Origin of the sequence: Coprococcus sp. OM06-34AC (genome assembly GCF_003462545.1) — a bacterium.
In the GTDB taxonomy this organism is placed as follows: Bacteria; Bacillota; Clostridia; order Lachnospirales; family Lachnospiraceae; genus Coprococcus; species Coprococcus aceti.
Genome location: NZ_QTZF01000010.1, coordinates 1 through 40817, shown reverse-complemented (window position 1 = coordinate 40817; position 40817 = coordinate 1). Strand labels below are relative to the sequence as shown.

Here is a 40817-nt window from a genome sequence, read left to right as displayed (position 1 = left end):
ATTCTTGTTTGGAATTTCAGGGTTGTCATGTTGTTAATTTTTCAAGGTTCTTTATGTTTTCGCCTCTCAGCGACAACTTCTAAATACTATCACATTCATCTCTCAATGTCAACAACTTTTTTCATCTTTTTTCAAGTCATTTCGTCAGCTCTTATGAACTGATTTCGTATCATAACCGGGTGATTATATAACGAATAAATCTCAAAATCTGATGCTTTATAGATGTTTCTGACACCGTCTCACGCGACAGCTTTTATAAGATACCACCATCATTTGGCAAAGTCAAGCACTTTTATTGAATTTTACACGAAATAATTTTGGCCACAATACCAAATGATACTGTGGCCATGCTCACCGCTATTATCGTGCTTTATATGATTGAATATTTTCTTCTATATATACTCCAGTGCCTGCTGTATATTTGCGACACCTACCACCTTCATGTCTCCAAGGTCTTTCATCTTCTTCACATTGTCCAGATTGGATCTCGGTATGATGCAGGTCTTAAATCCCATCTTTGCGGCCTCGCGTACTCTCTGCTCAGCACCTGACACTCCACGCACTTCGCCTGAAAGTCCCATCTCTCCGAACATGACCATATCAGAAGGTATGGCACGGTTCTTGAAGCTTGATACAAGAGCAAATACTATTCCCAGATCTGCCGACGGATCATCAAGGCGCATACCTCCGGCTATATTCACATATGCATCACAGCCCGCCATAACTATGCCGCCTCTCTTCTCAAGAACAGCAAGCAAGAGATTTACCCTGTTGTAGTCGAGTCCCACACTTGTTCTTCTTGGCAGATTGAAGCTTGACTGGCACACCAGAGCCTGGATCTCAAGCAATATCGGTCTTGTTCCTTCCATTGTACATACTACTACAGACCCGGATGTGTCATCAGGTCTTCCATCCAGCATAAGCTGTGACGGATTCTTCACCTCTGCAAGTCCGGTTCCCTTCATCTCAAATACACCGATCTCATTTGTCGAGCCAAATCTGTTCTTTACTGCACGAAGGACTCTAAACCCGGCATTACGCTCGCCCTCGAAATAGAGAACTGTATCTACCATATGTTCAAGGGTTCTTGGGCCTGCCACGGTTCCCTCTTTGGTAACATGTCCTACTATGAATATGGCGATCCCTGTCTGCTTCGCCATCCTCATGAGTCTAGCTGTAACTTCCTTTACCTGGGATACACTTCCCGGTGCAGACTCCACGTCATCCGTAACTATGGTCTGTATGGAATCTATAACAATGACCTTTGGAGTGTCCTTCTTGACATACTCCTCCACATTCTCGAGATTGTTGACACAGAGAAGCAGCATATCCTTTGTAAAATTTCCGATACGCTCTGCCCTCATCTTTATCTGTGAAAGGGACTCCTCACCTGACACATAAAGTATCTTCTGTCCCATCTCTGACATATTCCTGCACATCTGCAGCAATATGGTGGATTTACCTATACCCGGATCTCCTCCCACCAGCACAAGGGATCCGCTCACTATCCCGCCGCCTAATACTCTGTTTAATTCGCCTATTCCTGTGGTAAAACGCGTCTCGTCGGTGGTCTCCACCTCCAAAATGCTTGTAGGCGCCACGACAGCCCTTCTACCGGACTGGCTCTTGGCGCCTACTGTCACTTTCTCCTCGCAAAATGAATTCCACGCTTTACAGCCGGGGCACTGCCCCATCCATTTTGTCGATTCGAATCCACATTCCTGGCAAAAAAACACCTGTTTTCCTTTTGCCATAAATATCTCCTGTGTATGCTATATTAGTCAAATGCTCTCTTAACATCAACCTTGACTGGTCTGCCCTCTTCAAGATCTACGCTTATGCTCATCTTGCCACCGAGGTTGGTCTTGTTCTTGCCGACATATACATCGTCTACGTGAACCTTGTACTCCGTCTCAGGCTCAAGCTCAAGTGTGATGGACGCATTCTCTGGTCCCTCAACTACAAATGTAACATCGTTCTCATCAGCCTTGAAACCATGTACTGCTGTTCCCGGTACTGACTCATATACGAACATTCCGTTCTTCTCAAGCTTTGTGATCTCGTTGAAAGTCTTTATCTTGTAGATATCTCCCTGGAACTCAAAACCGTCCTTCTTGGTCTTTGCTCCAAGCTCATAATTACCGAATTCCAATGACTCCCCCTGTGCATTTATCAATTCATTTACTACTGACATTGATCTTATCCTCCTGTTGTTTTTGTATGATCTGAACTCTATCGCAATAATATCCTGATATATATCAATAATCTCTGTATACTATCCGTTAGTGATTTTCATTATACAGTAATGCATCCTTTTTTTCTACAAAATTATGCATTTTCACCAATATTTCATATTAATTTCTACTGCTTAATTTTCCGCACTTGGCACTACTGTATATCATGCTCACATCACAAATATCTAATCCGACATCATTTCTCTGTCTTTTGTTTCGCTGTAAGTGATATTTTCTCAGTGGTTTTTCCGTCGGCTTCCTTCTTTTTCTTCGTTGACACTGTGACTGTATCACCTTTTTTGACATCACCTCTAAGCATCGCCTCCGCAAGCACATCCTCCACATATGTCTGGATAGCCCTTTTGAGTGGTCTTGCTCCGTACTTCTTGTCATAGCCTTTTCCAAAGATATATTTCTTTGCATGGTCGGTGAACTTAAGCTCAATATCCATCTGTGTCTGGACACGGTTCTTAAGTTCCTTTAACATAAGTCCGGTTATATCCTTTACATTTGCCTCGCTCAGGGCATGGAACACGATTATGTCGTCTATTCTGTTCAGGAACTCCGGCTTGAAGGTTCTCTTGAGCTCATCCATTACATTGCTCTTCATCTTCTCATGTTCCTTTGTCTCATCGCTTACCGTGACAAATCCAAGCTGCTTAGGGTCAACTATACCCTGTGCCCCTGTATTGGAGGTCATGATTATGATTGTGTTCTTGAAATCCACCTTTCTTCCCTGGGAATCCGTTATGTGTCCGTCATCAAGTACCTGAAGGAGAATGTTGAACACATCGCTGTGAGCCTTCTCTATCTCGTCAAACAGCACAACAGAATACGGATTGGTCCTGACCTTCTCACTGAGCTGTCCGCCCTCCTCAAAGCCTACATAACCCGGAGGTGAACCTATCATCTTGGACACGCTGTGCTTCTCCATGTACTCCGACATGTCAACTCTTATCAGGGCATCCTCACTTCCAAATACTATATCTGCAAGAGCCTTGGAAAGCTCTGTCTTACCGACACCTGTAGGTCCGAGGAACAGAAATGATCCCATCGGCCTCTTCGGATCCTTAAGTCCGACTCTGCTTCTCTTGATAGCACGTGATACGGCTGTAACAGCCTCCTCCTGGCCAACTACCCTCTTGTGAAGTTCACTCTCAAGGCGTTCAAGCTTCTTTGACTCCTTCTCCGTGAGCTTGCTCACAGGGATCTTGGTCCACACGGACACAACATCCGCAATATCGTTCTCCTGAACTATGATATTTCTCTGGCTGGAAGACTGCTTTCTTGCATTCTTCTTTGCAAGCTCCTTCTGTCTCGCGCTCAACTCTGCCGCCGCCTCTATATTGCCAGCCATGAGTGCCTTCTCCAGATCGTCGTTGAGCGTTGTAAGCTCAGCCTCCACAGCCTTTTTCTTCTCATAATTATGTCTGTCCGATGAGAATCCGAGCCTCTTTCTGGAGCATGCCTCATCCATAAGATCTATGGCTTTGTCCGGCAGGAATCTGTCTGTTATATATCTGATGGACAGATCCACCGCAGCTTCAACCGCATCATCGCTTATATCGACATTGTGATGCTGCTCATAGCATGGTCTGAGTCCCTTGAGTATCTCCACTGCCTCATCCCTTGTAGGCTCATCCACGTACACCGGCTGGAATCTTCTCTCAAGGGCCGCATCCTTCTCTATATACTTCCGATATTCGTTCAGAGTCGTAGCACCTATCATCTGGATCTCGCCGCGTGACAGGGACGGCTTCAGTATATTGGACGCATCTATTGCACCCTCGGCACCGCCTGCCCCTATGAGTGTGTGAAGTTCATCCACAAACAATATGATATTGCCATCCGATATGACCTCTCCGATGACCTTCTTTATCCTGTCCTCAAACTCTCCTCTGTACTTGGAACCGGCAACCATGCTTGAAAGGTCAAGCGAAAGAAGCCTTTTACCCTTTACAGTATCCGGCACTTCATCGTGGGCTATGAGATATGCTATGCCCTCCACAACAGCAGTCTTTCCAACACCCGGCTCTCCGACCATACATGGATTGTTCTTCATTCGTCTGCTGAGTATCTGCATGACTCTCTCTATCTCTTTTGTACGTCCGATGACCGGATCCATATTGCCCATCCGTGCTTCCTGTGTCAGATCTCTGGAATACTGATCCAGTGTAGGTGTGGATGTCTTGCTCTTATTTCTCGACTTTTTCAGTGCTGCATATTCTCTCTTTGCCGTATTCGCATCGCTTCCACAGGCCAGAAGTATGTCTGTGTACACCTTCTGGATATTTACATTCTCTGATGCCATAAGCTTTACAGCTACACAGTCTGTCTCCTTTATAAGTGCCAGAAGGATATGCTCTGTTCCCACCTCCTGGGAATTGAGTCTTCTCGCCTCATACTGTGAGTCATCGAGAATCCTTCTTGCGCTCATCGTATATTTGTCTCTCTCCCCTGTGACTACTCCACCAGGTTCCAATGTATACTTCAACGCATCTATGATCTTAACTATATCCAGACCATTCTCGTTCAGAATACTGTACGCTGTTGTATCTGCTACAGATGCCAGTGCAACGATAAAATGCTCGCTTCCGACAAAATTCTGTCCAAGCTTCCTCGCCACCCTGTTTGCCTCTTTTATAACTATGTCAGATTCTTTGCTGTACGGTAATTTCATTCAGTCCACCTCAAATCTAAATAATCTAGGATTTTATGCGCTTCATTATAGCATATGTCGTCGTGCGTAAGCGCGATGACCTACGCACGCATCAGCGTGCTTCATTATAACATATATATTACAGGAATACAAAAGAGGTTTTGAGACAAATTCTCTCAAAACCTCTTCCGTAAATATATATCTATAGATTACTGCTCGTCTATAGCCTTACCTATATCATGTCTCATGTACTTGTTGTCAAATGTGATCCACTCTGTCGCAGCATATGCATTCGCACGAGCCTCGAAAAGATCCTTGCCCTTTGCTGTAACACCGAGTACACGGCCGCCATTTGTCACGATCTGATCACCGTCAAACTTTGTGCCGGCATGGAATACAAAGTAGTCATCCTTACCGTCAAACTTCTCAAGTCCATGTATAGGATAGCCCTTCTCATATGATACAGGGTATCCGTCTGATGCAAGAACTACGCACACTGCCGCATTGTCCTCAAACTGAAGATCAACTTTATCAAGTGTTCCGTCGATACATGCCTCCATGACATCGATAATATCATTCTTCATACGAGGAAGAACTACCTGAGCCTCAGGATCGCCAAATCTTGCATTGTACTCGAGAACCTTAACACCATTTGGTGTCATCATGAGTCCGCAGAACAGAACTCCCTTGAACTCTCTGCCCTCTGCCTTCATGGCAGCCATGGTTGGCTTGTAGATGTTCTCCATGCAATACTCGTCTATCTCTTTTGTATAGAAAGGACTTGGGGAGAATGTTCCCATTCCGCCTGTGTTGAGTCCCTGATCTCCATCCTTTGCTCTCTTGTGATCCTGTGCTGAAGTCATAGGCTTGATCGTTGTTCCATCACAGAAGCAAAGGACTGATACCTCACGTCCTGTCATGAACTCCTCTATTACCATGGTATTTCCGGCTGAACCAAAGTGCTTGTCAAGCATGATCTCCTTGACGCCTGCCTTTGCCTCCTCAAGGTCATTACATATGAGAACACCCTTGCCGAGTGCAAGTCCGTCAGCCTTTAAAACTATAGGGAATGTGGCTGTCTCAAGGTACTTGAGCGCTGAATCGGCATCTGTAAAGTTCTCATAAGCCGCTGTAGGTATGCCATACTTCTTCATGAGATCCTTGGAGAACGCCTTTGAGCCCTCTATGATCGCTGCATTTGCACGAGGTCCGAATGCTCTGATACCGGCTGCCTCAAATGCATCGACCGCACCTGCAACAAGCGGATCATCCGGCGCAACAACAACCAGATCGACTGCCTTATCCTTTGCAAATGCAACCAGCTTGTCAAAATCCATCACACCTATATCAACGCACTCTGCAAGTGCTGCGATACCTGCGTTGCCAGGTGCACAATATATCTTGGATACTTTATCACTCTTTGAAATACTTGTAACTATAGCATGCTCTCTTCCGCCGCTTCCTACTACCAATACTTTCATGGATATTCCTCCTAATCTTCTACAACTGCAATTCCATCTTCAACATGTACTTTGCCATGGGCGATCTTGTCTATAACCGCAGGCAGAAGCTTCCACTCAGCCTGTTCCATCACACGCTGCTGCAGAGCTTTCGGTGTATCACCATTCTGTACTGCAACTGCCTTCTGCATGATGATCGGACCTGTGTCAGTGCCTTTATCTACAAAATGGACCGTAGCTCCCACTACCTTGACACCTCTTGCAAGGGCTGCCTCATGAACTTTAAGTCCATAGTAGCCTGTTCCGCAGAATGCCGGTATGAGTGATGGGTGTATGTTGACTATCTTATTCGGATATGCATCTATCACTATCTCAGGTATGACCACAAGATATCCTGCGAGAACTATAAGATCCGCTCCGGTCTCCTGAAGCTTTGCGAGGAGTGCCTCGTTGAATCGAGCTCTGTCCGCGTAATCCTTAGGGCTTACGACCTCCGCTGCTATTCCCACCTTCTTCGCCCTCTCAAGAGCAAATGCATTCTTATTGTTGCTTATGACCGCAACTATCTCCGTATCTGTTATGACTTTATTATCTATGGCATCTATGATGGCCTGAAGATTGGTTCCGCCGCCTGATACCAGAACTGCAACCTTTAGCATAAGTCTACTCCCTTTTCACCAGCTACAACTGTACCGAGAACAAATGCCTTGTCGCCGGCAGCTTCTATAGCTGCAATAGTCTTATCTGCGTCTGCAGGGTCTATAGCAAGACACATACCAACTCCCATGTTGTATGTGTTGTACATCATATGCTCATCTATATCGCCTTTCTTTGCGAGAAGCTTGAATATAGCCGGTACCTCATATGAATCCTTCTTAACCTGAGCACGAACTCCGTCTGGAAGCATTCTTGGGATATTCTCATAGAATCCACCACCTGTGATGTGACTGCATCCCTTGATCGTAATGCCTGCATCCTTCACTGACTTGAGAGCCTTTACATAGATTCTTGTAGGCTCAATAAGTGCCTCACCGAGTGTCTTGCCAAGCTCGTCGTAATATGTATCAAGAGATTCCTTTGTCATCTCGAAAACCTTTCTTACAAGTGAGAAACCGTTGCTATGCACTCCACTTGAAGCGATACCTATAAGTGTATCTCCAGGCTTAATGCTCTCTCCTGTAATAAGATCCTTCTTCTCAACAACACCTACTGCAAATCCTGCAAGGTCGTACTCATCCTCAGGCATAAGTCCCGGATGTTCTGCTGTCTCACCACCTACGAGGGCAGCTCCTGACTGGTTGCATCCCTCTGCAACGCCGCTTACTATAGTTGCAATCTTCTCAGGATAGTTCTTGCCACATGCTATATAGTCAAGGAAGAAAAGTGGCTCTCCACCAGAGCATGCGATATCATTCACACACATTGCCACTGCGTCGATTCCGATGGTGTCATGCTTATCCATAATATAAGCGAGCTGAACCTTTGTTCCACATCCATCTGTTCCTGACAGAAGTATAGGCTCTTCCATATCCTTGATCTTAGCGAGACTGAAAGCTCCTGCGAATCCACCAATTCCGCCAAGTACCTCGGGTCTCATGGTTGTCTTGATATGCTTCTTCATAAGCTCCACAGACTTGTATCCAGCTTCAATATCTACTCCGGCATTCTTGTAATCCAATTTCTTATCCTCCTGTTATCTGTTTTGTACAAGGCGCACCGGCACCTTTTCAAATATTCCAATAAATTATAGATTATATCGAATACTTTGTAAAGATTGAGATGATTACAAATTGATAATGTGGTGAACGTGTGGTATAATCACAATATATTGTGATTATAGCTATCCGCAATATATAACAGTCGATTATACTACAGCAAAAGCAGTTACTAAAGGAGCACCCGCATGACCAACAACAGATTGAACATCGGTATTTTTACGTGTCATATTGATAACGATTACGCAACAGAGGTTTGCAAAGGAGCTGAATACGCAGCAAAGGAACTTGACTGCAATCTCATCGTATTTCCGGGCATGTTTCTGAATGCCTCCTTTTATGATCCTGCCAATCAACTGTATGATTACCAGTATAATTCGATTTTCTACTATGCACATCCTGAGTGTCTGGACGCACTTATCATCTCCGTCGGAGCTATATCATCTCTGTTATCGGAGAAGGACATGAATTCTTTCCTTTCCCATTTTGATGGAATACCTATCCTCACACTGGAGGAGAAGCTTCCGGGATATCCATGCATCAGAACAGACAATTCAAGAGGAATGAGGGATGCCATAGAACATCTCATAAAAGAACACAAGAGAAAGCATATATGCTTTGTTGCCGGCAAGGATGACAACACCGACAGCAATCTCAGGCTCAAGATATACAGAGAGGTTCTCTCTGAGAACGGACTCAGCGTTGAGGACCGCATGATAATACACGGCGACTTCGCAGAATACTGTCAGGAGGAGACTGCACAGCTTCTGGATGTCAACCCGGATGCCGATGCCATCGTATTTGCAAATGATCGCATGGCAATAGGCGGTTATGCAGAACTCAAGTCCAGAGGAATACGCATAGGAGAAACCATGTCGGTCATCGGTTTTGACGATTCACCATCTTCCGTCAACATGGATCCCCCCCTCACCACAGTCAATATCAATTCCTGTGAACTCGGTTTCCGTGCAGTATATGCGGCGGTGAGACTTGCCCAGACCGGCAACATGAAATCCGAGACTCTGGATTCCAGACTTATAAACAGACTGTCCTGTTGCTGTCACCTGTGCACAGAGAGTGACCTGATAGATGCCGGCAGACATTTACTGGATCTTGACATACCGGACATCATCGATATTCTCGACGGACGACTCTTCGGAGAGATCGCAGATTCTTTCTTTGCCTCCAAGGTCATGTCCGCATACAACAGGATACTCATTGATATAGTATCCGTGATCAAGAGCGACATTGATACGGAGTACCCACAGAACAAGATCATCGATGAACTCAAATGTATTCTCGAATCTGACCTGACCGATTTTTATTCTGTCCAGAAAACAGCATACATGTTCCGTGAACTGGCTTCCATCTTCTCAAGCTGTAAATTGTCTGCAGCCAAGAGTCTCCAGTTCAACAGACTTAACACGACCATAACCAACACCATATCACTCTTCATCTCGAATCAGCTTTACAACACGATATACGAGAACAAGATGATGGGCTGGTCATCAATATACATAACCCGTGACACCCTGACATACGGCGAGGATCTTGGCAAGACATACACATCCATCCTCCACAAGCTTCAGGGGCTGAATTACGAAGGAGCTTACATCTACACCTACGACGATCCTGTGCGCATCACAGACACGGGAAGCTGGATCGTTCCAAAGTCAGTCTTCCTTCAGGCTTTCTTCAACCCGAACAATTGTCAGGTGCTTTTCGGAGAGTCCAGAAGGGTTCCTTCTGTAGAGATTTTTGACAACGAATATACATACTATGACAAGCGTTTTACATCCGTCATAGTTCCTATATTTACAAACGAGGATCACCACGGAGTGTTCATATGCAACACAGATGTGGCTCACTTCAGTTCCATATATTCCACCAGCCTACAGCTCGGTGCAGCACTGAAATATATGTCGCTGCTCCGTGAGCAGAACATCACGCAGGAACAGCTCAGGATGTCTCTGAACGAGATTCACGAGAAGAACGAGCTTCTGAACCACCTGTCGACATCAGATGAGCTGACGGGTATATATAACAGACGTGGATTTATGGAGCGGGTTGAATACTATATCAACATTCCGTCAAACTGTGGAATGAAGGCCATACTTCTCTTCGCTGATATGGATTCACTGAAAGTTGTAAATGACAAATTTGGACACAAGGACGGTGACTTCGCCCTCAAGAACATCGCGAACATCCTGTCCCAGAGCTTTGGTCCACATGATGTCATCGGTAGAATAGGCGGCGATGAGTTCGTATGCTTTGCATTTATAGACGACTCCGATTACGTCACCGAAGTGCAACGCAAGATCAAGGATTTCTCAGCCGAGCTGAACGCAACCTGTGGCAAGCCATACTTCATAGAGATGAGCGTTGGTGTTACTGAATTTGTCTGCGATGGAGAACAGACCATCGAGGATCTACTCTCACAGGCAGACACGGCACTTTACTCAAACAAGAGATACAAGAGAATGTCCATACTGAAGTAATCTTCAGTATCAGAACAAAGATATATACATAAAGAGAGACAGATATTTATTTCGACTGAAATAGATATCTGTCTCTTTTTGTCCTATAGGTCTACTTTGCCTGATCCAGCGCTTCATTGAGCTTCTCTGTTCCCGGCAGGACAAATCTGCCCTTCTCGATGATCGGAACTTCAGTTCCATCCGGATGAACGGAATATATTCCTCCTATCTCATCATAAGGTATTGTTATGTCTGTATGGCAGTTGAAATACGCCTTTGACACATCTGTTTTTCTCAGAATAGAACACTCATTGTCCTTTGCCACGATCTCCTTGCCATCAGGATTGTGGAGCACATTTTCCTCACTCCAGCTATAGCATGTATCTCCCACAGCAAAATGCGGTCCCATCTTCTCAACTATGAGGATAGGCAGTTTATACACTATGTCATATTTGTTTGCCATGACGTATGCTGTCGTATTTGTTCCTATTGCAAACTCTCCTATAGGAAGTGTATCCCTTCCGCCCAGAAGATTCTCCTTTATATACGCCTTGTTCTTCTCCGTATCCGGATAGTTGTCACATGTATAGTCCGCTATTTTTCCATCCTCAAATGTAAGCTTGAGATTCACATATTTCAGGCCGTCCAGGAATACTTCACTTACGTTTAATATTCCGTGGGTTCCGGTGAGCTTCGGTGAAGTGAACACCTCTCCAACAGGTATATTCACATCGGCTACGCAGTTCTCAAAGTTGGTCTCCTTCGATGGATCTGTCATCTCGTGCATCATAACGGTCATATCAGTCACATTTGCTCCCTGACCGACAACCCTCACGTGTTCAGCCTTATCAAGCTCATCTATCATACTCTGATGGATCGCCCTGAACAGATCATTGTCCAGTGTGTTGATCCTGACAGTATCCCTGAATATATCTCTGTATCTATCTCCGATCTCCGGCACAGGGTATGCTATTATAGTGAAGCTGCACTGATCCTGGGCTATATATTCATTTACGATCTGTGAACTCATTGTGCGGTATGAGATCACAGCCTCCTGCTGTTTCTTGTCGAGCACAGGATTCAGTTCACTGTTCTCCGGCTCAAATGGGTTCTCGCCGAACACCTCGACCACCGCAGGGCCCGCATATACTGAAGCCTCATAGGCCATATTCTTGTATGCCTGTCTGAGCACCTCCAGCTTTCTCTCCATGAGCTTCTTGTCCATGAAGAGTGCCTCATCCATCCTGTGATCGTACTCGAGCTGTCTGTTAGGAACGCTTGACGAATAACCTATCCTGTGTATAAGTCTCCTGTTGATCCTGTTTGCCGCATATCGGTAGCATATCGGCCTCAGACCCATCTGCTCAAACTGCAGTATCGCGGCTCTTATCATCCTCTCCTGTCCAAGGAAATATCGGATATTTACAGTTTTCTTCTTCGAGAGATCTATTCCGGCAGCCTCGAATCCCAGTCTGTAGCCCTCGGTGAATGTTCTTGCCATGGCCTCTATCTCTGAATCCGGCAGGGTACTCATGAAAATCGCCGTGTCGATCTCATTTTTCCCTACATACTCTCCATATCTGTACAGATACGTGACATCGCCCAAATCGCTGTTCATGATGATATCCGTCGCAAATGTGAGATCAGGGTCAAGCTGCTCTCTTATCCTGTACGTGATCCAGAACTCGGCATAATCGTTCTCAAAATAATACACAGCGGATTCCAGATCCTTCACGGAAAAATCATCCTGAAACATGAAATATATCTGGACAAACAGCTCCGCAAACAAAGTTATGTCAACCACTCTGCCCTCAAATGCGTACACTGTCATTCCTCTTATCTCGTTGTACACAAATCCCAGAAGCTGGGCGATGCGCTTTATCTCCTCTTTGTCACGGGTGTAATCCTTTGAAAACTCACCCATGATATATCTGTAATTTGCATAGCTTCTATTGTAGTTGTCTCCCAGTATGTCATTGTACAGCCCATGGTTCATCGCCTGAAGCTGATCAAGGCTCCTGTCTGGCAGTGCGTCATTTTTTACCAGTTCCAGAACATCTCCTATTCTAGCTATAAATCCGGCAACATGACTGAAATAATCTCTGTACGGCTCCTTTACCAGTGATTCATGGATTATCTGTCTCACACGTTCCATGATAAGCTCATAGCGCTCTTCTATATCATCATATTCTTCTGTAAGATTCTTATAATAATTCATCGCATGCCCTTTCTATAATCCCATCAATAAAAATATAACAGACGCTCCAAGAACTATAACATTAAGTATGATCGCCATCTTCTTGTTTGTTATACCTCCGTTGTCCGCCCTGTAGCCTATGGCCGAGAATACCAGGCCTGTAAATGCCATCAGCATCGCGCTGACCATGAGGACTCCGTACACCCTCTGTACCTTTCCCTGGGTAAGTATGGATTTTATGATGGATATGACCACAAACACTCCGCCAAATCCGCCCAGAAAGTATCCAATTATGGTGTCCGTCGGCAGACCCGGTGTCGAAACTTTGAATTCCTTACTTCTTTGCATGATATCTCCTGATAAGTTTTGCTGTAACGTAATATATACAATATCCTATGACTCCACCAAGCGTATTCATGATGATGTCATCGATGTCGAACACACCCAGTTTGGTTATGTACTGCACCGTCTCTATGGCAAGTGTAAATCCCAGAGAGTACAGCAGAGCCTGTACAAATGTCGTGTTCTTATTTCTCGCCCATCTGAGCAGCATACCAAACGGTATAAATGCGATTATATTGCCATAGAGATTCAGAAATACACTCATTGGCGACATCTGATCACCGTATGTGATAAATCGCTGTATTTCCTGCAGAGGGTGAAGATTGTATCTGCGTTCATCATATCCCCCTCTGCCAAACATATCGCTGAAAATAAGAAAGTAAACGATACAGATTATATAAAGCACAAACAACACAGAGCACACAGCCCTGAGTTTTTTTCTATCTATCTGCTTCAAAATATTACTCCTGTCAGGACAGGTCTGCAACTTTACGCATCTCCATTATTCTGTCAAGAAGCATGTCTGCACACTCTTCCTTTGACATCATCGGAAGTTCACTGATACTGTCCCTTGTAATGAGAGTGAGAACATTGGTGTCAACACCAAATCCCGCCCCTGCGACCTTTAAATTATTTGCCGCAATAAGATCTATATGCTTTGAATCTATCTTCTTCCTTGAATTCTCTATGAGATCCCTCGTCTCCATGGAGAATCCGCAGATGATCTGATCCTGTATCCCCTTTTCAATTCTCTGATTTCCAAGTGCAAGCAGAATATCCTTCGTTCTCGAAAGCTTGATGCTCATGTCTCCGTCAGCCTTCTTGATCTTGTGTTCTGCCACCTCTGCAGGCCTGTAATCAGCCACCGCAGCAGCCTTGATGATCACGTCCTGCTCTGTACTTCTGTCCATGACAGCCTCGTACATATCCTGAGCCGATGTTATGTCAACCACATTGACAAATCTCGGCGGTTCTATCTCCACCTTGCCTGTGACCAGGGTGACGTCCGCCCCTCTGAGCATGGCCTGTCTGGCAATGGCATATCCCATCTTGCCTGTGGAGTGATTCGTTATATATCTGACCGGGTCTATGGCCTCACGGGTAGGGCCTGCCGTAACCAGAAGTCTCACCCCGGCCATATCCTTTTCTTTCGCTATGGCCTTAAGGATATAATCCTGAAGAACCTCCGCATCAGGGAGCTTGCCCTTGCCTGTGTCTCCACATGCAAGGTATCCAGTTGCGGATTCCACTATCTCATATCCATATGACTCAAGCTTCTTTATATTGTCCTGTACTATAGGATTCTCTATCATTCCGGTATTCATGGCCGGTGCTATGATCTTAGGACATTTTGCCGGCATGATCGTTGTGCTGAGCATATCGTCTGCTATTCCCCCCGCTATCTTGCCGATTATATTGGCCGACGCAGGTGCCACCATGAACACATCCGCCCTCTTTGCCAGTGCTACGTGCTCCACGTTGAACTGGAAATTCCTGTCAAATGTATCGACCAGGCATTTGTTGCCTGTGAGCGTCTCAAATGTGATCGGATTGATAAAGTTTGTTGCGTTCTCCGTCATGATGACATGCACATCCGCATGCTTTTTCACCAGCATACTTGCCAGATTGGCTATCTTATATGCCGCAATGCTTCCTGTGACTCCGAGAACTACTGTCTTTCCTTTTAACATACTGTGTATTTTATCCTTTCTTCAAAGGCTGTATTCTATAACTCAGCTATAAAGTTGTCAATCAGTCTCGCCTTGCCGAACTTGACTGCCATTGCACAGAGTACATGTCCTTCTGCCTTCTCTATGGACTGCATGGTATCCATGTTGACCATCTCTACATAGTCGATAGTTGCAAGCGGTTCAGCAGAGATGAGCTTCTTCATCTCACCAACGATCTTCGCTGCGTCTCTCTCTCCGTCAGCTATCATGTCCTGACCAAGCTTTACGGCCTTGCTGAGAACTACTGCAGCCTTTCTCTCCTCTGGTGTGAGGTAGATGTTTCTTGAGCTCTTTGCCAGTCCGTCCGCCTCTCTTATGATCGGACAGCCGACTATCTCTATATCAAAGTTCAGATCCTTGACCATTCTCATGATGATGGCAAGCTGCTGGGCATCCTTCTGTCCAAAGTATGCTCTGTCAGGTGTAACTATATTGAAGAGCTTTCCTACAACTGTACATACACCCTTGAAATGTATTGGACGTGTAAGTCCGCAGAGTGCATTTGGAAGTCCTGTCATGTTGATGAATGACACGAAGCCGTCTGCGTACATCTCCTCAGGCTCCGGATTGAATATGATGTCTGCACCTGTGCTCTCACAGAGCTTTGCATCAGCCTCAAGATCTCTTGGATAGCTCTCAAGATCCTCGTTTGGTCCAAACTGTATAGGATTTACAAATACGCTTACAACTGTTCTGTCGTTCTGCTCCACTGACTTCTTGATAAGACTCTGATGTCCCTCGTGAAGATAACCCATTGTAGGAACAAGACCAACTGTAAGTCCCTGCTTCTTCCACTCTTTAACCTGCGCTCTTACCTCATCTATCTTCTTTAAAATTACCATGATCATTTTCTCCTTTAGTATAACTTCTCTATTACTTCATCGTCTATCTTGTATGTGTGCTCAGGGCCCGGGAATGTTCCGGCATTTATCTCATCGATATAAGCCTTAACCGCACCTCTCATAACATCGCCCACATTTGCAAACTGCTTTACGAACTTTGGAACAAAGTCTGAATACATGCCAAACATATCCTGATTTACAAGCACCTGTCCATCGCAGTAACGGCCTGCGCCTATTCCTATGGTAGGGATGCTTACTGTCTCTGTGACTATCTTCGCAAGCTTCTCCGGTACGCACTCCATTACGAGCATGAATGCGCCTGCCTCCTCAACAGCCTTTGCATCCTCTATGAGCTTCTTGGCTGCAGCCTCTGTCTTGCCCTGCACCTTGAATCCGCCAAATGCGTTGATGGACTGTGGTGTGAGTCCAAGATGTGCACATACAGGTATGCTCGCCTTGACTATGGCGCTTATCTGCGGACACATGTCCTGACCGCCCTCAAGCTTCACCGCTCCGGCACGTCCTTCCTTCATGATCCTTCCGGCATTGACAACCGCATCATACACGCTGGTCTGATAGGACATAAATGGCATATCTGTGATAACAAGAGCATTCTTTGCGCCCCTTGCCACCGCTGCACTGTGATGTATCATATCATCAACAGTTACAGAGATCGTGTCCTCATATCCGAGGATAGTGTTGCCCAGGGAATCTCCAACAAGAATAGTGTTGACTCCTGACTCATCCACGATCTTCGCCATGGTGTAATCATACGCTGTGATCATGGATATCTTCTTGTCCGTTCCCTTCATCTGCCTGAGTGTTGCCGTCGTGTTCTTCATAATTAAATTCTCCTATTCCGTTCAGTAGACGTATCAAACCGCTATAATCTCTGTCCGGGTGCTTTCTCTCTGCCACCGGCACAAGACATCTGGACACCGCAGCATATGCGCTCCGTTCATCTCCGCTCAATGCATTCAGATGCTTTCTCACAGTTTCTGTATCGCATCTCTCAACAGGCCCTGTCAGGCTGTCAACCGTTCCCCTGTCAGCCGCAGCTTTCGCATTGCCGAGGAACAAAGGCACTATAGCCCTCTGTGCCTCCTCCGCCGAGAAGCCGCACTGTGTCAGAAGCTCCTGTGAAACCGCCAGCAGCCCTGTTACCAGATTGCTTGCAAACACCGCAGCGCCGTGATACTTCACCTTGTCGGTACCATCAATGCGCACGCAGCTATTGCCGAGGGCTCTTATGACAGAACATACCTTATCGACATATCTGTCATCTCCCTCAACTGTAAAAAATGAATTGTCCAGTTCTTTATAGGATTCGTACTTTGAACTTATTGCATACATAGGATGAATCGAATAACCAAAGGCTCCCGCCTCTGTTATACCTGAGAAAATATCTGATGTCATCGCCCCACTGGCGTGACAAATGATCCTGCCACGAATGTCAAGATCCTTTATACTCTTCCACACCTCTCCTATCTGTCCGTCAGGAACAGTGAGAAAAATAATTTCACTATACTCACACAGCTGCTCCAGGCTGTCGTACACACAGGTCTCGGTAAACTCTGCTGCAAGCTCCGCACTCTGTCTGCTGGCGCTAAAATATCCACCAACATCCAGGCACAATGCTCCATCCGTTTTCTCTCTGACAAGCTCTCTCTTCTCTGCGATATACCTGCCAAATGTGAATCCGACTTTTCCAGCTCCAATAAATCCAATCCTCATACAATCACCTGCTTAAATCTGTTGTCAGTATCCGTGTATGCGCTTCCTGTGGAAGCATGATTCAGGTACAGCTTCTTTCGAATACCATCCATCCAACATACTAACATTCCACTTTTTAATTGTAAAGTTAGTACTTAAACTTTTCTATTACTTCTTCGTTAGCTTTCATGGCAGCCTTTTCCATGTCTCTACGCTCATCCTGAAGCTTTAATCTGACTGCCTCGTTGTTGACACCGATTATCTGAAGGGCAAGATATGCAGCATTCTTGCTTCCGTTTATCGCAACTGTTGCAACAGGGATTCCTGAAGGCATCTGAACGATAGAAAGAAGTGCATCCATTCCATCAAGAGTTGCGCCTGAGAGAGGTACTCCAATAACAGGGAGAACTGTCTGTGATGCCACAACTCCAGGGAGTGCTGCCGCCATTCCTGCAGCCGCGATTATGACCTCTGTTCCGTTATTGTTAGCTTCCTCGATGAATTCTGAAAGTCCTGCGTGTGCTCTGTGTGCTGAAAGGCATCTCACATCGACCTCCACACCGTAATTCTTAAGAATTGATACTGCCGGCTCAACCTTTGGCAGATCACTTGTCGATCCCATGATAATTGCTACTCTCATTTTTCATTTCCTCTTTTCTTGTTTATTTATATTGCAGCGCAGGCTTATTTTGCCTGCGCACTTTATATAATGTTAGATACTGTTGAGATACTGGTCTATCATCTCACTGGAGGTCTGGTAATCTCCGGTTCCCACATACTCCTTAAGTGCAGTGAAGAACTCTGTGTCTATATCTCCGTAGGAGTACCTGTCAATATCACGTATAAGGTCCTCCACAGGTTCGCGGTCCCCCGCTCTCAAGAATGCCCTGAGCTCCTTGAGCTTGCTCTTGTTTATTCCATCCCGGACTTCCTTCTCAGCAGGCTCCTCCACATGATTTATCTTTGACATGTACTTGTCTATCTGCTTGAAGAAGTCGTTCATCATAGCTATAAAATCGCGGGTATTATCGCGGGCATACTGCTGGTTTCCGATATTTATCGCAGACTCCAGGTTGGCCGCCTTGCGCTCGATTCCGTAAGCCCCGATATTTGCACTGCTGCTCTTGATGTCATGGATTATATTTTTGTACTTTCTCACATCGTCGTCTATATATTTTCTGAGCTGCTGTACCTCTTCCCGGTACTCATCCCTGTAATTTCTGACAAATGTGTTAAAGGTTCTGAAGCTTCCACCCATGGCTTTGACGGAATCTTCCACGGACACAAATCTTCCAAGCAGGACTGCATCCTCCATATAGTTGATGTCATCATCGGACTGGGAAAGCTCTGTGTCTCTCTCCTTTATCTTGTCCTCCGATATATAAGTCCTCAGCATGGATTCTGCCTGATCGAGCTCTATCGGCTTAACTATGACATCGTTGAAGCCCGATGTGAGTATCTCCTCTCTGGATGTCTCGACCGTGTTGGCGGACAGCGCAATGATAGGCATCTTCTTGTACTCCTCACCGTCAAGATTTCTCATCTCCCTGACGGTATCCAGTCCATCCATGACAGGCATAACGGTGTCGATAAATACCATATCGTAATTCTCCACCATGACCTTATCAAGTGCATCAAATCCCGATGTGGCTGTGTCGCACGCCAGACCATATGTATCAAATATGGTCTTCTCCACCTGTAATGCAAGCTCTGAGTCGTCCACTATAAGTATGCGGGCATCCGGCAGCCACAGATGTGAATTGGCATTTCTTCTCGCCATCTCCTTGCGCTTTCTCTCATTGTAGTTGACATAACTATAATCAAACACTGACTGCTTGATGCTGAAGCGTATGGTCGTTCCTGCGCCATATATGCTCTCTGCGCTGATGCTTCCATCCAGCATACGCACAAGCTCCTTGGCTATGGCAAGGCCAAGACTGACTCTGAACATTCCTATATCTGATCTCTCATAGGAATCATCCAGCTCAAACAATGTTCCAAGTCTCTCTTCCTTAACTCCAAGTCCTGTATCCGATATCTTGAAGTCCAGATATATCTCATCGTGATCCCTGTCAAATATTCGGGATATCTCAGTCTCCGGTTCCTCTATGAGCTCCGAGAATTCACTGACTGTGTAATCCTCGGCCTCCGCCTCATCTACATCCTCGTCAGCTCTTCTGGCTATACGCCAGTCAATGTCTATGCTTATATAGCCCTCTTTTGTAGTATTTGCGGACCATGCAAATATGTTCTCAAGAATCTCTCTCACCGCCGTCATATCTCCTATGAGTCCGTTCGGTATCTTGTCCTCAATGCTGACCTTGAGATCGATGAGATCACTGTTCACCATGGACTTGAATTCGTCGGAGAGCTCATCTATGAGATCCGAGGCAAAATACTGCTTGTACTCCGGCTCTATGATGTCGTCCTTGAGGTTTGAAAGCTTCGATATTCCATCGGACATATCGAGTATCTCTCTTCCCGCAGCATACATGGCACCGTACTGTGCATACTCATCACTCTGGGTATCCTGACAGTTTCTCATGGCAAGCTCTGAGATGGCGATTATGTTATTGAGTGGAGTCCTTATCTCATGATTAAGATAGTTTACATAATCATTCTTTGCCTGATTGGACTTCTCCGCCTCCTCACTCTTCTTGCTGAGCTCTTCCACCTGCTCGTTCTGTCTTCTGAGAAGCTTGAAGATACTTCTCGCAACAGCTATTCCCACTAAGATAAGAAGAACTATAAATATCACAAGGAGCATCTTTGCCAGATTCGTCTCGAAAAAACCAAGTTCCTTGTCTATGACAAATGTAAGCGGCTGTTCACACTCCACGCCGTCCGCATTTTTTGCAGTTAACATAAAACGGTAAGTACCTCCCTCAAGATTGGTGTACTCGACCTCCATCTTGTCAGTTCCCGTGAGCGTTCTCTTCTCGCTCTCAAAGCCCTCAAGGTAATACTCCACTGATATGTCAGCACGGTTTACATAACTAAGGACTGAGAACTTGATAGTTATTCTGTTGGTGTTCTTCGGCACATCTATCTGTCCGTCCAGATCTGAGAACTGAGGCTCAGTTCCATCCACCTCTATGGAGGCAATACGAACCCTAGGAGCTACCTCGTTCACATACTCTGAATTGAGATTTATCCTGCACAGCCCTTCATCGCAGCACACATACACAACGCCTGTCTTTGACACATAGTTGGTTGATTTCTCTGTTATGTTGGATATTATTCCGTCGTTCTTCGTAAAGCTTATATATTCAGGTGATGCATTGCTCAGTATATCCTTCTCATAATATCTGTATAAACCTCTGGAACCAAACATCCACAGGTATCCCTGATCGTCCATTATGAGATCGTATATACTGTTGGTGTTATCCACGGTGGTGACCTGTCTGATGGTTCCCTCCTGATAATACAGACCGTTGTCCGTTCCTATCCACAAACCGCTACTTCCGCGGACCATACTTGACACAACGCTCATCTTCTGGGTATCATCCAGCTTCATCTTGCCGACAGTATAATCCGTGTCAACTATAAACACGCCAGCGCCGTTGGAACCGGCATACAGCTCGCCGGTCTCGTCTGCGTACAGGCTGATTATGTCAGGGTTATCAAGTCCATCCAGTCTCGATATGCTCTTTACGACATCATCGCCCTCTATCACAGATATACCGTTCTCTGTTCCAACCGCCACCGTTCCCGGCTTTATCTCAGTTATACAGTTCACGGCATTGCTTATGAGTGATGACTCTCCACGGCTGTAGCTCTTGTACTGCCAGTTTCGGCCCACCTTTATTACACCATATATCTTATATGTAGCTATCCACAGATGATCGTCCGAATCCACATACAGATCTCGTATACTTATACCGCTGAGCTTTGATACGAGCTCATTGTCCGCACTCATCACAAGCTTGCCATTTGAATCTACGATATACAGACCTTCATCAGTTCCTATAAACGTGTTGCCATTGTAGCTCGTCACACAGTTCACGATGGAGCTGTCTATGCCGTACTTCATGGTGACATTCTGGAACTTGCTCCTCTCCAACTGAAGAATACCTTTTCTGTATGACGTAAACCAGTAATTGCCCTCAAAGTCTATGATCATATCGCTCATCGACTCGTTAAAGCTCAGTCCCCCGATTGCTGTCACATTACCCTTTGATGAGATATATCCAACACCGTCATCGGCAAGCGCCCAGATGTTGTCGCCATCCGAATATATCTTGTTGATTCCGTGAAGGCTGCCCGTGTTGATGATCTCATTCTTGCCGTCTGTTCCTATCTTAAGGATGCTGTATCCGGCGGATCCATAATATCTGTTGCCATTCTCGTCAACATACAGTGAGTTTATATCGTCGACCCTGTACTCTGACTTGTTGGTTATGGTGACATGTCTTTCAGGATCAACGGTTATCAAAATATCATTATTGGCTATTGCATACACATAGTCCCCATGTCCTGATATATTTCCCACGCTGAGTCCTGACACGACATCATCAGCCAGAGCTTCCGCACCGTCAGATGACAGACGAAATATTCCCGACGAGGCCGCTATCCACAGATTCTTGTTATCGTCCTCGTACATGGCGTTGATGGTTGACACACCCAGATTGTACATCTCGGAAACTCTCTGAAAGGTTCCGTTATCATACATGTAGAGTCCATAGTTGTCCGTTCCAACATACAGCTTCTCATCACTTGTGAGATAAATGCAGTTGATCGAATATTTCGTGGCATCCTCGTCACCGTCCAGTGAGAACAGTGTAAATTCACTTCCGTCATACCTGTAAAGTCCGTTGTCCGTACCTATCCATATGTATCCACTCACAGACTGGCACACACAATTTGCCTCTCCACTGTCAAACCCATCGGTATCGGAGAATGTCCTCTGGTTATAATTTGATGTAAAATCCTCATCTGCAAACACACTAAGCCGTGGCCACATCACTGTCGCCACGGCAAGTATTATCACGTATATGATAAGTTTCTTTTGATGATCTCTCATTTTTTCCTCCGAAGATATGCTCCGCTCCTACGCCTCTTTGAGGAATGCAACATATCCTTTCTTGGTCTCATATATATCTGCCTTGGATGTCACTTCCCATGGTGCATGCATGTTGAGTACAGCCACGCCACAGTCTATTACCTCCATACCATACAGTGAAAGTATATATGCGATGGTTCCGCCGCCACCGACATCTACCTTGCCGAGCTCGGCTGTCTGGTATGTGATCTCCGCATCATCCATGATCTTTCTTATAGCCGCCATGTATTCTGCATTTGCGTCATTTGATCCTGACTTTCCTCTTGATCCTGTGAACTTGTTAAATACCATTCCCTCACCGAAGATAGCCGCATTCTTCTTGTCAAATGCTGACTCAAATGTAGGATCAAAGCCCGCAGATACATCCGATGACAGCATCCTTGACGATGCAAGACATCTTCTGAGTGAGATCTCTGAGAAGCCACCCATGGCGTTCATGATCTCAGCTACAGTATTCTCGAAGAAGTGTGACTGCATTCCTGTTGCTCCAACACTTCCTATCTCCTCCTTGTCAGTGAGCAGACAGCAGGTCGTCTTCTCCGGATCGTCAGCCTCAAGCATGGCGACAAGGGATGTGTATGCACACACTCTGTCGTCCTGGCCATATGCCATGATCATACTCTCGTCTATACCGCAGTTCCTTGCCTTTCCTGCAGGAACGATCTCGAGCTCTGCTGAGAGGAAATCCTCCTCCTTCATATCGTACTTCTTCTCAAGTAGCGCAAGTACAGCTTCCTTTACAGCCTCCTTCTCCTTGCCCTCAAGCGGTCTGCTTGCAAACAGTATGTCAAGCTGCTCTCCCTCTATCACTGAATCCGCTCTCTTCTTGAGCTGCTCCTGAGAGAGATGTATGAGAAGATCTGTAACACAGAATACCGGATCATTCTTGTCCTCTCCTATGTTCACTGTCATAACGTCACCATTTGTCTTTGCAACAACACCGTGTATGGCAAGTGGGAGTGTTACCCACTGATACTTCTTGATTCCGCCGTAATAGTGAGTGTCGAGATATGCAAATCCGCCCTTCTCATAAAGCGGATTCTGCTTCACATCCATTCGAGGGGAATCAATGTGTGCACCGAGTATGTTCATGCCCTTCTCAAGCTTCTTCTTTCCTATATTGAACATGGCGACCGTCTTGTTCATCCACACGGCATACACTTTATCTCCAGCTGCAAGGCTCTCCTTGTTCTTAATGATCTTCTTCAGATCTCTGTAGCCGTGATCCTCTGCCTGTCTGACGATCTCTTTAACGCATTCTCTCTCTGTCTTGCCATTGTCAAGGAATTCCCTGTAGTCCTTACACAGGCTCTCCAGCTCCTTTATCTCATCCTTCTTGTATTTGTTCCACGCATTTTTCTGTGCCATTTTCATTGCCTCCTGTTAATAACTGTACACATCAGTGTCTATATTCCACGCACTCCTGCGCACAGTAATACTGCGCAGGATAACGAGTATAGCTCCCATTATTATAAAGAAAATAATATATACTGCATATGACGGGATCATTGTAAACTTGAAAACAAGATATCCTGCCACACACAAAACAATTGCTATAACAATTGCAATAGCCATATTAAAGAATGCATTCAGATTGCCTCTGAGCGCACCGTATTCATCCTCCCAGTCAAGCTTCGGATGTGTTGAATCGAGAAGCACACCTGTGTATGTGCAAATGCCCGAGCCGAGGATTCCCAGCACAACATAATACACACTGTCTATAACACTACACTCCATATATATACAGAGGATAACCGTGGTAACCGCGATCGTCACTCCGCTGAACAGCATGCTAACCCAGACCTTTGCGCGGATCTGGAGATCATATGTCATCGGGATGTGCTTTATAAATGATATATGGCTTCCCTCTCTGGTGAACGCCGTGGATGCGATACTGTTCATCGCTGTTGCAAAGAATGCCAGGGCGATGACCGCAACCAGCATGACCATGTCAGCCAGGAAAAGCCCTCTTCCAAATGTGTCTCTGAATGCCCTGATCGAATCCGCAGTTGCAGGTATATTGAACAATGCCACAACGAGTATCGGCCATATCAGGTTGACCACAACGCAATACTTCCTGTATGCCGGAGTCCTCACCAGTGTCTTTATCTCCTTTGCCATATATGATCTGAACGGTGTCTTTATGGCAAAGTCCTGCAGCCCGACAACTTCCTTCTGGCGGCGTCCTGACCTTCCGGTGGATGACACAAGGTATACGCCCCTGAGGTACAGCAGATTTCCAAGGAAAAACAGAAGTGCCACACAGCCAGCGTTCACAAGCACAAAGAGCAACATATACACGATGTTGTTACTGCCCAATGCCTTCAGGAACAGCGGAACCGTGAAAAATATATTGTTCATTACCTTTATGAATATATTGTCACCATTTTTAAGGCTGTCTATGTAATTATTTATATTCACAGAGTCCATCTGTGCAAATGACCATATGAAAAGGCCTGCAAACACTACAACCGCAAGTCCCACCATGAAGTCCACATTTCTGAGCAGTTTGAGTCTGCTGAAAAACGCCATGACTATCAGTGCAAATATACCACAGTACACCAGCGGCAGAACCGGAAGTAAAAATACGCCAAGTAATGAGGTTATCACGGATACCGGCTTTATCTCTGCGGCTACAAAGTAACCGATAAATCCACAGAAGAGAACCATAAACTCCATGACGCTCTCGGCAAAATATGCGTGTGTAAACTTGGCGGCCACAAGCTCTGCCGGTTTCACAGGCAGCGGCAGTAAATGATCAAGATCAGATGAAAAATAAAGCAGATTGAATATGACCATTATACTGAATATAACACCGAACACCGACATGAGCTGGATAACGAGGTTGAGTCCCTCTGTACAGCCTCCCGCCTCCATGAGTGCGGCAGTCATTATGTAAACTATAAATCCCACAACGATACAGCACGGGATCATGATACAGCACATGGCGATGATTCCCATGACCTTATATGCCTTTGCCTTGTCCCCGTGCTCCGGCATCTCCATATCATTATTCCTGCTTATCATACTGAGCAATATCCTAAAATTCTTCATGCGTCATCTCCACAAATATCTCTTCAAGAGATTTGTTCCTGTGCTGTGTCTCAAGCTCATCCAGAGTTCCCTGGTATATATCCTTTCCCTTTCTTATCATGATTATCCTGTCGCAGAGCTTCTCTGCAACCTCGAGAACATGTGTTGAAAAGAATACACAGTTTCCTGCGTCGGCATGTTCACGCATCATCTTCTTGAGCTCATATGCCGCATTCGGATCAAGTCCCGTCATAGGCTCGTCGAGTATCCATACAGGTGGATTGTGCACAAGCGCAGCTATGACCATCATCTTCTGGCGCATACCGTGGGAATAGCTGACCATCTGTCTGTTCAGGCTGTCCTCCATACCAAAGCGTTCAGCCATCTGCTCTATCCTCTGCTTTCTCTCGGTGGTCGATACTCCATATATATCAGCGATGAAATTGACATACTCAAGTCCCGTAAGTCTGAGAAATATATCAGGATTGTCGGCTATATAACCCATGGACTGCTTGGCCTCCATCGGCTTTTCTCTCATATCGAAACCATTTATCTTTACTCTGCCCTCCGTCGGCATAAGTATACCTGTCAGCATCTTGATGGTAGTTGTCTTACCCGCACCATTCTGTCCAACAAATCCTACTATCTCACCCTTGTGTATATGGAAACTGAGATCATCAACTGATACAAAGTCTCCGCCATACACCTTCTTAAGATTCTCCGCTATTATCATGCGCATGTCCTTTCATCACTATATCGTTTTTGCATACCCGGTCTTATTATATCAATTCAGCGTACGGTTTACAAGTTTACCGTTGTATCAAGACAGAATGAATATATGACCTTCTCCTTAACCTTCATGCCGGTGAGCTGTTCAAGCACATCGGCGTATTTGTCGAGCTGGACATGGTATCTCTTAACCAGCTCCGACGCATCCTTCACGCTGTCTGTCTTGTAATCCAGAAGAACTATGCCGCCATCCTCCTCGAAGTAGGCATCTATGATTCCCTGTACAACTATCGTCTCGTCTCCGCAGTCCTTAAGTGAGCTCATTATTTCTCCGGGCTCCATCATCATGTAGAACTGTCTCTCACGGTACAGTCTGTCCGACTTGCCCGCAGCCGCCATGCGCTGTCCTATCTCACTGTGTATCATCTTATATATCTTCTTTGGTCTTATCCGCTCTCTGTACACCTCATCAAATAACCCAAGCTCAAACACTCTGTCGACATCCTTCTCCGCATCCGCAACAGTTTTCCCTGAGAAGTCTGCAAGCTCCATGATCTTGTGATAAATGTTTCCTATCTCATTTCCATGGACTATCCTCTCCTCACTCATGAATGCTGGGATTGGGACCTCACTTCTGGCACTGTACTCCCTGCTGGTTAGGATATCCGGTGTAATGGCATCCTCACCGTGCGCCTGAAGTCTTTTTATCTCGGTTATGGACATCTTACTCTTAAGCCCCGAATGTCTGTAGCCATACCTGAATTCCAGTCCGTTCTTCACATGGTCATACAGTTCTTTGTCGAGCTTCGCTTCAGAGGCTTCCACTGTCATATTTTCTGCTTCATCCTGATCAGTCTCAGGAGACATAAAGCTGTCGGCCTCCACCTCGATGCTCTTCACATGATCGCACTCTCCCACATATCTGAGCGCGGTATATATCCAGGCGGCATAGCCATTTGCTTTCATGATAGATGCATAATTCATCCTGTCTCCGATTATATACATATCACAGGCTGCCTTGAATTTATCTGCATCCTTCACGCACCCGGTCATGTACAACTTTTCCTTTGCCCTGGTTAACGCCACATACAGGACTCTCATCTCCTCGGCATAGGTCTCCGCAACGATATTCTTACTCATTATCCGCTTGAAAAATGTCATTCTTCTGGCTCTTGTTCTGAGGTCGACCTGGTCGCACGCCAGATAATGATCCTGGTGGACAAGCACATTTGATCTGGTGTCCATCAGATTAAACTCCTTGCCGAGCCCAGACACAAATACAACAGGGAACTCCAGTCCCTTGCTCTTGTGCATGGTCATGACTCGGACGACGTCCTCATTCTCACTGACCACATCAGCCTCTGCAAAATCCAGATCATTTGTCTTGAGCTCATCAACATATCGGATGAAGTTGAACACGCCCTTGCTGTTCTCCTCGAAATCATCCGCCTTCTTGATGAGCATGTCGATATTCGCCTGGCGTCTTCTTCCCATCGGTCTGGCACCGACAAACCAGTAAAATCCGGTGGTGTCCAGCACGTATCTTATTATGTCGCTTATGGACATATAATTTTTATTCTTCTTGAGATAGTCAAGCATGCGGAGGAATTCCCACAGTCTGTCCACAGCGTGTTTTTTCTCGCCCACATGGGTGTCCATATAATCTATGACCTTGTCATAAAGTCTGGCGTTCCAGTCCGTGCCGTTCTTCTCGTATCTGCTGCGGTATTCACCCACTATAACCGCAAGCTCCTCCTCATCAAGGCCCACCAGTGGCGACCTTAAGACAGCAGCCAGGTCGTAATCCACGTAGCTGTTATCAACTATGGAGAGCATGCTGACCAGTGTCCGTATCTCAGCAGCATCAAAGTAGCCACTCTCACTCTCAATATACAGAGGTATGCCCTTCTCCTGAAATACCCTGTCAAATATGGTGGATGCTGTGGACACACTTCTAAGCAGTATGACGATATCCTTATATCTGACAGGTCTCCTGTCAGCACCACTTCCAACATACAGAGGTTCACTTCCGTCAACAATATCACGTATCTTACCGGCGATATAATTCGCCTCAACCTCAGGATTGCCATACTCCTCAGATACATCCGCTTCTCTCATATTGTTGTCTATGAGTATGAACTCTGATACAGGGCCATGATCCACGTCATCCGGCTCCGTCATCCCTTCTCCGTCACTTATGGCAAATCTGGAATTGAGCTTTGCGCCCTCATCGTACTCTATGTCTCCTATCTCTCGCCTCATGAGCTGGGCAAATATTGAGTTCACCGTCTTTAACACATTTATCTCACTTCGGAAGTTTCTGGTCAGCAGTATGCTGTTGCCATCTATGTCCGGGTCAGCTATGTCAGCATCACCCAGCCTGCGGTAGCTGTCATACTTCTCTATGAACAGATCCGGTCTCGCCATTCTGAATCTGTATATGCTCTGCTTAACATCGCCGACCATGAATGTGTTGTGGATATCCTCACCGTGTCCCGACACACTTGCCAGAATGTATTCCTGCAGAAAGTTACTGTCCTGATACTCATCTATAAGTATCTCCCTGTACCGCCTTGAGACTTCCTTTCCAATCTCTGAAGGAACGGCCCTGCCATCCTCTATTCCATCGCACAATATCCTGAACGCAAACTCCTCTATGTCGTGGAACTCGAACATATTCTTGTCCATCTTGACCTTCATGAGTTCATCCATGTAAAGCCCAGTGAGCTTCAAAAGTGATGATATCACTGGCTCAGTCATGGCTGCCTGCCTCAGAATGTCATCCACATCCAGGACGACCGAAACTATGTCGTCTATGATCGACTTATACACATCCCGCCTTGATTTGACAAATTCCTTCTTCTCCGGGTCAGCTCCACCGCCCGGGTTCACAAATCTGTCAAATGCATAGCATATACTCCGGCCCTGGGCATCCTTCTCCATCTTGAGTCCCTCCGGTCTTAACGACGTTCTGTATATATCCCTGAGTTCAAACAGATCAACGTGCAGGTCGTCTTCCCCGCCACAGCTTCTGAGCATGTGTGTTATCAGCTCAGCATCCTTGTCCACACGGAGGCCGTACGCCTCAAGGCCATATGCCTCAGTTGCATATTTCTTGCACTCCCTGACCATATCATCCGCAGTTCTGAGCATCATGTACACCCTGTCCGCAAATGTTCTGACCATCGGAAGTTCCATGACAGCTCTTCTTTTCTCCCCCTCAGTGGATGATGTGTCCACGGCAAATTTCATGGCATCCGCCGCCTGCGCAAGCCATTTCTTCGGCTCCGGATAGCTGGATATAACCTTTATTATCCTCTCAACTATATCCGGCACGGCACTGTCGCTCTCATTTCTCGCAAATGTCCTTATCAGCCTGTCGAAACCGGGCACGACCGATTCATCCTCATAGCACATCTCCATGACCTGATCCATCACGTCGTGCTTTATGATCTTCATCTCCGTGTCGTCCGCTATGCCAAATGCACAGTCGAGCTCCACCCTCGCAAAGTATTCCTTCACTATCCTAAGGCAAAAGCTGTCTATGGTGCAGATGTCAGCGTGGTTGATCAACGTCATCTGCTTTATAAGGTGCTCGTCATAGTCTCCCTGCGCCATCATCTCATCTATCTTTTTCTGCAGTGCCTGTCCTATCTTCTCCTTCATCTGAGCCGCTGCCGCATTTGTAAATGTAACCACAAGGAGCTCATCCACAGACACAGGCTCGCTACCCTCTATTCTGTCACCTTGCGAATTCCTTCCGGCCACCATCTCTATGATGCGCTCCACGAGAACCGCAGTCTTACCTGAGCCCGCCGCTGCAGACACAAGAAGATTGCCCTGTCTTGTGTCGATGACATGTGCCTGCTGGTCTGTCCACTTTATTCCATTGTCAGTCTTCATATCTTTTCCCATGCCATCATTCCTCACTTATCTCTATATCAAACTTTGCAGCTCTCTTCGCTATCTGTTCAGCCTGTTCTCGCAGCTCCTCAAGATGCGCCCTCTCCTCCGCCAGCTTCTTTCTGGTGCTCTCGAGAGTCTCCCTCATCTTCTGTGTTGCCTTATCGCCGCGGTCATCGACCTTCTTCTGTGCATCATCGTACTTTTTCTTGGCGCTGTCACATGCCTTAACAGCCTTCTCCATATCCCCCCTGACCTTCCTGTAGTCAGTCCTGATATTCTTTATATCCTCAGCTTTGCGGTTGTAATTTTCCGCCTCGCCCCTATAGATCCTGGAGTATGAATTGCCTGAATACTTGCTGTCAAATGCACATATGCCCTTAAAATCACAGTATTTGCACGCATTTGCCTTGCCCTCATTGACCGGATTTATCTCGATGCTTCCCTCAGCTATACTGCCGGCAAGCCTCTCTATGTTCCTGCGGTTCGCCTCCATGAGATCTGTTATAAGAGTCTCCTCAAGGCTCTGTCCGTTCTTGAGTGTCGCTGAGCTGTTGTCCATGACCTTCAGCGCCCTGTTATCTCCATTGTACAGGCCTGAATATCTGGACTCCTCAAGTATCTTCTTCTCGAAGGTGTCCACAAGCACTCCCCCGAACACCTCGTCATCGGCCGCAAATCCCATGCCGTCATCGGTGTATCTGATCTTATCTCCCATTGCCGTCACGTCACATGCCGGATTGTCAAAGGTATAATACAGAAGTCCGCCCACATGTATACCACCAGGTCTTCCAAGCTGTGCCATCCTGCGCTTTTCAAGCTCGCAGGCTATGGCGCCGTATGTCACGAGCTGCATCTGGAGTCCTCCGAGCACCTTGTCTATATCCAGCTTCTTATCAGATGACTTGTAATCTATGATCTTGAAATAAGCATCCCTGTCATCCGTAAATTCATCTATTCTGTCTATAACTCCCTTGAGGCTCATCGTGAGTCCATTTGGAAGATTAAATATATATCTGTCTATGTTGTCTGCATTTTCCGATGTGTTGAACCGCCGCTCAAAATTCTCCGGGTCCATCTCCCCACATCTGATAAATGTGCGGAGCGTCCTGGCTGTCCTCGACGCAACATCCGCCAGAAGCTTTTTCATGTATGCCGCTCTTGAAGAATCCTCAAAGTACGGCCCGGCTTCATCCTCCGCAGATTCATTTGCAAATTCCACCGCCTTCTGTTCCAGCTCCGCCTCGTCCAGATGTACCCAGTCGTTGTCCCTGAACATCCTGACAAATGAGAATATCTTCTCCATGGTGCTGTGAAGTATATTACCAACATTTGCAGCGCCTATCCTGTATGTCTCCCTCTCTCTGAGCGAAAGTCCGTATGTCAGGAAATACTTGAACTGGCACTCAGCATACCGCTCAAGCTTGGACACACTCTCCACCAGATTCTCTCCATATATAAGGCGTACAGTATCTGGAGACAGATTTTTTGACGAGTTAACATAATTCTGCCCGAAGTTGATCGATCTGAGCTGTCTGCCATATCCCATCTTCGAAAGCAGTTTTCTGACAGCGTCCAGCGTCTCCCCGGCTTCAGCGTCATCAGAATGTCTGATGATGTATCTGAGCGCTCCCGCCGCAGTCTCCGGCATCTGACCGTCCACATCATACTCCTCCGTCCGTATATCCGGGAATATATTCTTTATCCTGTCTATCAGGTATGACGGCTTCATGGACTTGAGATCCTCTCCGATCTTTCGGCACAGCACATAGATCATATCCGACGCCTTGGTGAGCGTGGTGTATATATAGAACTGTTCTATATACGCATTTGTCTTATCTGATGGGGCCAGCTCTATACCGTAGTCCTCAAGGCTCTGGCGGTCTGCACCGGAGAGTATCCTGCCCTTCTTGGCCGGTTTCGGAATTATGCCTTCGTTCACTCCCGCCATGAACAGCACCTTTATATGGTTGAGCCTTGATCTCGTCATATCGCCGACCACCACGCGGTCTATAGTCGGAGGCACTATACCGATCTCCATATCCGCTATGCCTGCATCCAGGATTCCCGCATATTCTTTTACGGTAAGCTTCTCATCGCCGATTATAGCCTCCATCTTCTCAAACAGGGCAACAACCTTGTCAAATATCCTTCCGTATGCATCTCCCTCATCCCATCTCTCCTGCTCATACAGCACTTTCTTATGAGCCTCAAGCTTACCGCACACATCAAGCTGCGCAAGGAAGCTGTAAAGAGATTCCGTATATGTTCTCACTGTGTTCTTGGAGCCAGGGCTTGCCGGCTTCCACACATCGATACATTTGTCCGGGAAAAGCTCCATGATCTGGGCTCTTATAGACTCCATGTCTGCCGCATAGTCAGGATTCCTGTCATCGGTTATCTCCTTCGTCCAGCTCCTGTAACCCCTGAGATTCCTGAGAAGCACATAGTTCTCCATCCTCTCAATGTCGTCCTGATCCACACCGGTCATTCCTGACTTTAACAGTCTGAACACGCTGTCAAATGAGAAGTTGTCCGTCATCACACCTAGGAAAGCCCTTATGGTGTCTGAGCACGGATCTCCCTTAAGAGATATATTTGCATCTATGAACACAGGGATATCGTATTCCTCCATCGCCTGACGGTAATACCTTGCCACATCCTGCAGATCACCCGCAACCACGGCTATATCCTTATAACGGTATCCCTTGTCCCTGACAAGCTCTCGTATTCTTCCCGCTATATACTCAGCCTCGTCTGCCGCCCTGTCCACAGCGACCACATGTATGTCTCCGTCATCGCCTGTGACTCTGCCATGGGGATATCTGAACAGATTGGCCTCAAGTCCGGCAAGCTCCTTGCTTTTCTCGAATCTGTACGGTCTGCGATCCTGACACATAACGACATTATCCAGTATGTCCACCTGCTCATCACCCGCCATTCTCACAAGCGCCTGCACAGTCTCCTTGGTGAGTCTGAACAGCTCGTACTCCTTCGGCTTTGTGAAGCCTATCTGCGACGCATCTATCGTAAATACAAATATCATGCTCTCAACGCGTGTCATGAGCTTCCTGATAAGATCCATCTGTACTGGTGTAAATCCTGTGAATCCGTCAAGATACAGATGGCTGTGTGCCAGCATATCCGACCTGTCCACGCACTCAGCCAGCAGCTCTATGAGCTGCTCCGCAACTATATAGCTGCCATCCCTGTTGTACTCCTCAAATCTCTCGTATATAAGCCTGATGTCATGCATTTTTCTGTATACCAGACTGTCCTTATCCAGCTTGTCCATGACTGCATCTATCGAATCCCTGTCAACCGCATACTGGAACAGCTCAGACATCATGGATTTCATCTCATCTATAAAGCCCATCTTGTTGATATAGCTTCCATACACAAGGAGCTCGTCCTGTGACTCCATAAGGATCTTCTTGATAAGCATGCTCTTGCCAAAGTCCTCCAGAACCCTTCCCGGATTAACCGACAGCTCATCGAATACTCGGTACGCAAGTCTGTTGAAGCCTATGGCATCTATGTTCATTGTTCCATGTCTCGGATGCATGGTCACTATATCCCTCTGCGCCTCCATGGAGAACTGCTCTGGAACCACGTACAAATAATTCAGGTCTCCGTGAGCCATCGACTCCTCTATCAGCTTCTTTATCACATATTCTGTTTTTCCTGAACCGGCGGGTCCCAGTACAAACTGTATTGCCATCTGTATTCTCCTTACACCTCAATATACTGTTATCTATGCTGTTTTTTCATCTGCTAATAATTTTCTCATAAAATCGCTCTCTTGTGAATAAAATATATAAAAAACAGGGAGAGCAAATAATGTCATCAACTAAACTTATCGTATTAAAATCAAAAGAACTCATATACACCGCCATACTGCTGGCACTTGTGATCGTATTTGTCATTATACTTATCACCATGTTCCGCGGCAAAGATTCGGATGACACCAGTGGTTCAGCCAGGAGCATCGCAACCTCAGCCCAGACTGATCCGTCTCCTAAGCTCGACGAGATACATTACACACCGGGGACATACTCATCTTCCCTTGTTCTGGGAGAAAACACTCTGTCCGTCATGGTCACTGTGGATGAGGACTACATCACAGATGTGTCATTCAAACAGGTGGATGAGACTGTGACCACCATGTACCCACTTCTTGAAACGGCCCTTGAGGATATCAATACTCAGCTTCACTACATATCTTCCGTGGACGATATAACACCTTCCGGAGACAGCACATACACTACCAGACTTATCATAGATTCCATACGAAACGCCCTGAAGGATGCCGTGATCAACTAGCTGTCACGGTGCTTTCCGCCAAAACAAAAGGACATATGACCGTATATATTTTGCATTATATACTGTCATATGTCCTTTATTTATCTCACCGTTTTATCCGTTCGTTACTGCTTTGCAACTATGTTGTCCTTATCCTTGAAAATGCTGCCTCCAGGCACATATCCCCTGACTCTTGATACAGGATAGATGTTGCTGAATCTTCCTATAACTGTTCCAGGATTGAGGACGCTATTGCAGCCAACCTCAACATTATCTCCGAGCATTGCGCCAAACTTCTTAAGTCCTGTTGCTATGTCAAAGTTCTGTCCATTCACCTTTCCCTTAACGTGAACCAGAGTCTTGTCCGACTTCACATTGGATGTGATGCTTCCAGCCCCCATATGTGACTTGAAACCGAGAACTGAATCTCCAACATAGTTGTAATGAGGGACCTGAACATTGTTGAATATGATGACATTCTTAAGCTCTGTGGAATTACCTATAACACAGTTCTCTCCAACCAGTACGCTTCCTCTGATGAATGCCCCCGGGCGGACCTCTGTGCCTGCACCTATGATGGTCGGTCCAAGGATGGTCGCTGTTCCATACACCTTACAGCTCTTATGGATCCACACATTCTCGTCCACCTCTTTGTATTCATCTTTATCCAGGCTCTTTCCAAGCTCAAGCACGAAATCCTTGATGAGTGGAAGTGCCTCCCATGGATAGGTAAGCTTCTCAAGAAGTGGCTTTGCCATGGTCTGATCCAGGCTGTAGAGCTCCTTTATTGTTACAACTGACTGTATATCTTCCATAATAATAGTCTCCTTTTCTATCACATACACATATAATACATACTATGTTATACACCTTTGTATACATATGTTCAATCACTGAGTATCTGCATTCTTCTCAGACCTTGAGCTTGTTCTGGCGGGAGCCTTGGCATCCTTCTTCTGGGCACCTCCGCCCTTGGCGTAGAACACCTTCGTTTTGTCGAATACACCGGTTATTCCATTCTGGTTCTGTATCTGCTTCACAAGGTTTGTGTATTTGGTGACAAATGTGGTCATCTTGTCCGTGTATTCCTGCTTGGATATCTGACCTTCAGCGACACCTTCAAGACCCTTCTCCCAACTCGCTGTCAGGTCTGCTCTCAACAGACCATTGATGGAATAATACACTATGTCGTATATTATCTCTCCAAGAAATGTTGGAGTCACTATCTGAGTCTTCTTGTTCAGTGATATATATTTGTTCTTCTCCAGCTTGGTGATGATCCCGTCTCTTGTGGCACTTGTTCCGATTCCGGCACCCTTGATCTGCTCTCTGAGTGCCTCATCCTCTATGAACTGTCCTGCATTCTCCATGGTCAGGATCAGTGATCCTGAGTTGTATCTCTTAGGCGGGGATGTCTCGCCCTCCTTTATGTCGATTCCCTGGACGCTCAGCTTGTCACCTTTCTTTATTTTCGCAAGCCTTGCTATGAATTCAGGGCTGTACTTCACATCATCCTTCTTCTTGGAAAAGCTGTTGGCAGCCACCTTGAGGTAACCATCGTTTATCAAATATTTGAAGTTGGCAAATAGCTTCTCTCCATTCTTGGAGAGTGTCATTGCAATCTTCTGGTACTCTGCAGCAGGGTAAAATATGCTGAGGAATCTCCTGCATATGATCTCATATACCTTGAGAGCTGTAGGTGCCAGACTTCTAAGTGCTCCAAAGCCCTGTCCGGTAGGTATGATGGCGTAGTGGTCGGTGATCTGCTTATCGTTCACATATTTCGTCTTTGCGATTCCCTTATATGTGCCGCTCTCCATGGCCCCCTGTGCAAATTCTGCCACAGGCTGGAAATTCTTAAGTCCCGATATGTTCCGTCCTATCTCCTTTGCCACGGCCGTTGACAGCACTCTGGCATCTGTTCTCGGATAGGTTACCAGCTTCTTCTCGTAGAGCTCCTGAACTATCTTGAGGGTATCGGACGGACTGATCTTGAAAAGTGATGAACAGTCATTCTGAAGCTCCGCCAGATTGTACAGCATCGGAGGCTGTTTCTTCTCTTTCTTGCGCTCCACAGCCTGGACCACAGCCTCGGGCTCCCCTGCCTTCAGCTCTGCCAGAAGCTGCTCCGCTGCGGGTCTCTCTTTAAATCCATTCTCCTTATACAGAAGAGGCGACTCGAAATACTTTGTGCCCTTCACTGCCTTCCATTCTGCATCAAATGTCTGTCCTTCCTCGCCCACATTTGCAACGAGTCTGTAGAACGGAGTCTTTACAAACTCCCTGATCTCACGCTCTCTCTTCACTATTATACCGAGGACACAGGTCATGACACGGCCCACGGCTATGACACATCTGTCCATGCCGAGATACCTCTGGACTACATTTGAAAACTTCAGCGACAGCGCCCTTGAAAAGTTGATACCCATAAGGTAGTCCTCCTGGGCCCTAAGGTACGCTGCGTCGCTGAGACTGTCGTACTCTGAGAGTGGCTTCGCCTCACGGATTCCCCTGAGGATCTCCTCCTCGGTCTGTGAATCGATCCACACACGGCGTTTCTCCTTGCCGGTTACGTGAGCCATGGAATCCACAAGCCTGTATATGTATTCTCCCTCTCGTCCTGAATCCGTTGCCACATAGATACAGCCTATGTCATCGCGGGTAAGCAATCCCGCAACGATATTGAACTGTTTCTTTGTGTCAGGAAGAACTTCATATTTGTATTCAGTTGGAATAAATGGAATAGTTGAAAGGCTCCACTTCTTAAGATTCGGATCGTAGACCTCCGGGTAGCTCATGGTGACCAGATGTCCGACACACCATGTGACAACCGCTGTATCCGACTCCAAGTAACCATTTCCCGCATTGCCCTTCACCCCCAGCACGTCGGCAAACTGCCTCGCCACGCTGGGCTTCTCTGCTATATATAAATTCTTCAAATTATGCTCCTATTCTTTCAGCATCCTCCACACACATGATCCTGTTTATACCGTGGCCGGTGCAAAAATACATCACAACACATCTGTATATAATAGCAGAATTTGAAGTAAGGGGCAAGCTCTCGCATGTGCGCGCTTGACGGGATTTTAACGCGCAAAAGCACCCCGCCTGCGACATGCGCAGACAGGATGCCTCTAAGCTATTTTATATAGAATTTAGTAGGATTAGTAAACTCAATCTATGTTTTACTGCTCGAATAACAGCTGCTCGTATGTTGGGAATGGCCAAGCTGTCTTTGGAAGTTCCTTCTCAAGCTCATCAGCTGGTTTTCTCACTGTGTCAAATGCTGCAAATACTGTGTTGTGGAAGTACTTAGCCCAGGCCTCTGTATCTCCCTCGTAATCTGCTGCCTTTGCAACCAGCTCCTCAAGGGCTACTGTAGCGCTCTTGAGCTCTGTGAGCTTCTCTGAGATAGTGTTCAGAAGTGATACCTGAACTGTAGGATCAATTCCGAGAGCCTTGATCTCAGCTGCACCCTTTGCAAGCTCTGCCTGATATTCCATAACTGCAGGAATGATCTCCTCATTAGACATCTCTATCATGGTGAGTGCCTCGATGTTGATCTTCTTTGCGTAGTTCTCAAGCATTACATCAGCTCTCGCCTCAAGCTCTGCCTTATCCATAACTCCAAGGTTCTCGAAGATCTTAACGCTCTTATCTGCTGCAAGATAAGGAACAGCATCAACCATGCACTTGATATTTGGAAGACCACGCTTTGCTGCCTCCTCAACCCACTCATCTGAGTAACCATTGCCATTGAAGATGATTCTCTGATGTGCTGTGAGTTCTCTTCTGATGAGTGCCTTGCAGGCTGTCTCGAAATCGTCAGCACCCTCAAGTTCATCTGTCATCTTCTTGATCTGATCTGCAACTATTGTGTTAAGTACCATCATTGGGAATGCGATGGACTGTGTTGAACCAACCATTCTGAACTCGAACTTGTTACCTGTGAATGCAAATGGTGATGTTCTGTTTCTATCTGTGGCATCCATTGTAAATGTAGGAAGTGTTGATGCACCTGATACATATGTCTTGCCCTTTGGTGACTCTGTAGCCTCACCCTTCTCGATGATCTGCTCAACGATCGACTGGAGCTGCTCTCCAAGGAATGCTGAGATGATTGCTGGAGGTGCCTCGTTAGCTCCAAGTCTGTGATCATTTCCTGCTGATGAAGCGGAAAGTCTCAGAAGCTCAGCGTTGTTATCTACTGCTGCCAGAACTGCTGCCAGGAAAAACTGGAACTGAAGATTTGTCTCAGGATGCTTGCCTGGATCGATGAGGTTCTCGCCCTCGTCTGTTGAGATCGACCAGTTGTTGTGCTTACCTGAACCATTTACACCGGCAAATGGCTTCTCATGGAGTACACACTCAAGGTCATGCTTTGCAGCTATCTTCTTCATAGTTGCCATAACCAGATGGTTCTGATCTGTAGCGATGTTGGTTGTTGAGAAGATTGGAGCAAGCTCATGCTGTGCAGGAGCAACCTCATTGTGCTGTGTCTTTGCAAGGATGCCGTACTTCCACAGCTCCTCGTTCAGCTCTGTCATGTATGATGCAATCTTATCCTTGATTGCTGCGAAATACTGATCATCAAGCTCCTGTCCCTTTGGAGGCATTGCTCCGAAAAGTGTACGTCCACAGAGCTTAAGATCTGTTCTCTTTGCAAATTTCTTCTTATCTATCAGGAAGTACTCCTGCTCAGGACCAACTGATGAAGTAACCTTCTTGGCTGTTGTGTTGCCGAACATTGTAAGAGCCTTAAGGGCTTCCTTGCTGATGGCATCCATTGAACGGAGAAGAGGTGTCTTATAGTCAAGTGACTCTCCTGTATATGATGTGAATGCTGCCGGGATACAGAGGATACATGTTCCCTCATCTGTTGTCTTTACAAATGCTGGTGATGTACAATCCCATGCTGTATATCCTCTTGCAGCACATGTCTCACGAAGACCGCCTGAAGGGAATGATGAAGCATCCGGCTCCGACTTGATGAGCTCCTTGCCTGTGAACTGGAGGATAACACCGCCATCACCGACTGTGCTTACGAATGAGTCGTGCTTCTCTGCTGTTGTCTCTGTAAGTGGCTGGAACCAATGTGTATAATGTGTTGCACCAAGCTCCATTGCCCATTCCTTCATGGCTGCTGCAACTGAATCTGCGATTGATGTATCGAGAGGCTCGCCCTTGTCAATAGTCGCCTTGAGTGACTTGTAAACTGCTTTTGGAAGTCTCTCTCTCATGACCTGATCTGAGAATACGTGTGAGCCAAATACGGCTGAAATTTTGTTCATCATAATTACTACTCCTTTTCTTGATTAAAAATGAATCCTTAACGTATCCTCAAAAAAAGAGAAAGGTGTCCTCCTTTTTGAGAACACCTTTGTCCATTTCGTATCATCTAATTGTTGAATATAAAATACTCCATATTCTTTCAAAAATCAACCCCTAATTTTAAAAAATTTATCAAACATATATTGCACTGTTCTCATCCACACAGTAGCACGCCAGCTTTCCGCCCCTGTATCTCTCCCCATTTCCGCAGTCGAGATCCATATAGTAAGGTGTCACGTAAACGTTGTAGGAATGATCTTCATTGAGTCTGTTCGTCGTCACATGTCCGCAGAACACATACCTGTCAAATGCTTTTTTATCTGAAAAAGGAACATTGTGGATATCAGGTGAGATGAGAAATCTGTATTCATCTCTTCTCACGGCATTCGTTATAGATTCAGTGATATTGATCGTTCTATCAGCATTTCTGATGTATGAACCGCAATGTATACCCGAATGTGTGACTACACAATCTCCATACTGCGGTGACCTAATCTCAGTATAATGTGGCAGATGTGCCAGAAACCCATGCAGTTTCATCTGATCATCCACATTGAGCTTCTTGATATCTCTGACTGTTCCACCACCGCCGAATATGATCCACTGTCTCTCTGACATGCTTCCCTCTATGTACATCTGGGCAAACAGTTCATGATTACCCTTTATGAGCTGCATCGAACCATCCACAAGATAGTCCGACATAAACTCAAGAAGAGAAATTCCCTCATCGTTCCAGTCAAATATGTCTCCCATGACTATCATGTGGTCCACGGCTGGATCAAAGCTTATCTTTTTCAACATTTTTCTGAATGACATGACATCTCCGTGGATGTCGGATATGAGATATAACATGTATTCTTCCTTTGATAATCGTTCTATCAGTCCAGCCTCTTAATAAGCTCCTCATATATCTCCTCCGCCACCGCCAGCTTATATGCAAGTCTTGTCGGCTGAGGCGGGAGCTCCACATAATATGCTTCCACATCGCCATCTATGTCTATGGCAAAGTATACCTGTCCCGGAACTGAAACGTTAGGATTCGCCGGATCAACATTGCCCATTGTTCCAGTCACGCCGATCCCTATATT

Annotated in this window: 26 protein-coding genes and 1 pseudogene; 2 read left to right on the top strand and 25 right to left on the bottom strand. The window is 46.1% G+C overall.

Features of this window, described 5'->3' with window-relative positions; all coding sequences use genetic code 11:
* Positions 1–392: 392 nt before the first annotated feature.
* From radA to purM, 6 genes are all read right to left on the bottom strand, one after another.
* A complete protein-coding gene (radA, locus tag DXB91_RS13415; protein WP_118018437.1) occupies positions 393–1754 on the bottom strand; it encodes a DNA repair protein RadA in 1362 nt (453 codons plus the stop codon).
* Between the two features lie 23 nt (positions 1755–1777).
* Complete coding sequence (locus tag DXB91_RS13410; RefSeq protein WP_022216880.1) at positions 1778–2194, bottom strand: hypothetical protein; 417 nt, start codon at positions 2192–2194, stop codon at positions 1778–1780.
* A 236-nt stretch (positions 2195–2430) separates the two neighbouring features.
* Positions 2431–4914 (bottom strand): ATP-dependent Clp protease ATP-binding subunit, encoded by a 2484-nt coding sequence (locus tag DXB91_RS13405; protein ID WP_118018435.1) that lies wholly within the window; start codon positions 4912–4914, stop codon positions 2431–2433.
* A gap of 188 nt (positions 4915–5102) precedes the next feature.
* Positions 5103–6374: a phosphoribosylamine--glycine ligase gene (purD, locus tag DXB91_RS13400; protein ID WP_022216882.1), complete on the bottom strand. Its 1272-nt coding sequence runs from the start codon at positions 6372–6374 to the stop codon at positions 5103–5105.
* An 11-nt stretch (positions 6375–6385) separates the two neighbouring features.
* On the bottom strand, positions 6386–7012 hold the full coding sequence (gene purN / locus DXB91_RS13395) for a phosphoribosylglycinamide formyltransferase (protein ID WP_022216883.1): 627 nt from the start codon (positions 7010–7012) through the stop codon (positions 6386–6388).
* Positions 7006–8031, bottom strand: coding sequence for a phosphoribosylformylglycinamidine cyclo-ligase (gene purM / locus DXB91_RS13390; protein ID WP_022216884.1), 1026 nt, complete (start codon positions 8029–8031; stop codon positions 7006–7008). Before purM ends, purN begins: the two co-directional genes overlap by 7 nt.
* 225 nt (positions 8032–8256) lie before the next feature.
* Here purM and DXB91_RS13385 point away from each other — a divergent pair, with 225 nt between their 5' ends.
* A complete protein-coding gene (locus DXB91_RS13385) occupies positions 8257–10566 on the top strand; it encodes a diguanylate cyclase (protein WP_118018433.1) in 2310 nt (769 codons plus the stop codon).
* 91 nt (positions 10567–10657) lie between these two features.
* Here the strand turns inward: DXB91_RS13385 and DXB91_RS13380 are convergent, their stop codons facing one another.
* The 14 genes from DXB91_RS13380 to DXB91_RS13315 form a co-directional block, all read right to left on the bottom strand.
* Positions 10658–12763 (bottom strand): aminopeptidase, encoded by a 2106-nt coding sequence (locus DXB91_RS13380; protein WP_055146790.1) that lies wholly within the window; start codon positions 12761–12763, stop codon positions 10658–10660.
* Between the two features lie 12 nt (positions 12764–12775).
* Entirely contained in the window at positions 12776–13090 is a 315-nt protein-coding gene (locus tag DXB91_RS13375; RefSeq protein WP_015535076.1) for a hypothetical protein, read from the bottom strand.
* Positions 13077–13541, bottom strand: coding sequence for a VanZ family protein (locus DXB91_RS13370; protein WP_022216887.1), 465 nt, complete (start codon positions 13539–13541; stop codon positions 13077–13079). The genes DXB91_RS13375 and DXB91_RS13370 overlap by 14 nt, the downstream gene beginning before the upstream one ends.
* 13 nt (positions 13542–13554) lie before the next feature.
* Positions 13555–14775: a bifunctional phosphopantothenoylcysteine decarboxylase/phosphopantothenate--cysteine ligase CoaBC gene (gene coaBC, locus DXB91_RS13365; RefSeq protein WP_055223400.1), complete on the bottom strand. Its 1221-nt coding sequence runs from the start codon at positions 14773–14775 to the stop codon at positions 13555–13557.
* 35 nt (positions 14776–14810) lie between these two features.
* Complete coding sequence (gene panC / locus DXB91_RS13360; protein ID WP_015535078.1) at positions 14811–15656, bottom strand: pantoate--beta-alanine ligase; 846 nt, start codon at positions 15654–15656, stop codon at positions 14811–14813.
* 14 nt (positions 15657–15670) lie between these two features.
* Positions 15671–16498 (bottom strand): 3-methyl-2-oxobutanoate hydroxymethyltransferase, encoded by an 828-nt coding sequence (gene panB, locus DXB91_RS13355; RefSeq protein ID WP_015535079.1) that lies wholly within the window; start codon positions 16496–16498, stop codon positions 15671–15673.
* Positions 16425–17390 (bottom strand): Rossmann-like and DUF2520 domain-containing protein, encoded by a 966-nt coding sequence (locus DXB91_RS13350; protein WP_117549148.1) that lies wholly within the window; start codon positions 17388–17390, stop codon positions 16425–16427. Before DXB91_RS13350 ends, panB begins: the two co-directional genes overlap by 74 nt.
* A gap of 127 nt (positions 17391–17517) precedes the next feature.
* On the bottom strand, positions 17518–18009 hold the full coding sequence (gene purE, locus DXB91_RS13345) for a 5-(carboxyamino)imidazole ribonucleotide mutase (RefSeq protein WP_015535082.1): 492 nt from the start codon (positions 18007–18009) through the stop codon (positions 17518–17520).
* 72 nt (positions 18010–18081) lie between these two features.
* Positions 18082–22392: a hybrid sensor histidine kinase/response regulator gene (locus DXB91_RS13340; protein ID WP_117549149.1), complete on the bottom strand. Its 4311-nt coding sequence runs from the start codon at positions 22390–22392 to the stop codon at positions 18082–18084.
* A 27-nt stretch (positions 22393–22419) separates the two neighbouring features.
* Positions 22420–23799 carry an aminopeptidase gene (locus DXB91_RS13335; protein ID WP_022216893.1) on the bottom strand — a complete coding sequence of 460 codons (1380 nt, stop codon included), beginning with the start codon at positions 23797–23799 and terminating at the stop codon, positions 22420–22422.
* Between the two features lie 15 nt (positions 23800–23814).
* Positions 23815–25485: a hypothetical protein gene (locus tag DXB91_RS13330; RefSeq protein WP_118018431.1), complete on the bottom strand. Its 1671-nt coding sequence runs from the start codon at positions 25483–25485 to the stop codon at positions 23815–23817.
* Entirely contained in the window at positions 25472–26197 is a 726-nt protein-coding gene (locus tag DXB91_RS13325; protein WP_118018429.1) for an ABC transporter ATP-binding protein, read from the bottom strand. Before DXB91_RS13325 ends, DXB91_RS13330 begins: the two co-directional genes overlap by 14 nt.
* A gap of 68 nt (positions 26198–26265) precedes the next feature.
* Positions 26266–30108, bottom strand: coding sequence for a helicase-exonuclease AddAB subunit AddA (gene addA, locus DXB91_RS13320; protein ID WP_118018427.1), 3843 nt, complete (start codon positions 30106–30108; stop codon positions 26266–26268).
* Between the two features lie 4 nt (positions 30109–30112).
* Positions 30113–33817, bottom strand: a complete 3705-nt coding sequence (locus DXB91_RS13315; protein WP_118018424.1) for a PD-(D/E)XK nuclease family protein — start codon at positions 33815–33817, stop codon at positions 30113–30115.
* 119 nt (positions 33818–33936) lie between these two features.
* Here DXB91_RS13315 and DXB91_RS13310 point away from each other — a divergent pair, with 119 nt between their 5' ends.
* Positions 33937–34419 (top strand): hypothetical protein, encoded by a 483-nt coding sequence (locus DXB91_RS13310; RefSeq protein ID WP_055146811.1) that lies wholly within the window; start codon positions 33937–33939, stop codon positions 34417–34419.
* 104 nt (positions 34420–34523) lie between these two features.
* Here DXB91_RS13310 and DXB91_RS13305 read toward each other — a convergent pair whose 3' ends face one another.
* The 5 genes and pseudogenes from DXB91_RS13305 to DXB91_RS13285 all read right to left on the bottom strand — a co-directional run.
* Positions 34524–35213 (bottom strand): UDP-N-acetylglucosamine pyrophosphorylase, encoded by a 690-nt coding sequence (locus DXB91_RS13305; protein WP_118018422.1) that lies wholly within the window; start codon positions 35211–35213, stop codon positions 34524–34526.
* 75 nt (positions 35214–35288) lie between these two features.
* Positions 35289–37337 (bottom strand): DNA topoisomerase, encoded by a 2049-nt coding sequence (locus tag DXB91_RS13300; protein WP_118018420.1) that lies wholly within the window; start codon positions 37335–37337, stop codon positions 35289–35291.
* 246 nt (positions 37338–37583) lie between these two features.
* A complete protein-coding gene (locus DXB91_RS13295) occupies positions 37584–39692 on the bottom strand; it encodes a glutamine synthetase III family protein (RefSeq protein WP_118018418.1) in 2109 nt (702 codons plus the stop codon).
* A gap of 169 nt (positions 39693–39861) precedes the next feature.
* On the bottom strand, positions 39862–40581 hold the full coding sequence (locus tag DXB91_RS13290; RefSeq protein ID WP_118018416.1) for a metallophosphoesterase: 720 nt from the start codon (positions 40579–40581) through the stop codon (positions 39862–39864).
* A gap of 26 nt (positions 40582–40607) precedes the next feature.
* A pseudogene (locus DXB91_RS13285) lies at positions 40608–40817 on the bottom strand (CinA family protein); the annotation flags it as partial.

Bases quoted from the DNA above. Each gene is read 5' to 3' on its own strand.
- radA (WP_118018437.1), bottom strand. From the start codon at position 1,754: ATGGCAAAAGGAAAACAGGTGTTTTTTTGCCAGGAATGTGGATTCGAA.
- DXB91_RS13410 (WP_022216880.1), bottom strand. From the start codon at position 2,194: ATGTCAGTAGTAAATGAATTGATAAATGCACAGGGGGAGTCATTGGAA.
- DXB91_RS13405 (WP_118018435.1), bottom strand. From the start codon at position 4,914: ATGAAATTACCGTACAGCAAAGAATCTGACATAGTTATAAAAGAGGCA.
- purD (WP_022216882.1), bottom strand. From the start codon at position 6,374: ATGAAAGTATTGGTAGTAGGAAGCGGCGGAAGAGAGCATGCTATAGTT.
- purN (WP_022216883.1), bottom strand. From the start codon at position 7,012: ATGCTAAAGGTTGCAGTTCTGGTATCAGGCGGCGGAACCAATCTTCAG.
- DXB91_RS13385 (WP_118018433.1), top strand. From the start codon at position 8,257: ATGACCAACAACAGATTGAACATCGGTATTTTTACGTGTCATATTGAT.
- DXB91_RS13380 (WP_055146790.1), bottom strand. From the start codon at position 12,763: ATGAATTATTATAAGAATCTTACAGAAGAATATGATGATATAGAAGAG.
- DXB91_RS13375 (WP_015535076.1), bottom strand. From the start codon at position 13,090: ATGCAAAGAAGTAAGGAATTCAAAGTTTCGACACCGGGTCTGCCGACG.
- coaBC (WP_055223400.1), bottom strand. From the start codon at position 14,775: ATGTTAAAAGGAAAGACAGTAGTTCTCGGAGTCACAGGAAGCATTGCG.
- panC (WP_015535078.1), bottom strand. From the start codon at position 15,656: ATGGTAATTTTAAAGAAGATAGATGAGGTAAGAGCGCAGGTTAAAGAG.
- panB (WP_015535079.1), bottom strand. From the start codon at position 16,498: ATGAAGAACACGACGGCAACACTCAGGCAGATGAAGGGAACGGACAAG.
- DXB91_RS13350 (WP_117549148.1), bottom strand. From the start codon at position 17,390: ATGAGGATTGGATTTATTGGAGCTGGAAAAGTCGGATTCACATTTGGC.
- purE (WP_015535082.1), bottom strand. From the start codon at position 18,009: ATGAGAGTAGCAATTATCATGGGATCGACAAGTGATCTGCCAAAGGTT.
- DXB91_RS13340 (WP_117549149.1), bottom strand. From the start codon at position 22,392: ATGAGAGATCATCAAAAGAAACTTATCATATACGTGATAATACTTGCC.
- DXB91_RS13335 (WP_022216893.1), bottom strand. From the start codon at position 23,799: ATGGCACAGAAAAATGCGTGGAACAAATACAAGAAGGATGAGATAAAG.
- DXB91_RS13330 (WP_118018431.1), bottom strand. From the start codon at position 25,485: ATGAAGAATTTTAGGATATTGCTCAGTATGATAAGCAGGAATAATGAT.
- DXB91_RS13325 (WP_118018429.1), bottom strand. From the start codon at position 26,197: ATGATAATAGCGGAGAATCTTAAGAAGGTGTATGGCGGAGACTTTGTA.
- addA (WP_118018427.1), bottom strand. From the start codon at position 30,108: ATGGGAAAAGATATGAAGACTGACAATGGAATAAAGTGGACAGACCAG.
- DXB91_RS13315 (WP_118018424.1), bottom strand. From the start codon at position 33,817: ATGGCAATACAGTTTGTACTGGGACCCGCCGGTTCAGGAAAAACAGAA.
- DXB91_RS13310 (WP_055146811.1), top strand. From the start codon at position 33,937: ATGTCATCAACTAAACTTATCGTATTAAAATCAAAAGAACTCATATAC.
- DXB91_RS13305 (WP_118018422.1), bottom strand. From the start codon at position 35,213: ATGGAAGATATACAGTCAGTTGTAACAATAAAGGAGCTCTACAGCCTG.
- DXB91_RS13295 (WP_118018418.1), bottom strand. From the start codon at position 39,692: ATGATGAACAAAATTTCAGCCGTATTTGGCTCACACGTATTCTCAGAT.
- DXB91_RS13290 (WP_118018416.1), bottom strand. From the start codon at position 40,581: ATGTTATATCTCATATCCGACATCCACGGAGATGTCATGTCATTCAGA.